Source organism: Haemophilus sp. HMSC071C11, assembly GCF_001837655.1.
Taxonomy (GTDB): domain Bacteria; phylum Pseudomonadota; class Gammaproteobacteria; order Enterobacterales; family Pasteurellaceae; genus Haemophilus; species Haemophilus influenzae.
On record NZ_KV833450.1, the window covers coordinates 1 to 57671 of the forward strand.

The window sequence follows — 57671 nt, forward strand, 5'->3', positions numbered from 1 at the left end:
TTAGCTTCCGCTTCTAGTTTTGCCTTAGCTTCCGCCTCTTGTTTTGCTTTTTGAGCAGCAATTTCTGCGGCTTTCGCTTTAGCCTCTTCTTCAGCTTGTTTTGCCGCAACAGCTAAACGTTTAGCCTCTGCATCTGCTTTTAATTTTGCAGCTTCAGCCGCTTGTTTAGCCTTAGCCTCTTCAGCTTGCTTCTGTTTTTCCAACGCTTCTTGACGAGCTTGCTCTTGTTGTTTTTTTATTTCTTGCTGACGTTGTTGTTCTTGCTGACGTTGCTGTTCTTGCTGACGTTGCTGTTCTTGCTGACGTTTTAACTCTTCTTGTCGTTGAACTTCTTGTTGATGCTTAATCTCTTCTTGATTAGGCTCAGGTGGTTTTTCTTCCACAACAGGTTCTGGGCGTTTTTGTTTATCCGCTTGCCCTTTTTTTTGTTGTTGAATACGCCCCCATTCCTGAGCAGCCGTACCCGTATCAACAATCACTGCCCCTATTACATCTCCTTCACCTTCTCCACCACCCATAATTTCAACAGTGTGATAAAGTGAACTTAAAATCAATAAGCCAAACAAGATAAAGTGCAAAAGGATAGAAATAGCAAAAGCATTGATTCCTTTCTTTTGTCGATTATTTTGCACGTGTTACCTACTTAGCTAAATGGGATTTGTCATTAAACCTACAGATTTAATGCCTGCAAGATGAAGTAAATTCAATGCCTTAATCACTTCTTCATAAGGCACTTCTTTAGCTCCGCCTACTAAAAATAGTGTATTATTATCCTTATCAAATTCCTGTCTAGATAATTGAGTAACCATTTCTTCTGTTAAACCTTCTTGACGTTCTCCGCCAATAGAAATCGCATATTTTCCAATGCCTGCCACTTCAAGAATGACGGGGACTTTATCTTCATTAGAAACCTCTTGGCTTTGCACAGAATCAGGCAATTCAACTTGAACGCTTTGACTAATAATAGGGGCGGTTGCCATAAAAATTAACACTAAAACTAAAAGCACATCCAAAAAAGGCACAATATTAATTTCAGATTTAATTGCTTTACGCTGACGACGAGCCATATATTCCTCTAAAATTTTAACTTATTTTTACCGCACTTTTTCTTCAAAGTGCGGTCAATTTTCCCTATTTTTAGTGAGGGGCTTTACCAAAGGCTTGACGGTGTAAAATCGTCGTAAATTCATCAATAAAATTACCGTAATCTTGTTCAATGGCATTCACTCGTAAGCTTAAACGGTTATAAGCCATTACTGCAGGAATTGCGGCAAATAAACCAATCGCAGTGGCAATCAAGGCCTCAGCGATACCTGGTGCCACCATCTGTAACGTTGCTTGTTTTGCACCACTTAATGCCATAAAAGCGTGCATGATACCCCAAACAGTTCCGAATAAACCAATATAAGGGCTAACAGATGCCACTGTGGCTAAGAATGGAACTCGGTTTTCCAAACTTTCAATCTCACGGTTCATCGCAAGATTCATCGCGCGCATTGTGCCTTTAATAATCGCTTCAGGTGCGTCTGGATTTACTTGTTTTAAACGTGAAAATTCTTTAAATCCCACGCAAAAAATTTGTTCGCTACCCGTTAATCCATCGCGACGATTAGATAGCCCTTCATAAAGTTTATTTAAATCTTCTCCTGACCAGAAACGATCTTCAAACGTACGTGCTTCTTTTAAGGCATTCGTTAAAATACGGCTACGTTGAATAATAATTGCCCAAGATATGATTGAGAAAGAAATCAAAATCACAATTACCAGTTGCACAACAATACTTGCTTTTAGAAAAAGATCTAAAAAATTCAATTCTGCAGTCATTGCATACTCCGAAAAATTATTTTAAGTGATGAAACGCCGCTTTAACTTCTTTGGGAAACGCCACAGGTTTCATCTTGCCTAGATCAACACAGGCTACCTTAACAGTAGCCTTTGATAACATCAGGGTGTTGCGCATCAGTCTCTGTTCAAAAAGGATTGTAGCCCCTTTTACTTCTGAAACCTCTGTTTCCACCATAAGTAAATCATCCAATTTTGCTGCCACGCAATAATCAATGGCGAGCGTTTTGACAACAAATGCGAGTTGTTGTTCCTCTAGTAAGGTTTGTTGCGTAAAATTTAATGTACGCAAATATTCTGTTCTTGCTCGTTCAAAAAAATGCAAATAGCGAGCGTGATACACTACGCCACCTGCATCAGTATCTTCATAATACACACGAACAGGAAAAGAAAAGCAATTATCCAACATATTCTCACCCAATTGGTCGCAATAAACCCTGTATTCTAGAACCAGTTTTTGGGATAAGCAAGCTATCTATGAAAAAACTCAATAAGATTTTATTCATTTTAAAACATCTAAAATTTTTACCGCACTTTTAGCCTGACTAGCAAAAGATAAGGTAATGACAAATCATTTTTAACCTTTCTCATTGAGCAAAAACCATTCAAAGCATAACCGTTCTTTAAAAATAGCCTCTATGTAATCTTAAACCACCAGTATTTTTTATTCTTGATATTTAGCGTTTCTATGCGACAATCTTCGCGGTTATTTACTTTAAAAATATGTTTTACTAGATGGATTACGAAAATCAAATTGCCAATATTTTCTCACTAAATGGCGAATTAAGCCAAAATATCAAAGGTTTTCGTCCTCGAGCTGAACAACTTGAAATGGCACATGCTGTAGGTAAAGCAATTCAAAATAAATCTTCTCTTGTAGTTGAAGCTGGAACGGGGACAGGAAAAACCTTTGCATATCTGGCGCCTGCTTTAGTTTTTGGTAAAAAAACCATTATTTCTACAGGATCTAAAAATCTTCAAGATCAGCTTTTTAATCGAGATCTTCCAGCTATTAAAAAAGCCCTTAATTTCACGGGAAAAATTGCGTTGCTAAAAGGTCGGGCAAACTATCTTTGTTTAGAGCGTTTAGATCAAGTGATTGCTCAAGGTGTGCTTGGAGATAAGTCTGTTTTAGCTGAATTAAGTAAAGTACGAAAATGGAACAATAGTACTAAAACAGGCGATTTCACAGAATGTATCGAGCTTGCAGAAGATAGCCCAATTATTCCTCAACTGACGAGTACAGCTGAAAGTTGTTTAGGCACCGATTGCCCTAATTATTCAGAATGTTATGTAGCAAGTGCGCGTAAAAAAGCATTAAATGCTGATTTGGTTGTAGTTAATCATCATTTATTTTTTGCTGATATGGCTGTGAAAGAAAGTGGTTTTGGCGAACTCATTCCAAATGCAGAAGTGATTATTTTTGACGAAGCTCATCAGTTACCAGATATTGCCAGTCAATATTTTGGTCAATCTTTAACATCACGCCAGCTTTTTGATTTATGCAAGGATATTAATATTGTCTATCGCACAGAACTCAAGGATATGCAGCAGCTTGGCACAACATCTGATACCTTACTGAAAGTGGTACAAGATTTTCGTTTATTACTGGGTAATGGGAGTAATGTTCGAGGAAATTGGCGTGAGCTTTACAGGCAAAGTGCGGTGAAAAAATCCTTTGAATTATTACAAGAGAAAATAGATTTTTTAGCTGAAGTAATTAAATTAGCACTTGGTCGTTCCCAAACTTTAGACAGTATTTTTGAGCGTGTTGAGTCCATTAAAATCCAACTCAAACGTTTATCAGAAACAAATATTGTGGGTTATTGTTATTGGTATGAAGGAAATGGTCGCCAGTTTGGTTTACATATTACGCCATTGACAGTGGCCGATAAATTTGGTGCTCAGCTCGAAGCGAAAGAAGCCGCTTGGATATTCACATCTGCGACATTAGAAGTGGGGGGAACTTTTAATCATTTCTGCCAACGTTTAGGCATTGAAAATGCGACACAAAAAATTTTATATAGTCCCTTTAATTATTCTGAGCAATCTTTGCTTTGTGTGCCTCGATATTTGCCGAATACTAATCAAGTGAATACATTAAATTCACTAGGCGAAATGTTATTACCCGTGATTGAAGCAAACAAAGGGCGTTGCTTTGTTCTTTGCACTTCCTATTCAATGATGCGTGGTTTAGCTGAATATTTCCGTGAAAAAAGTCATCTTTCGATTTTATTACAAGGCGAAACCTCAAAAGGCAAATTACTCGAACAATTTATAAAAGAAACGCATAGCGTTTTGGTGGCAACTTCTAGCTTTTGGGAAGGTGTAGATGTACGTGGCGATGCACTTTCTTTAGTCATTATTGATAAGCTTCCTTTTACCGCGCCAGATGAACCTTTGTTGAAAGCTCGCATTGAGGATTGTCGTTTACAAGGTGGCGATCCATTCAATGATATTCAAATTCCTGAAGCGGTAATTACCTTGAAACAAGGCGTTGGACGTTTAATTCGTGATATTACAGATCGTGGGGTTGTGATTATTTGTGATAATCGATTAGTGATGCGCAATTATGGCGAAACTTTTTTGAAAAGTTTACCTAACTCAAGTCGTACCCGTGATCTCAACAAAGTGATACAATTCTTACAAAATAAGTAAACGAGAATAATAATGCAAAATTTAACTTTATTGGCGTTGGACACCTCTACTGAAGCCTGTTCAGTCGCTTTATTGTATCGTGGTGAGAAAACACATATTAATGAACTAGCACAACGCACACACACTAAACGAATTTTACCTATGATCGATGAAATTTTGGCAAATTCGGGTTTAGGTTTAAATCAAGTTGATGCTTTAGCTTTTGGGCGTGGGCCTGGTAGTTTTACTGGTGTTCGTGTTGGTGCTGGGATTGCACAAGGTTTAGCGTTTGGTGCGGATTTGCCTGTCATTCCAATTTCAAATTTAACCGCAATGGCACAGGCGGCATTTGAATTACATCAAGCAGAAAATGTCGTTGCCGCAATTGATGCCAGAATGAATGAAGTCTATTTTTCTCAAGTAGTGAGAGAAAAAGTGCGGTCAGATTTTGGGGAAGTTTTTCAATGGCGAGAAATCATTAGCGAACAAGTTTGTTCTCCAGAACAAGCGATTAATCAGCTTCAAAATGATAACGCATTTAGAGTAGGGAGAGGTTGGGCTGCTTATTCTCAATTTACTGAAAAAAATCTAACTGGCTCAGATATAGAACTACCTAATGCCTTATATATGTTAGAACTTGCACGAGTAGAATTTTTGCAAAAACACACAATTTCAGCTTTAGAGATTGAACCGATTTATTTGCGAAACGAGGTTACTTGGAAAAAATTACCAGGACGTGAATAAGTTTAAATAACTGGAGGATAGAAAATGAAAGGAAAAATCACCTTATTTTTTACCGCACTTTGTTTTGGATTAACGGGCTGTATTGCACCACCAAAAGGGTTAGAAAAAGAGCGATTCTCAATTAATTCCTATCGCGAGATTTCTCCTCAGGATTTGACCTGTCATTGTAAAACAGTTCGACTTGGAGGAAAAATTGTCAATACTACCGTTTTAGCAAATCAAACAAAAATTGAAGTGTTAAGTTTACCCGTATCATCAATTTCAGGTAAACCATTTGTTGAATTGCAATCCGATGGTCGCTTTATCGTGTATTTCAACGGTTTTGTTGAGCCTGAAAATTTAAAAGAACGTTATATTACTGTAGGTGGTCAATTAGCAGGAACAGAGAAAGGCAAAATAGAACAAGCTGATTATACTTATCCTGTTGTTCAAGCGGATAAATACCGTATTTGGACACTCAGTACCATCTATGAGTATCCAACAGATGATTGGGATGAAGACGATGATTGGGGATTTTTTAGATGGAGACATCGCCCTTGGTATGTTCAGCCTGAAATTCACTATTATTTGAATTAAATGATAAAATCTTAAAGATTTTCCAACAAATTAGGATAAAAAATGGAAAAAATTTGGTTTCAAAATTATCCAGAAGGTTCTGAAAAATTTCTGGATACCTCAAAATATGAATCTATTTTGGATATGTTCGACAAAGCAGCACGCGAACATCCAGATCGCCCCGCTTACATTAATATGGGGCAAGTACTTACTTTCCGTAAATTAGAAGAGCGCAGTCGTGCATTTGCCGCGTATTTGCAAAATGAATTTAAACTTCAACGTGGTGATCGCGTGGCATTAATGATGCCAAATTTATTGCAATATCCTATCGCACTTTTTGGTATTTTGCGGGCTGGCTTAATTGCAGTAAATGTCAATCCTCTTTACACACCGAGAGAATTAGAGCTCCAGTTGCAAGATAGTGGTGCGGTAGCGATTGTCGTGGTATCAAATTTTGCTTCTACCTTGGAAAAAGTCGTTTTCAATACCAATGTCAAACACGTTATTCTTACCCGAATGGGCGATCAACTTTCTTTTGGTAAACGTACTTTAGTCAATTTTGTCGTGAAATATGTGAAAAAACTCGTGCCGAAATATAAATTACCGCACGCAGTAACATTCCGTGAAGTATTGAGTATTGGTAAATATCGCCAATATGTTCGTCCAGAAATATCGCGTGAGGATTTAGCCTTTTTACAATATACTGGTGGCACAACAGGTGTAGCGAAAGGTGCAATGCTGACGCACGAAAATATTATAACCAATGTCTTCCAAGCAAAATGGATTGCTGAGCCATTTATCGGTGATCATTCTCGCACTCGTTCAGCTCTATTTTAGCCTTGCCTCTTTATCACGTATTTGCCTTAACGGTAAACTGCTTATTATTTTTAGAGTTAGGTGTCACGGCGATCTTAATCACCAATCCGAGAGATATTGAAGGATTTGTGAAAGAGTTGAAAAAATACCGTTTTGAAGCAATCACTGGTGTGAATACCTTATTTAATGCGTTGTTAAATAATGAAAATTTCAAAGAAGTTGATTTTTCAGCTTTAAAACTTTCTGTAGGTGGCGGTATGGCTATTCAACAATCAGTGGCAACACGTTGGCATGAATTGACGGGCTGTAACATCATTGAAGGTTATGGAATGACGGAGTGTTCGCCATTAATCGCCGCTTGTCCGATTAATGTTGTGAAACATAATGGCACTATTGGTGTGCCAGTGCCAAATACGGATATAAAAATCATTAAAGATGATGGCTCTGATGCAAAAATTGGCGAAGCTGGCGAATTATGGGTGAAAGGCGATCAAGTAATGCGAGGTTATTGGCAACGACCAGAAGCAACCAGTGAAGTGTTAAAAGACGGTTGGATGGCGACTGGCGATATTGTCATTATGGATGAATCATATAGCTTACGCATTGTAGATCGTAAAAAAGATATGATTTTGGTTTCTGGCTTTAATGTCTATCCAAATGAAATTGAAGATGTCGTTATGCTGAATTACAAAGTGTCTGAGGCTGTGGCAATTGGTGTTCCTCACGCAGTTTCTGGCGAAACGATAAAAATCTTTGTGGTGAAAAAAGACGATAGCTTAACTCGTGATGAACTTCGCAACCATTGTCGTCAATATCTCACAGGCTATAAAGTGCCAAAAGAAATTGAGTTTCGAGACGAACTGCCAAAAACTAATGTTGGCAAGATTTTACGTCGGGTTTTACGCGATGAAGAGATCGCAAAACGTTCAAAACATTAATGTCAAAATGGGATAGCAATATCCCATTTTTGTTCTTTTCAAATAAAAAGTCACTATGATAAAAGAATGTCAAAATCCACCGCACTTTAGAGTCATTTCAGATAATGCTGCGCTATTAGAAGTTTGTAATTTGGCTCAGATGAAAAGTGCGGTCGCCTTAGATACAGAATTTATGCGTGTTTCCACTTATTTTCCTAAGTTGGGATTAATCCAACTTTATGATGGCGAGCGCGTCTCTTTAATTGATCCTTTAGCGATTACGGATTTTTCTCCTTTTATCGCATTGTTAGCCAATCCTAAAGTATTAAAAGTCTTACATTCTTGTAGTGAAGATTTATTGGTTTTCTTACAAGAATTTGATCAGCTTCCACGCCCAATGATTGATACGCAAATTATGGCGCGCTTTCTTGGGCTTGGCACATCAGCAGGATTGGCAAAATTAGCACAACAATACTTAAATGTAGAAATCGATAAAGGTGCAACTCGCACCAATTGGATCAAACGCCCCCTTTCTGATATTCAACTTCAATATGCCGCAGGCGATGTTTGGTATTTGTTGCCGCTTTATCATATTCTTGAAAAAGAGTTAGCGAAAACACCTTGGGAACAAGCAGTAAGAGATGATTGCGAACTTGTTCTTGCTAAAACGCATAAATTACAAGAGCGAGATTCAGAAAAAGCGTATTTAGATATTCCAAATGCTTGGAAATTAAATCCATTGGAATTGTCTCGTTTAAGAATTTTGGCACAGTGGCGACAAAACGTGGCAATAGAACGTGATTTAGCACTTTCTTATATTGTGAAATCAGAACATCTTTGGAAAGTGGCAAAGAATAATCCACGTAATACATCTGAAATGTTAGAAATGGGATTAACTGAAAATGAAGTACGTGTACGTGGTAAAAAGATTTTGCAATTACTTGCTCAAGCAAGACGTGTTTCTTCTAATGACTATCCAAAACCTATTGAACGTATTTCTGAAGATCCTCGTTATAAAAAAACAATTCGATTATTACAAGAAAAAGTGAATAGCTTAACACCAAAAGGTTTAACCCCTGAAATCGTTGCAAGTAAACGTACTTTGGAAGAATTAATTAAATGGGTTTGGAAATATGATTGTTCTCAAGATAAACTACCAAAGTTGCTGATTGGCTGGCGAAAACCTATTGGTGAAAAGTTAGTTGATGTACTTAAGTAGATATAAAAAAGCGTTGGGCAAATAGCTCAACGCTTTTCGTTTTTACTCGTAGAGTTTTTTCACTTGTTCAGGTGTCATCACTCGTTGGTATTTACTAAATTCTTTTGCCATATAGTAAGCACCAAAATTTGTTAAGTGATCTTGATCAGCGTACAAGTATTTTCCTTCTGCCATAACACTATCTTTTGGTAAATACTGTTGAGCATCTACCCAATAAACATTAGGAATATCTTTGACTAAATCGTGAATGATTTTGTTACTCGCATCAATATCGCCCATACGATGAATTGGCGTTAAATATTTTTCAAGCCCATAATTTTCTAATAAATAACCACGCAGCGGAGAACGACTTACTGAACTATTATTAGCAAAAACATATACGGGCTTTTGCATCGCTAGTTGTTTCACTGTGTTTTTAAAACGCGCTTTAAAGTCTGGTTCAATGAAAGTTTCGGGTCTAAAACGAGGTACTGGCTGTCCGCCCATTCTCAAGTCATAAAATGCTGAAATAAATATCGCTTTATATTGAGAATCTTTCTGCCATACAGATTGGCAATTAGGATCTAATTGATATTGTTCATTCACAATAAAGCTACATTCAAATTTATCTTTGAAAATATCTGCTTTCCAGCCTTCTTTATTTCCCACATAGTTTAGAAAAGCTTCTAAATGTGAAGAATGAGAATCGCCTAAAATAATGACCTTAGCAGGATAATGATTTTCATTAGAAACAGGAATTGATTGTTCAATGTGTTCTTTTTCAGCTCGTATTGTTTGTCTTTTATAAAGATTAAATCCTAAGAGTAAAAGAGAAGGAATAAAATAAATATAAAGAAAACTTTGTTTAAAGTTTAGTTTTGATTTTCTAATTGGCTGTTCGATTAAATAATAACTTAGAACTGAAAAAATTATTGTTAATACTATTACTATAGCGATAGATTGATTATTAATTTGTTTTTCGCCCGTTATATAATAAGCAAACGCAATAAAAATCCAATGATATAAATAAAGAGAATAAGAAATTTTTCCAATAAACACTATTGCTTTATTAGATAAACATAATTTAACGATGTTATTTTGTGATGTGGTATGAATAATTAATGCTGTAAAAATACAAGGGAGAATTAAAGTAATACCTGGAATATATGCAATATCATTATTCATTAAAAATAAGCAGGAAAATAATAGTAATGTACTTAAGATAGCCAGAATATTATTTACTTGCTTACTCAATTGAACCTTGTTTGAAAGATTATGATAAATTGCCAACAAAGTCCTACAAGTAATTCGGGAAATCTTAGGTTAGAGAGATAATAAATATTAGGCTGATGCAATACTTCTTTGTAAAAGTTAGCTGAAACAAAAGATGTCGCAAGTAAAATAAAAAACAAAATTAGCGTTATAATAAACAATACTTTAATTTCTCTAAATTTTTTATAAGCTAAAATGAGGATAAGTGGAAAAATAAGATAGTATTGTTCTTCTACGGCTAATGACCAAATATGTAATACAGGGTTTTCATTTGCACTTAAATCAAAATAACCTTGTGTTAATCCTAGATAGAAATTAGATAGGAATGCAATAGCTAATTCAATGGTTTTTCTTAATTTATTGAAATCATTATAAATAAAAATAACAGACGCAATGAAAGACACTAATGCCATCACTGTAATAAAAGCAGGATAAATTCGTTTAATACGTCGAGTATAAAATTGTTTAAGCGAAAAAGAATTCTGTTGAATTTCTGTGATAATAATACCCGTAATCAGAAAACCAGAAATAACAAAGAAAATATCCACCCCAAGAAAACCACCAGATAACCAGTTTTCATTAAGATGATAAATAATGACTGAAATAACAGCAATTGCGCGTAGTCCATCAATTTCTGGACGATATTTAATAGATGACATAATATTCCTTTAATAAAAATATAAACCGCACCTTTATTTCTGCGTCAAAAGTGCGGTTATTTTTTTATGTGTTTTTACACGTTGAATCGAAAGTGCATTACATCGCCATCTTGTACGATGTAATCTTTGCCTTCTAAACGCCATTTACCCGCTTCTTTTGCACCGTTTTCACCGTTGAATTGGATAAAGTCTTGGTAAGCGATAACTTCTGCTCGGATAAAGCCTTTTTCAAAGTCGGTGTGGATTACAGCGGCTGCTTTTGGTGCGGTTGCACCGACTGAAACTGTCCAAGCTCGTACTTCTTTTACGCCAGCAGTGAAATAAGTTTGAAGATTTAAAAGCGCATATCCTGCACGAATTACACGGTTCAATCCTGGTTCTTCAATGCCTAAATCTTGTAAAAACTCGACTTTTTCTTCATCGTCAAGTTCTGCAATTTCAGATTCAATCGCTGCACATACAGGAACAACAACAGCGCCCTCTTTTTCGGCAATTTCACGAACGCGATCTAAATATGGATTATTTTCAAAACCATCTTCATTTACGTTTGCGATATACATTGTTGGTTTTAACGTTAAGAAGTTGTAACTCTTGATTGCTTGCAATTCTTCTTTATCTAACCCAACAGAACGAATCATTCCAGCATTTTCAAGCACAGGAAGGATTTTTTCCATTACGGAAAGTTCAAATTTAGCTTCTTTATCGCCACCTTTTGCACGTTTTTGTAAACGTTGGATTGCTCGTTCACAACTGTCTAAGTCAGCTAAGGCTAATTCAGTGTTGATAGTGTCAATATCATCAAGTGGGTCAATTTTCCCTGCAACGTGTACAATGTCATCGTTTTCAAAACAACGCACTACGTGACCAATTGCATCGGTTTCACGAATATTTGCTAAGAATTTATTACCCAAGCCTTCGCCTTTGCTAGCACCTGCAACTAAGCCTGCGATGTCCACAAATTCCATCGTGGTAGGTAATATGCGTTCAGGTTTAACGATTTCTGCCAATGCGTCTAAACGTGGATCTGGCATTGGCACGACACCCGTATTTGGTTCGATAGTACAGAATGGATAGTTTGCGGCTTCAATGCCAGCTTTAGTGAGTGCGTTAAAAAGAGTAGATTTGCCGACATTTGGCAATCCCACAATACCACATTTGAATCCCATAATTTTTCCCTTATTTTGAGTAAAACGGTTGTAAAACTAACCGCACTTTTAAATTTTAAAACTGTTTAAACGATTGGTCGCTTTGACCATTCCATCTTTGAAAATCATTTCCACACAATCAGTGGCTTCATCTAGTACTTTTTCAAGTGCATTGCGATCTGCTGGCGATGGTTTATTTAAGACGTAACCTGCCACTAAATCACGATGGCCTGGATGCCCAATGCCAATGCGTAAACGGTAGAAATTATTGTTATTGCCTAGTTGTGCCACAATATCTTTTAAGCCGTTATGCCCACCATGTCCACCGCCTTGTTTGAGTTTTGCGATGCCAGAAGGTAAATCTAGTTCATCGTGAATAACCAAAATTTCTTCAGGTTTAATACGGTAAAAACTTGCCAATGCGCCAACTGCTTTACCGCTTAAATTCATAAAAGTTGTTGGCACTAAAAGGCGTACTTCTTTTCCATTCACTAAAGTGCGGGCAGTTTTTCCGAAGAATTTACTTTCTGGATTTAGTGAAACGTTAAAACGACGTGCCAAGCGTTCAATAAGCCATTCGCCTGCATTGTGGCGTGTATCTGTATATTTATCGCCAGGGTTGCCTAAACCAACAATAAGTTTTATTTCTGACATTTTTATTTGATGATGTAAAAAATAGTGGCGTATTGTAGCGAAAAAGCCTTAAATTCTCAATCTATAAGGCGGAAACAAAGAGGTAATTTATTGCGCATGATTTATCATTAAAAGTCACCGCACTTTTCCGTTATAATGGCTAAAATTTTTTAACAAAGAAGTAAAAATGAATCAGATTAACATTGAAATCGCTTATGCTTTTCCCGAACGTTATTATTTGAAATCTTTTCAAGTTGATGAAGGAATCACCGTGCAAACGGCGATTACGCAATCAGGGATTTTAAGCCAATTTCCAGAGATTGATTTGAGCACAAATAAAATTGGGATTTTCAGTCGTCCAATAAAATTGACTGATGTATTAAAAGAGGGCGATCGTATTGAAATTTATCGTCCATTACTTGCTGATCCGAAAGAAATTCGCCGTAAACGTGCAGCAGAGCAAGCTGCAGCCAAAGACAAAGAAAAAGGAGCTTAAAAATGACCGCACTTTCATCCGTTGATTTTTGTTTACCTGAACATATCACGCCAGAAATTTTTCTACGTGATTATTGGCAGAAAAAGCCACTTGTAATTCGGAACGGTTTGCCTGAAATTATTGGGCAGTTTGAGCCACAAGATATTATTGAGCTCGCGCAAAATGAAGATGTGACAGCTCGTTTAGTGAAGACATTTTCTGATGATGATTGGAAAGTTTTTTTTAGCCCTTTAAGCGAAAAGGATTTCCAACAATTGCCAGAAAAATGGTCGGTGTTAGTTCAAAATTTGGAGCAATGGTCGCCTGAATTAGGGCAACTTTGGAACAAATTTGGCTTTATTCCTCAATGGCAACGTGACGATATTATGGTGTCTTACGCGCCGAAAGGTGGCTCCGTTGGTAAGCATTATGATGAATATGATGTATTTTTAGTGCAAGGCTATGGTCATCGTCGTTGGCAAGTGGGTAAATGGTGTGATGCAAGCACTGAATTTAAACCCAATCAATCGATCCGAATTTTTGATGATATGGGCGAATTAGTCATTGATGAAGTGATGAATCCAGGGGATATTCTCTATATTCCAGCCCGTATGGCGCATTATGGCGTGGCTGAAGATGATTGTTTAACCTTTTCTTTTGGCTTGCGTTATCCAAATTTAAGCAATTTGATTGATGGCATAAGCAAAGGTTTTTGTCATCAAGATCCTGATTTGAATTTAAGCGAGTTTGATTTACCGCTACGTTTAAGCCAGTCTGTACAAGCTACAGGTAAACTTGCAGATGAAAATATTCAAGCGATGAAACAGCTTTTATTGGATAAATTGGCTAATTCAAAAGCTTTTGATACGTTATTTAAACAAGCCGTAGCAAGTGCGGTAAGTTCTCGTCGTTATGAGTTATTGGTTTCTGATGAAATGTGCGATCCCGATGAAGTGCGGTCAATTTTAGAAGAAGATGGTGCATTCCTTTCTCAAGACAACAATTGTAAATTGCTTTACACCGAAAATCCGTTGCGAATTTATGCGAACGGCGAATGGTTAGATGAACTTAATATAATTGAGAGCGAAGTATTAAAACGCTTGTCTGACGGCGAAAGTTTAGATTGGGTATTTCTATCTAATTTAGTGAATGAAACCGAAGATCCCGAAACTTCAATGGATTTGTTGTTGGATTCCATTTGTAACTGGGTTGATGATGGGTGGGCGTTAATTGAATAATATGTCAGACAATATTTATTCCGTCTCTCAACTGAATTCTGCCGCGCGTCAGATGTTGGAGGGGCATTTTTCCCAAATTTGGCTAACGGGGGAAATTTCCAATTTTACCCAACCTGTGTCTGGGCATTGGTATTTAACGCTGAAAGATGAAAATGCACAGGTGCGTTGTGCAATGTTTCGTATGAAAAATTTGCGTGTAGCTTTTCGTCCGCAAAATGGAATGCAAGTGCTTGTGCGTGCCAATGTGAGTTTATATGAGCCTCGTGGCGATTATCAACTTATTATTGATTCTATGCACCCTGCAGGCGAGGGATTATTGCAACAGCAATTTGAAGCGTTAAAAATGAAGTTGGCAGCGGAAGGTTTATTTGCTCAAAATCTCAAGAAAAATCTACCGCACTTTAGTAAAGCAGTTGGGATTATTACCTCTTCTACAGGAGCTGCATTGCAAGATATTTTGCATATTTTGGCACGCCGTGATCCAAGTTTAAAAGTTATTATTTATCCCACTGCGGTTCAGGGCAAAGAGGCGACTGCAGAAATTGTGCAAATGATTGAACTTGCTAATGCGCGACAAGAAGTGGATGTATTAATTGTGGGTCGTGGTGGTGGTTCATTAGAAGATCTTTGGTGTTTTAATGAAGAAGAAGTGGCGCGAGCGATTTTTCGTTCAACCTTACCCATTATCAGTGCGGTGGGACACGAAACAGATGTGACGATTGCCGATTTTGTTGCAGATCTTCGTGCGCCGACCCCTTCTGCTGCGGCTGAATTAGTTAGTCGTAATCAAGATGAATTATTGCAACAACTTCGCCATCAACAGCAACGTTTAGATATGGCATTTGATCGTTTATTTACGCGAAAAAGCCAGCGTTTGAAACAGCTTGCCTTACGATTGCACAATCAACATCCACAGAATCAGCTACGCGCTCAACAAGCGAAAAATGAACAGCTTGCGCATCGTTTGCAACTTGCTATGTTACGTCAGTTTGAAAATACACAACAAAAATTGACCGCACTTTCTTCTCGTTTGAAACAAAATCCATTGCCATATCGAGTGCAACGTCACCAACAACGCTTAGAGCAGTTGCAAGTGCGATTAAATTTTTGCGTAAATCGCCAAGTGACGGAGCGTCAAAATAAACTGGCAACGTTATGCGGAAAATTGGATGGTTTAAGCCCGTTGAAAGTATTGGCAAGAGGTTATTCCATTGCGGAAAACCCACAAGGAAAAGCCATTGTTAGCGTGAAAGATGTCAATCAAGGGGATTTCATTACAACCCAAGTGGCTGATGGAAAAATTATGAGTAAGGTTTTGTAGGATGCTTATTTTGTAAAAATGGAGTAAAACATTATCTTACGAAAAAAGAATGCCGTGATTATTGAATAAATTATCACGGTATTTTATTTTGTGACTCACTTCAAACTTTCAACAAAAAGTGGAAACCTTCTATTTTTTTTGTAGTCTTTTAAGCGTATGATTTTGCGTGCAGTTTTGGAGAAAACAGATGTCAGAAATTCAACATTTTAGCCAACAAGATATAGAAATATTGGGCGAACAAACTTTGTATGAGGGTTTTTTCACACTCAAACGAATTCAATTTAAACATAAGCTTTTTGCTGGGGGGCAAAGTGGCGTCGTAACCCGAGAATTACTGATTAAAGGTGCCGCCTCAGCAGTTATCGCTTATGATCCAAAAGAAGATTCTGTGATTTTAGTCGAACAAGTTCGTATTGGTGCGGCTTATCATCCAGAATCTAATCGTTCGCCTTGGTTACTCGAATTAATTGCAGGTATGGTGGAAAAAGGCGAAAAGCCAGAAGAAGTTGCTTTGCGTGAGAGTGAAGAAGAAGCGGGAATTCAAGTCAAAAATTTAACGCATTGTTTAAGTGTGTGGGATAGCCCAGGTGGCATAGTGGAGCGGATTCATTTATTTGCAGGCGAAGTGGATAGCTCACAAGCAAAAGGCATTCACGGTTTGGCTGAAGAAAATGAAGACATTAAAGTGCACGTAGTAAAACGTGAACAGGCGTATCAATGGATGTGCGAGGGGAAAATTGATAATGGCATTGCAGTGATTGGATTGCAGTGGCTTCAATTAAATTATGCTCAGTTACAACAAAGTTGGAAACGTAGTTAGGGGGCATTAATGAAAAATACGTTTGTTTATCAGGCGGAAAAGCCTGTTATAAAGTTATTACAAATTACCGATCCCCATTTATTTAAAGATGAAAGTGCGGAATTATTGGGGGTAAATACACAAGCAAGTTTTGCTCAAGTATTAAAGGAAATTCAGCAAGAAAATAACGAATTTGATGTAATTCTTGCTACAGGTGATCTTGTGCAGGATAGTAGCGATGAAGGTTACACTCGTTTTGTAGAAATGATGAAACCTTTCAATAAACCTGTGTTTTGGATTCCAGGAAATCACGACTTTCAGCCTAAAATGGCGGAATTTTTAAATCAGCCACCAATGAACGTGGCAAAACATCTTCTATTGGGCGAACATTGGCAAGCCTTATTGTTAGATAGCCAAGTTTACGGTGTACCACATGGGCAACTAAGCCAGCATCAACTCGATTTATTAAAAGAAACCTTAGGAAAAAATCCAGAACGTTATACGTTGGTTGTATTACACCATCATTTATTACCAACTAATTCCGCATGGCTTGATCAACATAACCTTCGTAATTCTCACGAATTGGCAGAAGTGCTTGCGCCTTTTTCCAATGTGAAAGCTATTTTATATGGGCACATTCATCAAGAAGTAAATAGTGAATGGAATGGTTATCAAGTAATGGCAACACCAGCGACTTGTATTCAATTTAAACCTGATTGCCAGTATTTTTCTCTTGATACCTTACAGCCTGGTTGGCGTGAAATTGAGCTACATTCAGATGGTTCAATTCGTACCCAAGTGAAACGTATTCAGCAAGCGGAATTTTTGCCGAATATGCAAGAAGAAGGGTATTAAATTTTGTGGACGTTTTAAAAATCGTTTTTATAGTGCGTATTTTTAAAACGTCCACTATTCTAACCCAATAAAAGTGCGGTCAAATTTTTAATTGTTTTTAACGATTCGCCAGTTCAAAAATCATCGCTTCTGCTTGGCAACTAAAAGTGAAAGAAGCATTTAATTGAACGCCGTTTTCAACTGCCACGATTTCGCTTTTAATTTCGCAAGGATCGCTTTCTGTATTGCGTGCTTTCTTCATTAATCGTTCAAGCGCAGCATTGGCATCAGCTTCAGTGCTATAAAATTGATGTACTTCTACGCTACAGTCAGAGCCATCAATAATCGTGCCTACATCAACACAGCTACAAGTTAAGGATTCTTCTGCTTTGCATTTTACGGTCATTTTCTTTTCCTTATATGAATATTTTGGTGCATTTTATCATTTTTCTTGTTCCCCATAAATGACAAAAATTCAACAAAACAATCCATTAAATGCAAAAAGCTCCTGCTAACTAGTCGTAGCTCTAATAAAAATAAGGAATAGAGTTGCACTCAATAGATTCGGGCTTTATAATTGCCCAGATTTTTATTTATAACAAAGGGTTCCAAATGAAAAAATTTAATCAATCTCTATTAGCAACTGCAATGTTGTTGGCTGCAGGTGGTGCAAATGCGGCAGCGTTTCAATTGGCGGAAGTTTCTACTTCTGGGCTTGGTCGTGCCTATGCAGGTGAAGCGGCGATTGCAGATAATGCTTCTGTCGTGGCAACTAACCCAGCTTTGATGAGTTTATTTAAAACGGCACAGTTTTCCACAGGTGGCGTTTATGTTGATTCTAGAATTAATATGAATGGTGATGTAGCTTCTTCTGCTATAGTAAGTCCGAGAATGATATCAACAAAGGACGGCTCAGCTTCAGCGCGTAATGTTGTTCCTGGTGCTTTTGTGCCAAATCTTTATTTCGTTGCGCCAGTGAATGATAAATTCGCGCTGGGTGCAGGAATGAATGTCAATTTCGGTCTAAAAAGTGAATATGACGATAGTTATGATGCTGGTATATTTGGTGGAAAAACTGACTTGAGTGCTATCAACTTAAATTTAAGTGGTGCTTATCGAGTAACAGAAGGCTTGAGCCTAGGTTTAGGGGTAAATGCGGTTTATGCTAAAGCCCAAGTTGAACGGAATGCTGGTATTATTAAGGATACTGTTAATGATAGCCAAATAACATCAGTACTCACAACACAGCCAGAACTATTAAGAGATATTGGTAAGAATTTGACCTCTAAAGACAAATCTGTTGTGTCATTACAAGATAGAGCAGCTTGGGGCTTTGGCTGGAATGCAGGTGTAATGTATCAATTTAATGAAGCTAACAGAATTGGTTTAGCCTATCATTCTAAAGTAGATATTGATTTTACTGACCGCACTGCCACTAGTTTAGAAGCAAATGTTATCAAGGCAGGTAAAACAGGTGATTTAACCCTTACATTGCCAGATTACTTAGAACTTTCTGGTTTCCATCAATTAACTGACAAACTTGCTGTGCATTATAGTTATAAATATACCCATTGGAGTCGTTTAACAAAATTAAACGCTAGCTTCGAAGATGGTAAAAAAGCGTTTGATAAAGAATTACAATACAGTAATAACTCTCGTGTTGCATTAGGGGCAAGTTATAACCTTGATGAAAAATTGACCTTACGTGCAGGTATTGCTTACGATCAAGCGGCATCTCGTCATCAGCGTAGTGCTGCAATTCCAGATACCGATCGCACTTGGTATAGTTTAGGGGCAAGCTATAAATTCACGCCGAATTTATCTGTTGATCTTGGCTATGCTTACTTAAAAGGCAAAAAAGTTCACTTTAAAGAAGTAAAAGAAATAGGTGCCAAAGGTGGTACATTGACAATCAATACAACTGCAAATTATACTTCTCAAGCACACGCAAATCTTTACGGCTTAAACTTAAATTATAGTTTCTAATCCGTTAAAAAATTTAGCATAATAAAGCACACTTCCACAGCAAGTGTGCTTTTTTTATAAAAACAAGGCAAAAATGACCGCACTTTATTACACTTATTACCCCTCGCCAGTGGGACGGCTTTTGATTTTATCTGACGGCGAGAGCATTACGCATATTGATTTTGAAAAAGAGCAATATGCGCCTAATCCAAAATGGCAAAAGCAAGATGAATTGCCTGTTTTTCAAAAAGTGCGGTTAGCTTTTGAACGATATTTTAATGGGGAAATTGAGCGTTTTTCTGAGATTCCCTTAAAACCAGAAGGCACTGCGTTTCAACAAGCCATTTGGCAAGCCTTGCGAGAAATTGATTATGGCGAACTTTCAACTTATGGCGAGCTGGCGTTACGGATTAATAACCCGAAAGCTGTTCGTGCCGTGGGAGGCGCGGTAGGTAGTAATCCGATTAGTATTATTATTCCTTGTCACCGCATTTTAGGCAAAGACCGAACTTTAACTGGCTTTGGTGGTGGCTTAGAGGCAAAACGTTTTTTATTACAGCTAGAGAAAATTCCCTATATTGATAAAGGCACTGAAAACACGAAGCCACGCTTTTTTAAGAAATATCACGAATGATTCCACAAACCCTTGAACAATTGCTTTCCCAAGCGCAATCAATTGCAGGCTTAACTTTTGGGGAGTTAGCGGATGAACTGCATATTCCTGTTCCGCCAGATTTAAAACGTGATAAAGGCTGGGTGGGAATGTTATTAGAGCGCGCTTTAGGTGCAACGGCAGGGAGTAAAGCCGAACAGGATTTTTCTCATTTAGGTGTTGAGCTTAAAACATTGCCAATTAATGCGGAGGGTTATCCGCTTGAAACCACCTTTGTGAGCCTTGCCCCGTTGGTACAAAATTCAGGGGTTAAATGGGAAAATTCCCACGTTCGTCATAAACTTTCTTGTGTACTTTGGATGCCCATTGAAGGCAGTCGCCATATTCCATTGCGTGAACGCCATATCGGTGCGCCAATTTTATGGAAACCAACTGCTGAACAAGAACGTCAATTAAAACAAGATTGGGAAGAATTGATGGATTTAATTGTACTTGGCAAATTGGATCAAATTACTGCTCGAATTGGCGAGGTTATGCAACTCCGTCCAAAAGGGGCAAATAGTCGTGCTGTGACAAAAGGCATAGGAAAAAATGGCGAAATTATAGATACCTTGCCTTTAGGTTTTTATCTAAGAAAAGAATTCACCGCTCAAATTTTGAACGCATTTTTAGATGTAAAGCCACTTTAACTTGATTTTAATACTCGTCAAAAACACGGAAAAAACCGACCGCACTTTTTAGCTCGTTGCCGTAAAAAATTAAGGGAATTCGATTTCGTTCCCAAGGTGGTACGCCTAATTCTTGCCAGATTTTTTTTATATCTTCTCTTGGGCGTTTCGGATGATGTTTAACTTTGCCCGAATAGCCAAAGCGAATAGAAATAGGCAAGTCCGTTTTTTCTAGCGTCACAGAAAAATCCTGCCAGTGGAAAATCAGATTATGTTCATTTTCTTGAACACTGAGATTGCCTAAATCATCAGGTAAACTTAGCGTGTTTTGTTCTAATTTTAGGCAGTATTTGGTTAGATCAGAAAACGGCTTAGTTAAATATAAACGATCTTGATAACGTCGAATGATTTTATTTACAAGCTGAAATTGAGGATTTGCCTCTTCTTTTGCAAAAACAACATCATTAATAAGTTGTGTAAGTTGGCGTTTACTTGGCATTTCAAGTTGGTTTTCCGCAAGCCACATACGCAAAAGTGCGGTTTGTTTTGCGAGAGAATATTTGCGGAACTGGCACAGTTTAAATTGGTTTTTAATTTGACAATGTTCTGCAAAGGCTTCACTCAATAAATCATTAATTAGCTGTTGTTGCTCAAAACAATGTTGTGCGGAACGTTGCACGGCTAAATCAAAATAAGCCCAGCGTGCACGTAATTCTGGCAAGATTTCATTGCGTAAGAAATTGCGATCAAATCGATTATCTTTATTACTTTCATCTGTAATCCAGTTGAGTTTTTCTTTTTGCGCATAATCTTCTAACTGTGGGCGAGTAAAGCCTAACAAAGGGCGTAAAATTTGCATTCCGAATAATACACTTTGTTGTTGCATTGCGCCTAAGCCTTGTAGCCCACTGCCACGTTTTAGGGCTAAGAAAAAGGTTTCTGTTTGATCGTTTAGATGATGTGCCGTAACCAGCATTTCTTGTGTTTGAAGATGTTTTTTTATGGCTTGATAGCGTGCTTCACGTGCGCCAGCCTCAATGCCATTGGTTTTATCTACTTGTACTCGCTCGATAATCAATGGAATTTGAAATTGATCGCATAAGTCTTGGCAATGTTTAGCCCAACTGTCGGCATTGGGGCTTAATCCGTGATGGATATGGATTGCTCGTAAAGATAAAATCTGTAAGTGCGGTTGTTTTTGACAAAGTTTTGCAAATAAAGAAAGAAGTACAGTGGAGTCCAAACCACCACTCAAGGCGATAAGAAATGCTTGAGCGGTGGCTTTTTGGAGTTGTTTTTCAATGTCTGAAAGTAAATCCATTAGGCAACTTTTTCAGCTTTATAATTGCTGCTTGGATTGAGAATTTCAAAACGTGCGGCAATGGTTTGTAATTCGTAAGAACCTAGTTCAAAGGTGGTTTTCATTGTGTTTTCTCCTTTGTTGTATATTTAGATCAAAAAAGAGCGGCAAAAATCACCGCTCTTTTAGAATGTTAGTTAGCAATAACCGTAAGACATTAAACGTTCATAACGTCTATTTAATAATTCTTCTTTGCTTAGTCCGTCAAGTTCTGATAAATCTTCTTTTAAACGAAGTTTTAAGTTTTCAGCTATTTCTAGATAATTACGATGCGCACCACCTAAAGGTTCTTGCACAATGCTATCGATAAGATTTAATTCTTTCAAACGGCTTGCAGTTAATCCCATTACTTCCGCTGCAGTCGATGCTTTTTCCGCACTTTTCCAAAGAATAGAAGCGCAACCTTCAGGCGAGATAACAGAATAAGTGGAATACTGCAACATATTCACTTTATCGCCCACGCCAATAGCTAATGCACCGCCCGAACCGCCTTCGCCGATAACGGTACAAATAACAGGAACGGTAAGTTGTGCCATTTCGCGTAAGTTGCGAGCAATAGCTTCCGCTTGACCACGTTCTTCTGCGCCAATACCTGGATAAGCCCCTGGAGTATCAATAAATGTAATAATTGGCAATTTAAAACGTTCAGCCATTTCCATTAAACGTAACGCTTTACGATAGCCTTCGGGGGCTGGCATACCAAAATTGCGTTGTACTTTTTCTTTTACAGAACGACCTTTTTGATGACCGATAACCATCACTGGGCGACCATCTAAACGTGCCAAGCCACCAACAATCGCTTTATCATCAGCAAAAGCGCGGTCGCCAGCAAGTTCTTCAAATTCCGTAAAAATATGTTCAATATAATCTAATGTATAAGGGCGGTTTGGATGACGTGCCATACGTGAAACTTGCCAAGCATCAAGGTTAGCAAAGGTTTTTTTAGTGAGTTCGTTACTTTTCTTTTGTAAGCGTTTGATTTCATCAGTTAAATCAACTTTATCATCCGATGCTGCATGTAATGCTTCAATTTTTGCTTCTAATTCTGCAATCGGCAATTCAAAATCTAAATATTCTTGGTTCATTTTGTTATCCTAAAAAGACCGTAAAAATCGACCGCACTTTATCAAGAATTAAACTGTGGCGCAAATGGTTTTCACTGGTTGGGCAAGCTCATAATCGCTCTTTTTTGAAGAGTGATAAGACAAATAAAAACGCTGAACAAATCACAACGGAAGGCCCAGCAGCGGTATCATAAAAGGCTGATAAGATTAGCCCAGCTATAATTGACAACATACTGACTACAATCGCCCAGCCCACCATAGATTCAGGTGTTCTCGCAAAGCGACGAGCGGTTGCCGCAGGGATTATTAATAAGGATGTGATTATTAATGCACCGACAAATTTCATACTCAAGGCAATAGTCAATGCGGTTAATATCATTAAAATAAAACGCATTTTTTTGATATTAATGCCTTCAACTTGCGCGAGTTCTGGCGATACGGTGGTGGAAAGTAAGGATTGCCAAAAGTAAATTAATGTTGAAAGCACAATTATCACGCCAATGCCAATATAAATTAAATCGGTATAATTAATTGCGAGCAAATCCCCAAATAAATAATTCATTAAATCTACCCGTACATTCCGTAATAATCCTACTGTCACAACGCCGAGAGATAAACAGCTATGGGCGATAATGCCGAGCAAGGTATCAATAGAAAATTGCGTATTGCTTTCTAACCACACCATTGCGATAGCAAGAATTAAGGTCAGCACCACAATCGCAATGTAAGGATTGACTTGTAAGAAAATCCCTAACGCCACACCGAGCAAGGCAGAGTGAGAAAGTGTGTCGCCAAAATAAGCCATTTTCCGCCACACTACAAATACGCCAAGTGGCGCAGTAATAAGTGAAAGCAAAATGCCTGTTAAAAAGGCTGGAAATAAAATTTCAAACATTATTTATCCTTATTTTGACAATGCACTGCTGATGAATTACAACCGCACACATCTCCGTGTAAAGTGTGATGATGATTGTGATGATGGGTATAAAAGCCGATATTTTGTGCGATCTGATTTCCCCATAAACGCATAAATGTTGGATCATTTGAGAGAACATCAGGCGTACCTGCACAACAAATATGTTGGTTAATACACAATACTTCTTTACTGTCTGCCATCACAATGTGTAAATCGTGTGATACCATCAATACAGCACAATTTAATTTTTGTTGGGTTTGATGAATGAGCTGATAAAGTTCTGCCTGCCCAGTAATATCTACGCCTTGAGTGGGTTCGTCTAGCACAAGTAAATTTGGTTTATTTAAAATTGCACGCGCCAATAATACCCGTTGCATTTCGCCACCAGATAGTTTTTGCATATTATTTTTGCGTAAATGTGAAATAGAAAGTTGCTCAAGTGCGGTGGATATTTCTTGTGTTTTAATGCCTTTTTTTAGCGAAAGAAATCGCTCAACCGTGATGGGTAAACTATGATCTAAATGGATTTTTTGTGGAACATAACCAATACGAACATTTTTACTATAAATGACTTCGCCAGAAGTGGGCGTTTGTAGTTTTAATAAGGTTTTTAATAACGTTGATTTTCCGCCACCATTTGGCCCCACAATGGTAATAATAGAATTGGGATAGATATTTAAATTAATATCTTGCAGAGCGGTTTTTTGTGCGAAAACCACATTGATATTTTTTAATTGAATGAGCGGTTGTTGGTTTTGCTCGTTGCGAATGGCTGTGATATTCATAAAATCGCCGTGTTTTCAACAATGGTTGGGGAAAATAACGCATTTTTATAGAATTCTCAAGATTTTCTCTCTTGTGTCGAATATTTAAGCATTTGAATAATGCTTTTTCCATAGGAATGAATTTTCTTTATAATCTGTAGTCTGAATGCTGAAAACTTTTTTATTTTAGGGATGCCAGTGCAACACGTAAAATTAGCTCGAGATAGACGAAAAAAACGCACATATATAAAAGTAGGCGTGTTTTTTGTTGCTATTCTGCTTATTTTGACAGGCATTTTACTTACAATAAAAGACAAATCTGAAGAAAATCCCATATTTTCCACCTCTGACAGTGGGGAATATCACGAGTTAAATACATCGCCAAATAAAAATTCCACCGCACTTCAACCTGATGAAGATGCCACCTCTTATGATGATGAACTGCAAGCAAAAGATGATGAAGTTGATGAAGTAAAACTATCTTCAGATGATCTCGGTACTTTACCTCAACACGCACAAGACGCACTCAATGGTTTATTAGACGCGGCCGATCAAGCCATAAGAATTACTGATCAATTTAGCTATACGGTAACCGAAGGGGATACGTTAAAAGATGTTTTAGTTTTATCTGGTTTAGATGATTCATCAGTACAACCGTTGATTAAGCTTGATCCCGAATTAGCCCACTTAAAAGCAGGTCAGCAATTTTACTGGATTTTAAATAAAAATGATAACTTGGAATATTTAAATTGGCTGGTTTCTGAAAAAGAAGAACGTATTTATGAACGTCTCGAAGATGGGAAATTTAAACGCCAAGTTATTGAAAAGAAAAGTATTTGGCGAAAAGAAGTATTAAAAGGCGAGATTCAAAATTCTTTAAATAGTAGTTTAAGAGAACAAGGTCTTGATACGCGACAAATTAGCCAACTTAGTAACGCCTTACAATGGCAAGTGAGTTTACGAAAACTAAAAAAAGGCACTCAATTTGCCATTTTAGTTTCTCGTGAATATTTAGGCGATAAACTTACAGGTCAAGGTAATGTTGAAGCGTTACGTATTTCATCTGGTGGTAAAAATTATTATGCAGTGCAAGCGGCAAATGGTCGTTATTATAATCAGCAAGGGGAAACTTTAGGCAAAGGTTTTGCTCGTTATCCATTGCAGCGACAAGCGCGAGTTTCCTCCCCTTTTAATCCAAATCGTCGCCATCCAGTAACAGGACGTGTTCGTCCCCATAAAGGCGTGGATTTCTCTGTTTCTCAAGGCACACCAGTTATTGCACCAGCAGATGGTACAGTTGAAAAGGTCGCTTATCAGGCTGGCGGTGCTGGGCGTTATGTTATGTTGCGTCACGGGCGTGAATATCAAACTGTTTATATGCACTTGAGCAAATCCTTAGTAAAAGCAGGGCAAACCGTTAAAAAAGGCGAACGTATTGCGCTTTCTGGTAACACGGGCATTTCTACGGGGCCGCATTTACATTATGAATTTCGTATTAACGGTCGAGCAGTGAATCCTCTTACTGTTAAATTACCCGGTACTAGCAGTGGTATGACTTCAGCTGAACGGAAACAATTCCTTGTTCGTGTTCGTGAAGCTGAAAAAATGTTAAAACCTTAGCGATATAAAGTGCGGTCAAAAATGGTCGCATTTTTACCTTATGTAAAATAATATTTACACTTTGTTGTAAAGAAATTATCATAGCCATATCTTAATTATCTCCATTCCCTGAATATGACGATTTCTAAATTTAATCCACAAAAACCTTTCGAGTGTTTTATTGTACAAAGTGAAGCGATGAAAAGTGCGGTAGAAAACGCGAAACGTTTTGCTATGTTTGATGTGCCTTTGTTAATTCAAGGCGAAACGGGGACAGGAAAGGATTTGTTAGCGAAAGCCTGCCATTATCAGAGTTTACGTCGTGATAAAAAATTTATCGCAGTAAATTGTGCTGGGTTGCCTGATGAAGATGCCGAAAGTGAAATGTTTGGTCGAAAAGTTGGCGACAGCGAAACCATTGGTTTTTTTGAATACGCAAATGAGGGTACAGTTTTACTCGATGGTATTGCTGAACTTTCATTGGGTTTGCAGGCTAAATTATTGCGTTTTTTAACGGATGGATCTTTCCGTCGAGTAGGCGAAGAAAAGGAACATTATGCAAATGTACGTGTGATTTGCACATCACAGGTTCCACTCCATTTGCTTGTTGAGCAAGGTAAAGTACGTGCTGATTTATTTCATCGCTTAAATGTTCTTACTCTTAATGTGCCGCCATTACGCGAACGCATGACTGATATTGAGCCACTGGCACAAGGTTTTTTACAGGAAATCAGCGAAGAATTAAAAATTGCAAAACCAACTTTCGATAAAGATTTTCTTCTTTATTTGCAGAAATATGACTGGAAAGGGAATGTTCGTGAGCTTTATAACACCCTTTATCGTGCCTGCTCTCTGGTACAAGATAATCATTTGACTATCGAAAGTTTAAATCTTGCTCCGCCACAAAGTGCAGTAATTTCTTTGGATGAATTTGGAAATAAAACCTTAGATGAAATCATCGGTTCTTATGAGGCACAAGTTCTAAAATTATTTTATGCAGAATATCCAAGCACGAGAAAATTGGCTCAACGTTTAGGCGTTTCCCATACTGCGATTGCGAATAAATTGAAACAATATGGAATTGGAAAATAATTTTCCGATTTGAAATGGAAAAAGTGCGGTTGAAATTTCCTAAGAATTTTCAACCGCACTTAATAAATATTGATTGTCCATTAATGGTGTTGTGATTACTCTGCTTGAGTTTCCACGTTTTCAACTGCTTCTGTTGGAGTGGTATGATGGTTATTATTGTGATGCGAAACTGAACGAGCAGGCACAACCGTTGAAATTGCGTGTTTATATACCATTTGGTTCACTGTGTTTTTTAATAAAATCACGAATTGATCGAATGATTCAATCTGACCTTGAAGTTTAATTCCGTTTACAAGGTAAATTGATACAGGAATGCGTTCACGACGAAGCGCATTTAAATAAGGATCTTGTAAAGATTGTCCTTTTGCCATTTTGCTATCCTTTGTTGTCGTTATTATGAAATTTGTTGATAGAAACGAGTTGTCTCCGTGTGCAAGTGTAGCAATAAACAGAAATATTGTCTATTTGCTTTCCCGCAACTTTTGCAAAATTGCTTTCATTTGATGATCTAGTGACGCATTGAAACGTAGTGTTTCGCCATTTTTAGGGTGTTCAAACCGAATTGAAAAAGCGTGCAAAAACAAACGATTTAATCCTAATTCATTCATTTGTTTATCAAAATCTTTATCGCCGTATTTATCATCTAATGCAATAGGATGCCCAGCATATTGTGTATGCACACGGATTTGATGGGTTCGCCCTGTGACTGGTGAAGCCTTCACAAGCGTAGCATTTATATAGCGTTCTTCAATGCTAAAGCGAGTTTCAGATGGTTTTCCTTGCTCGCTGACACGCACAATACGCTCTCCGCTAGATAATTCATTTTTCAAAAGAGGGGCTTGAATAACTTTTATATGGGATTGCCATTGCCCACGTACTAACGCTAAATAATCTTTTTGAACGGTTTTGACGCGAAGTTGTTCGTGCAAATTGCGTAATGCTGAACGTTTTTTGGCAATTAATAAAATGCCTGATGTATCGCGATCTAAACGATGAACCAGTTCTAAAAAGCGTGCTTCTGGGCGTAATGCTCGTAAGGCTTCAATCACACCAAAATTTAAACCACTTCCGCCGTGCACCGCGATTCCTGAGGGTTTATTTAAAATAATCAAGCAATCATCTTCAAACAAAATTTGGTTTTCAAGTGCGGCAACTTTATTGAGATTTTTTGAAATCGGCGCATCATTTTTTTCTGCGACACGCACAGGTGGAATGCGTACAACATCGCCTGTTTGCAGTTTATATTCTGGTTTAATTCTGCCTTTGTTTACTCGCACTTCGCCTTTACGCACAATGCGATAAATTAAACTTTTGGGTACACCTTTGAGTTTTGCTAATAAATAATTATCAATTCGTTGCCCACTTTCATCTTCACTAATTGTCAGCATTTTTACGGATGAATTAATGATTTTTTCATTTTGTTTTGTCATTTTTTTTCCTTTTGAAAATCGCTGCAAATCATATCATAAAGGCACTATAAACGTAATATGAACGTCACTCTATGAACGCAAATTCGCCTTGCTAATTAATCGTTTTCTATGGATAATAGACCCTCTTTTTGCACCTAAGAATTTGCGTAAAAAAGGATAAGTTTTGTTGGTGAAAACTCAATGCGGCAATTGGCATAAGACATTGATAATCAACATTTTTCTTAAAATAAATCAGCCGTTTGCAACGCATGCGGAATATCGCGTTGTTTTATCAAGCAAATATTTATGCTTAATAACGTTATCAATGCACCCAGCAACATACAGTCGTGAGATTGACTGGCGCGAGAAACACGAGGTCGATAACGAAACAAAGTGCGGTTTATTTTGAGGTTTTTTTAAATATTTAATAAGAGAATTGACAATGAAAAGAATGTTAATCAATGCAACTCAAAAAGAAGAGTTGCGTGTTGCGCTTGTCGATGGACAACGCCTTTTTGACTTGGACATTGAAAGCCCAGGACACGAACAAAAAAAAGCGAATATCTACAAAGGAACAATTACTCGCGTTGAGCCAAGCTTAGAAGCGGCTTTTGTAGATTATGGTGCAGAACGTCACGGTTTTTTACCTTTAAAAGAAATTGCCCGTGAATATTTTCCTGATGATTATGTTTTTCAAGGTCGTCCGAATATTCGCGATATTTTGACCGAAGGACAGGAAGTTATCGTTCAAGTTAATAAAGAAGAAAGAGGAAACAAAGGTGCAGCCTTAACTACTTTTGTTTCTCTTGCTGGCAGTTATTTGGTGCTTATGCCGAATAATCCACGGGCAGGAGGAATTTCTCGCCGTATTGAGGGCGATGAACGTACTGAACTAAAAGAAGCATTAAGTTCATTAGATGTGCCTGAAGGTGTAGGCTTAATCGTCCGTACTGCTGGTGTGGGAAAATCGCCAGAAGAATTACAATGGGATTTAAAAGTATTATTACATCATTGGGAAGCGATCAAACAAGCTTCACAAAGTCGTCCAGCTCCATTTTTAATTCATCAAGAAAGCGATGTGATTGTACGCGCTATTCGCGATTATTTGCGTCGTGATATTGGTGAGATCCTGATTGATAGCCCAAAAATTTTTGAGAAAGCGAAAGAGCATATCAAACTTGTGCGTCCTGATTTCATCAATCGCGTGAAACTTTATCAAGGCGAAGTGCCACTTTTCAGTCACTATCAAATTGAATCTCAAATTGAATCCGCATTCCAACGTGAAGTGCGTTTACCTTCTGGCGGTTCAATCGTTATTGATGTAACTGAAGCATTAACCGCCATTGATATTAACTCCGCACGTTCTACTCGTGGTGGCGATATTGAAGAAACCGCATTAAATACCAACCTTGAAGCGGCAGATGAAATCGCGCGTCAATTACGCTTACGTGACTTAGGTGGATTAGTTGTCATTGATTTCATTGATATGACACCAATTCGCCATCAACGTGAAGTAGAAAATCGTATTCGTGATGCGGTTCGTCCAGATCGTGCCCGTATTCAAATTAGCCGAATTTCTCGTTTTGGTTTGTTAGAAATGTCACGTCAGCGTTTAAGCCCATCATTGGGCGAATCTTCGCACCATATTTGCCCTCGTTGTCAAGGAACAGGCAAAGTGCGTGATAATGAATCTCTTTCTTTATCTATTTTACGTTTGCTGGAAGAAGAAGCATTAAAAGAGAACACCAAGCAAGTACATACCATTGTGCCAGTACAAATTGCCTCTTATCTTCTTAACGAAAAACGCAAAGCAATCAGTAATATTGAAAAGCGTCATAATGTCGATATTATTGTTGCCCCAAATGAAGCAATGGAAACACCGCACTTTAGTGTTTTCCGTTTACGTGATGGCGAAGAAGTAAATGAATTAAGCTATAACTTAGCGAAAATTCACTGCGCTCAAGATGAAAATACTGAAGAATCACTGCTTTCTCGTAATGTGGAAACAACAGCTGTTATTGAACAACCAGCGGTTGAAAGTGCAGTAGTTGCACTTTCTATTTCAGAAGCAGCCCCAACGCCAGTTGAGCGTAAATCAAATGAACCCTCTTTGTTAGCTAAAATTATTGCGAAAATTAAAGGTTTATTTGCGACTAAATCTGAAGAAAACAAACCGAAAAATAACCGCACTTCGCGCAATCCTAATCGTAATCAACGCCGTTCACAGGATCGTCGTTCTTCTCGTCGTCCACGTTCTGAAAATAACGAAACAGAAAGAACCGAAGAACAGGTTCGTAATGTCCGTGAGCGTAATCAACGCCGTCCGCGCCGTAACTTAGTGGAAGAAAGTATCGCTGAAAGTGCGGTAAATTCTACACCTGTTTTTGAGGCTAAAGAAGAAAGAACTGAGCCTGTAACTCAACGCCGCCAACGCCGTGATTTACGTAAACGCGTGCGCGTTGAAGATAATGAAACAGTTGTTGAAAATAACTTCAGCACGACTGAAAAAATGCCAGAAGTGGATGTAATTACGGTTCAAAATAATGATGAAAAACCCGTTCATCAGAACCAACGTTCTGAACGTCAAGAGCGTCAGCGTCGTACTCCACGTCATTTACGTGCAGCGAATAATCAGCGTCGTCGCCGTAATCAAGAGCCAAAATCGCCAATGCCATTATTTGCTGCGGTGGTTTCGCCTGAATTGGCAAGTGGCAAGGCTTGGATTGATTATTCAACGGTAAATCTGCCAAAAGAAAATCATTTCTTATCTGTGGATGAATTGCTTGAGCAAGAGAAAACTAAAAAAGGATTTATCACGCCAGCAATGGGAATTGTCGTTGAAGAAAAATCCCCTGATGTAAAACCTGCATTAGATTTTATTACTCAACCAGCTAATGAATCGGTACAGAAAAAAGTACAAGAATCTTTAGACCGTTTAAGTTCGTATAAACCTCAAGAAGTTGTTGAATCTATTGATCCAGCAATTAATGTAGATGAACCTGAAACGCTCGAGAAAGTATCAAAATTTGTCCGCACTTATGAATTTAATGGACGTTTAGGTACAATTTCTTCAGTACCCCATACAAAAGCGGAGATGACTTTAGCGAAAGCAAATGATGAAATGCCAGAGGCTTTCCCAATTAGGGCTTGGCAGGATTCTCGTTATTATTTCTATGGAAAAGGTGCGGCAGGACATCATTGTGCAATTAGCCACGTTTATTCTGAACCAACCCGCGCAAAATCAGAATAATCAAAAATAAAAATAGAATTGACGTAACCAAAATTACGTCAATTCTTTTTATTTTATAAATACAGTTTGATTGAAAGCATAAAAAACCAATCAGTCAAATTTTGCTGTTATTTTATGCTTTAATTAAAACATTTTTACTTATATTATAAAACAGAGTAAGTTGGGCATGTTGCTACCAGCGGTTACACAAAAGATGAATTTACAACAAAACTTACATTTAAGACTAACAATATGCCAATAGGCGGAGATGTGAAGGCGGATCAGGAAACATCAGGTTCTAGAAGCATAAAACGCATTGGCTTTGGTTTTATTGGTGGTATTGGCTATGACATTACACCGAATATTACCTTAGACTTAGATTATCGTTATAACGATTGGGGACGCTTAGAAAACGTGCGTTTTAAAACTCACGAAGCCTCTTTCGGTGTACGTTACCGTTTTTAATTAAACAAATTTAGTTTTCTATTTAAGCGGTCAAATTCTTCTCATTATTTGCAAAATGAGGGAAAAATTTGACCGCTTGTTTTTTCTTGAAAAGAAGCGTAAACTTCATGCAATTTTTAGTCGGGGTGCCGAAAGGCTGAGATGATACCCGTGAACCTGAAACAGTTAGCACTGACGTAGGAAACTAATATGCCACATATTCAACCTTTCTCTATCACGATTTTATCCTGTTTATTTTTCCAATTTTCTACATTTTATTACATCCGCTAATTGCTCACAGTGAATAGCGGGCATTTTTGTTTATTTTATATTCAATACAAGGAATGCTTATGCAATCAATTTATCTCTCCAAAATCCGTGAGCAGAATCCGCTCATTCATAACATCACCAACATTGTGGCAGCAAATTTTAGTGCCAATGGCTTGTTGGCATTAGGAGCTTCGCCTTTGATGTCGGCGAATATCGAAGAAATGCAGGAAGTACCGAAAATCAGTCAAGTATTGGTCATTAATATTGGTACGCTGATTGGTAAAGATCGGGAGGCAATGTTGCAGGCAGGAAAAACGGCAAATGAGGTTGGAATTCCTGTAGTGTTAGATCCTGTTGGTGTGGGGGCAACGAGCTATCGCCGTGAGACCATTCGCCAATTGCTGGCAGAAGTAAAATTCGCACTTATTCGTGGTAATGCAGGTGAACTGGCTGCCATTGCAGGCGAGACGTGGCAGGCAAAAGGTGTAGATGCAGGGCAAGGCGAAGTGGATTTAAAAGCCGTTGCCGAGAAAGTGGCTCAACGCTATGGCTGTACGGTGTTGATTAGCGGGGCGGTGGATATTGTCAGCGATGGCACACAAACTGCGACCGTTCACAACGGCACGTCATTGTTCCCGAAAGTTACGGCTTCGGGCTGTTTATTGAGTGCCGTGTGTGCGGCTTTTTTAGCGGTAAGTGAAGGAAATTATTTTTCTGCGACATTAGAAGCCTGTGTAGCATACACCATTGCAGGCGAGTGTGCGGCGCAAGGCTTAACCACACAAGTGGGACAGTTCCAAATCCGTTTGTTGGACGAGCTTGCTGCCCTTTCCCCTGAAACCATTGGACAAAGAGGGCGCATCAATGAGTAATGTGAAACAAGTTTTAACCATCGCAGGGTCAGACAGTGGCGGTGGTGCAGGCATTCAAGCGGATCTTAAAACCTTCCAAATGCGCGGCGTGTTTGGTACATCCGTAATTACAGCTGTTACTGCACAAAACACACTTGGCGTATTTGATATTCACCCTATTCCACTGAAAACAATTCAAGCGCAACTGGAAGCGGTCAAAAATGATTTCCAGATTGCAAGTTGCAAAATTGGTATGTTGGGCAATGCAGAAATTATTGAATGCGTTGCAGATTTTCTTGCTGATAAACCTTTCGGCACGCTAGTGCTAGATCCTGTAATGATCGCCAAAGGCGGTGCACCCTTATTGCAACAGCAAGCGGTGAGTGCGTTAAGCCAAAAATTGCTGCCGTTGGCGGACGTGATTACACCAAACATTCCCGAAGCGGAAGCATTAACGGGGATTGCGATTGTGGACGACATCAGTATTCAACAAGCCGCAAAAGCATTGCAAAAACAGGGAGCGAAGAATGTGATTATTAAGGGCGGACATTCGCTCAATTCGCAAAGTGAGCTGTGCCAAGATTGGGTTTTACTTGCAGATGGTCGTCATTTTACTTTGCAAAGCCCCCGTTTCAACACGCCGCATACACATGGTACGGGCTGTACCTTTTCTGCCTGTTTAACCGCAGAGTTGGCGAAAGGCGAACCGTTGCAAAGTGCGGTAAAAACAGCGAAAGATTTTATTACCGCTGCGATTTCTCACCCGTTGAATATTGGGCAAGGACACGGGCCGACAAATCATTGGGCTTACAGTCGCCTTTAAGGATTGAAAGATGAAAAATATTCAAAAAATCTTACCGCTTTACTTTGTGGCAGGCACGCAAGATTGCCGTCATTTGGGCGAGAACTTATCAGAAAATTTATTATTCGTGCTTAAACAAGCGTTAGAAGGCGGAATTACCTGCTTTCAATTTCGGGATAAAGGCAAATTTTCGTTAGAACATACGCCCTCAGCACAGAAGGCACTGGCGATGAGTTGTCGTGATTTGTGCCGTGAATATGGCGTACCGTTTATTGTAGACGACAACGTTGATTTGGCGTTGGCAATCGAGGCGGATGGCATTCACGTTGGGCAAAGCGATATGCCTGTGCAAGAGATTCGCGCTAAAACAGATAAACCGCTAATTATTGGTTGGTCGGTGAATCGTTTAGACGAGGCAAAAATTGGGGAAAATTTAGCGGAAATTGATTATTTTGGAATTGGCCCGATTTTCCCAACGCAATCAAAAGAAAATCCCAAACCAACACTAGGAATGGCATTTATTCAAACTTTGCGAAATGTGGGCATAACTAAACCGCTTGTGGCAATTGGTGGGGTGAAATTAGCTCACGTTAAAACCTTACGAGAATTTGGGGCGGATGGTGTGGCAGTGATTACTGCAATTACGCACGCCGATAATGTGCAAGCCGCAACAAAAGCATTACGGGAGGCAAGTGATGAATACGCAAAATAGTTTAAAGCAAGTAGCAACAGCGACGATGGTCGGCACTGCAATTGAGTATTTCGATAACTACATTTACGCAATGGCAGCGGTATTGGTATTTAACCATCAATTCTTCCATGCCGCAGATCCACTTTCAGGGCAGATTGCGGCACTTTCCACTTTAGCACTTACTTTTATTGCTCGCCCTTTGGGAGCAATATTGTTCGGGCATTTCGGTGACCGTTTCGGGCGGAAAAATACTTTTGTGATGAGCTTGCTGTTGATGGGTATTTCCACTGTGGTTATCGGTTTGTTGCCAACCTATGACAGCATCGGTATTTGGGCGACAATTTTGCTCTGTTTATGCCGTATTGGGCAAGGTATCGGTTTAGGCGGAGAGTGGGGCGGTGCTGCGTTAGTTGCGGTTGAAAATGCTCCAGAAGGTAAACGAGGTTGGTATGGTACTTTCCCACAACTGGGAGCCCCGCTTGGCTTGTTGTTGGCAAATGGCGTATTCTTAGGCATTACTGCGATTTTCGGGCAAGAAGCTATGACTGAATGGGCGTGGCGGATACCATTTTTATCTTCCGTTATCTTAGTGGCAATTGGCTTATATGTTCGCCTAAAACTGACTGAAGCCCCGATTTTCCTTGCGGCACTCAATAAACCGCAGCCAAAACGCTTACCAATGTTGGAAGTTGTCACTACTTATTTCAAGCCGTTTTTCTTAGGAATGTTGGTTTGCATTGCTGGCTATGTGCTGTTCTACATTATGATTGCCTTTAGCCAAATTTACGCCAAATCTGCCCCAACGGTTTCAGAGGCAGGATACGCAATGGGATTAGGATTTTCTCCGCAAATTTTTACCGCTTTATTGATGGCAAGTGCGGTTTCTTTGGCTATTACCATTGCCGCTTCGGGCAAATATATCGACAAAATTGGTCGCCGTATTTGGCTCATTTGGACAACCGTTGGCGTTGCGATTTTTGGTTTATCCTTGCCGTTATTTCTCGAAAACGGTACAACTACCAGTCTGTTTTGGTTTTTATTCATCGGTATGGGGTTAATTGGAATGGGCTATGGACCATTAGCAAGTTTTTTACCTGAACTCTTCCCTACTCACGCCCGCTATTCAGGTGCTTCTTTAACCTATAATATTGCAGGTTTATTCGGGGCAAGTGTTGCGGCAATCATTGCCTTACCGCTGAATGCTCACTACGGCTTAAAAGGTGTGGGGATTTATTTAACCCTAAACGCTGTATTGAGCTTGATTGGATTATGGTTTATTTCAGAAACGAAAGATAAATTACTATCCTAAGATTTGAGGAATTAAATACAACCTATTAAGCGGTTAAATTTTACATAAAATTCTACTAAGAATTTAACCGCACTTTCCTTTACAAGCCAAATATTTTCTCTACAATACCCCACCTAACGATTTACCTTGAGTAAATCCCTGACCTGAAATCAGACAAAAGAGAATATTATGACAACCCAATTCAAACCAGAATTACTTTCCCCTGCAGGCTCTCTTAAAAATATGCGCTATGCGTTTGCTTATGGTGCAGATGCGGTTTATGCAGGCCAACCTCGTTATAGCTTACGTGTACGCAATAATGAATTTAATCACGCCAATTTGAAAATCGGGATCGATGAAGCCCATTCCCTTGGCAAAAAATTCTATGTAGTGGTAAACATTGCACCCCATAATTCCAAACTCAAAACTTTTATTAAAGATTTACAACCTGTCATCGATATGAAACCAGATGCTTTAATTATGTCTGATCCAGGCTTAATTATGTTGGTGCGTGAAAATTTCCCTAATATTGATATTCATCTTTCTGTGCAAGCCAATGCGGTAAACTGGGCAACAGTGAAATTCTGGAAACAAATGGGATTAACTCGTGTGATTTTATCGCGCGAACTTTCAATAGATGAAATTGCTGAAATTCGCCAACAAGTGCCAGATATTGAACTCGAAATTTTCGTACATGGTGCGTTGTGCATGGCGTATTCTGGCCGTTGCTTACTTTCTGGCTATATCAACAAACGCGATCCAAATCAAGGCACTTGCACCAATGCTTGCCGTTGGGAATACAAAATGGAAGAAGGCACGACGGATGAAGTAGGCAACATCGTGCCGAAAATCGATCCTGCTCAACAAATCGAAGTGAAAAATGTAGCACCAACCTTAGGCGATGGCACAGTAACAGATAAAGTCTTCCTTTATACCGAATCACAAAAGCCTGACGAACAAATGACAGCGTTTGAAGATGAACACGGCACCTACTTTATGAATTCAAAAGATCTACGTGCCGTACAACATGTGGAAAAACTGACCGCACTTGGTGTGCATTCTTTAAAAATCGAAGGCCGTACTAAATCATTTTATTATTGTGCAAGAACGGCTCAAGTTTACCGCAAAGCCATTGATGATGCAGCCGCAGGCAAACCATTTGATGAAAGCTTAATGGATACGTTAGAATCCCTTGCGCATCGTGGTTATACCGAAGGTTTCTTACGTCGCCATACGCACGATGAATACCAAAACTACGAATATGGCTATTCTATTTCTGATCGTCAGCAATTTGTCGGTGAATTTACGGGCAAACGTAACGAACAAGGTATGGCTGAAGTAGCAGTAAAAAACAAATTCTTACTTGGCGACAATGTAGAAATGATGACACCACAAGGCAATATTAATTTCAAAATTGAAAAAATGCTAAATCGTAAAAATGAAACGGTTGATGCAGCACTAGGTGATGGGCATTTTGTATTCTTAAATGTACCACAAGATATTAACTTAAATTACGCTTTATTAATGCGTAATTTAGTTAATACCAATACAAGAAACCCACATTGCTAGTGTGATATAAAACAGAATTTAAATCATACCTAATTAAACATTACTGTTACTTGGCTTGCGTCGTTTGCCGATATTTTTCGTATCCTTATGACGCAATTTTACTTTTTTCTTTGCCTCTGTTTTTTTCTTTTCTTCACGTTTTTCTTTAATGCGTGCCTTTTGTTTTTTGCTGACAGATTTCACTTCGCCATCTTTTGGTGGCTTAGTGCGAGGTTCTAAACCTGCTAAAATGCGCGCCTTTAAAATTTCCTCAGTATAACGTTTGATTTTACCTAGCAACTTGTAATCATGCGCTTCGACAAAAGAGACTGCCGTGCCTTTTTTGCCAGCTCGCGCGGTACGTCCAATTCGATGCAAATAAGTATCCGCACTATAGGGCAAATCAAAATTCATCACGTGGCTTACATCATCAATATCAATACCACGCGCAGCCACATCTGTTGCAACCAATACCGTCACAATACCTGATTTCAATTTATCAATGGCATTGTTACGTTGAGTTTGTGCCATTTCGCCTTCTAAATATGCGGAACGAATGCCTCGTTTACGCAATGTTTCAGAAACTTCACGCGCATCTTCACGACGGCGAACAAATACAATTCCACGGGTTACTTTTTCAGTTTCAATAAAACGCGCGAGCAATTTGATTTTATGTTCATTGCTGTCTGCGTGATAATACCATTGGTTGATTTTTTTTCTTTCACGGCGACTTGGTTCCGCATCTACTTTCACAGGATCATTCAACAAACGCTCCGCAAAATCGACCAATAACTCTCCTTCTAAGGTTGCAGAAAACAACAAAGTTTGTTTCCGCCAACGGGTTTCAGCTGCAATTTTTTCCGCATCTTGCCCAAATCCCATTTGTAACATTCTATCGGCTTCATCAAAAATCAGCATTTCAACGGAACGGCAATCAAAATTTTCTTCCTTAATGTATTGCAATAAACGACCTGGCGTAGCCACCACCAAATCTTGATTGGTATTGAATACATCACCGTGATTTTGATACGCCACACCACCTGTAATTGTCGCAATATTTAAATGGGTGAACTGCGCTAATTCTTCCGCTTGTTCAGCCACTTGCATTGCCAGTTCTCGGGTTGGTGTTAATATCAAAATACACGGTGGCCCTGGTTTACGGCGTGGATAATCCAATAAATGTTGTAGCGCAGGTAATAAAAAAGCAGCGGTTTTCCCTGTTCCCGTTGGTGCAGAGCCTAATACATCACGCTCTTCCATTGCGGCAGGAATGGCTTCCATCTGAATAGCTGTTGGGCGGGAATAACCTTTTTTCTCAAGTGCCTTTAAAAGTTCTGGAGAAAGATCGAATTGTTCAAATTGGGATAAATTCATTATTGTGCGGTTCTTTGTTAAAATCGTCGAGGATTATACCTGAAAGTGCGGTCAATTTACGAAAAATTTATGAGCGGATTTACCTTTAAACAATTCCATATCAATCAAGATTCTTGTGCCATGAAAGTCGGCACTGATGGCATTTTGTTAGGTGCTTGGGCTGATGTAAAGCATTGTAAAAATATTTTAGATATGGGCAGTGGCACAGGATTATTGACTTTAATGTTAGCACAACGAACTGAAGAAAACTGTCAAATTCAAGCGGTTGAGTTGGATCCCATTGCAGCAAAACAAGCACAAGAAAACATCAATAATTCAGTGTGGAAAAATCGCATTCAACTTACTCAAGCGGATATACAACATTTTTTACAAACCACTGAACAAACCTTTGATTTAATTGTGGCAAATCCACCTTATTTTGAACAAGGTATCGCTTGTAAAAATGAAGAACGAGAATTGGCGCGTTATACCAAGCAAAGCCACTTAAATTGGTTAGAATGGGCTGCAACACGCTTGTCGGAAAATGGGAAAATAAGTTTTGTTTTGCCTTATGATGCAGGCAAAACGCTCACAAAATCCACCGCACTTTTTTGCATAAAACAGACGAATGTCATCACTAAAATAGGAAAAACGCCCCAGAGAATGTTGCTTACCTTTGCCAAACAACCCGAAGTTTTAATGCAAGATCAATTGGTAATTTATGATGCGGATAATCAATACACTGAAGCGTTTATTGAATTGACTAAAGACTTTTATTTGAAATTTTAAAGGGGAAATCGTTTCCCCTTTAATCATACACTATCTAAAATACCACTTCGCTAACAACACACCCGCATTCACTGCAATGTTTAAGCCTGATTTAATTGGACTTGCGAGCGTTAAACGCACTTGTGTATCTTCTGGCGTCGCTAAACTTTCCGTAGAACTTTCACTTAGCACAAAAACCACTTTATTTTTTAACCGCACTTTATCCAATGGGTCGCCTTGTTTATTGTGCGATACGTGAATAATTTGATAGCCTGATTTACGCAAGTGCATCAAAGCCGAATCAATATCATCCGTTTCTAACACACGAATATATTCTGCGCCACCTTCTGCTACACGCATAGAGGCTCCCGAATACAGATTTTCCACATTATCGGCGACAATATTTTTCACGCCAAAATAAGCACAAGTACGCAATACACCTCCGATATTTTGTGCATTATTCACGTTGTCCAATAGCACTAAACAATCTTCTTTATGAGGAATATCCAAATACCCTTGCAACGTGAAAGCACGCGGTTTCTTCACCAATAAGCAAATGCCACCGTGATGTTCTGTTCCGCTCACTCGGGCTAATTCTTCACTATCTACAACGTGATAAGCCTTCTTGTTTTCGGCTAAATAACTCAATACCTCGCCAATTTTGTGTGACATTTGCACGGTTGCCCACAATCGAACAATACTTTCAGGACGCTCTGCAAATAAAGCTAAACAGGCATTTTCACCGTAAACCTTCATTTCTTCCGCACGGTTTTTCTTAATTTTTTCAGGCGCACGAGGAGAAAGCGCACCAGTTTTCTTTTCTTTCGTTTTATAAACCGTACCCGTACTTTTTATTGTCACTTGAACCTTAGGTTGTTCTGTATTTTTATTTGATGGTGCGCGAGATAAAGAAAGTTGCTTAATTCTAGTTTCTTTCACTTCTTGTTTATCACGAGGAAAACGAGATTTTTCGTTTCTATTTCCATTAAATTTATCATTAAAGTGCGGTCGATTTTGGCTTGGTTTTTCTCTGTATTTTTCACCTACTGAGCGTTCTTGAAAGGTTTTGCCTGCGGATTGAAAAGACGGTTTGCGTTTGTCGTTCATAGGGTTTCCCTGAGTAAAAATGGCTGTTTTTTAGCCAAAAAATGCTAAAATTTGTGAGCATTATAACGAAAAAAAGCCTTTTTTCTATTAATAAGCACGTGAAATATTGTAAACTAACACACTAGTCTTTAATCACGAGATGGATTATGTTAATCAATAAAACCAAACGAGCTGAACAAAATTTAAATAATTTGCCATTCCTTGCTTTGCAAGCTGAGCAAATTGAATTTTTGGGTAGCTCGGCTGAATTTAAAACTCAAATTATTGAATTAATCAGAAACGCAAAAAAACGTATTTATGTCACCGCACTTTATTGGCAAAAAGACGAAGCGGGACAGGAAATTCTCGATGAAATTTATCGCGTGAAGCAAGAAAATCCACACTTGGATGTAAAAATTCTCATAGATTGGCATCGTGCACAACGCAATTTATTAGGGGCGGAAAAATCTGCCACTAATGCAGACTGGTATTGCGAGCAACGCCAAACTTATCAGTTACCTGATGATCCGAATATGTTCTTTGGCGTGCCAATTAATACGCGAGAAGTTTTTGGTGTATTGCATGTCAAAGGCTTTGTATTTGATGATACGGTGCTTTATAGCGGTGCAAGTATTAATAATGTCTATCTTCATCAATTTGAAAAATATCGTTACGACCGCTATCAAAAAATCACTCATGCCGAATTAGCTGATTCAATGGTAAATTTCATCAATGATTACTTGTTAGATTTCAGTGCAGTTTATCCACTTGATGTGACCAACCGCCCTCGTACTAAAGAGATCCGCGGTAATATTCGAGCTTATCGTAAAGACCTTGCTCAAAATGGAGAATATTCATTAAAAAGTGCGGTGAAATTACCGAATGTTTTAAGCGTATCGCCACTGTTTGGCTTAGGCGCATCGGGCAACGAATTAAATCAAGTAATTGAAGATTTATTCTTACAAGTACAAGAAAAATTGGTGATTTGTACGCCATATTTTAATTTCCCACGCACATTGCAACATAAAATAGCAACATTATTGGAAAGCGGTAAACAAGTAGAAATTATTGTTGGCGATAAAGTCGCAAACGATTTTTACATTCCACCAGAACAACCATTCAAAATGGCGGGGGCATTACCTTATCTTTATGAAAGTAATCTTCGCCGTTTCTGTGAAAAATTTGAGACTCAAATTGAAAATGGTCAGCTTGTGGTGCGTTTATGGCGTGATGGCGATAATACCTACCACTTAAAAGGTGTGTGGGTAGATGACCGTTATATTTTATTGACGGGCAATAATCTTAACCCTCGAGCATGGCGTTTGGATGCAGAAAATGGCTTATTAATTTACGATCCACAACAACAGCTTTTAGCCCAAGTGGAAAAAGAGCAAAACCAAATTCGCCAACATACAAAAGTATTAAAACATTACTCTGAATTAGAAGAATTGAATCAATACCCAGAACCAGTGCAAAAACTTTTGAAAAAATTTGCACGAATTAAAGCAGATAAATTGGTGAAAATGATTTTGTAATTATAAGAAAAGTTTTATGTTTTTTTCTTAAATTCGCTTCCAGTATTAATCTGATAAATTTTGTGGCAATCGTTCTAAAATGGCTTTCCAATAGGTTGAAGAACGTAAATTATGTTTACGGATGCAATCCACTACTGCATCTGCATTTCCCTCAAGACAAATTTGTTGCATTTCTAAATAAAATTGCTTTGTTAATTCACGGTGTTTTTTTTCTTTAAAAAATAACAACCCTATTCGCTGATAAACGCCTTTTAAACTATTGAAAATTAAACGATAAAAGGGTTTGTTGGCAACAACAGTAAATTGACGAAATAATTGGTAATCAAATTCTGTGTAATCTTGTGCTGTGTTTTGTAATTGCTCTAATTCAGCAAAAAGTGCGGTTGATTTTTGAGGGGAATTTTTTACTGCTTCATAAATGTAAGATTCCGACATTTTACTACGTAAAGAGAGCATATTATCAATAATTAAGGGCGCGGACTGCATATCCAAAGCAATTAGGGTTTCAATAATATTCGGCCCTGCAGCATCCCAAATATTATTTACTTTGGTGGGTTTGCCGTGCTGAATTGTTAGCCAACCATCACGAGCCAAACGTTGTAAAACTTCACGTAGGGTGGTGCGAGTTACACCAATCTTATCGGCTAAATCACGTTCTGATGGCAAATTACTGCCCGAAGGAAAAACATCTTGCCAAATACTCTTTACAATATATTCCTCTGCTAAAGCTGCTGGACTTTGGGCTTTTAAAATGTCGTTATTGTTTTGCATTACAATTAAAAATCAGATAAAAATCAAAAAAAATGCAATTTTATAAAAAAATTACTTGGTTTTTATTATCCTTTAAAGGGGGATATATTACAATGTTCGCGTGATAAAAATAATGGAGTTCACTATGACAAACATTCAGGCTTTTATGAAAAACTTTCTTGGGGCAAGTCCAGAATGGTACAAACTTGCCATTGTGGTTTTTCTTATTATAAATCCAATTGTTTTCTTTTTTATTAGTCCTTTTATTGCGGGTTGGTTACTGGTTGCAGAATTTATTTTCACATTGGCAATGGCATTAAAATGCTACCCTCTTCAACCAGGTGGTCTATTAGCAATTGAAGCTATTATTATTGGAATGACAAATGCCAAACACGTCAAAGCAGAAATTATGGCAAACTTTGAAGTGATCTTGCTACTGATATTTATGGTGGCAGGTATTTTCTTTATGAAACAATTACTGCTTTATGTATTTACTAAATTACTTGTCAAAATTCGTTCTAAAATTGCACTTTCTATTGCCTTTTGTTTTAGTGCTGCTTTTTTATCGGCTTTTCTCGATGCTTTAACGGTTGTTGCTGTTATCATTAGTGTCGCAATGGGATTTTATGGTGTGTATCACAAAGTTGCATCAGGCAATAATTTAATTGATGCGGTTGATATTTCAGACGATAGAAAAATTATTGAACAACAGCACGAAATCTTAGAAAAATTCCGTGCATTCTTACGTAGTTTAATGATGCATGCGGGTGTAGGAACTGCACTCGGTGGTGTAATGACCGTTGTTGGAGAACCACAAAACTTAATTATTGCAGAACAAGCAAAATGGAACTTTATGGAATTTTTCCTCCGTATGGCACCCGTGACTATTCCTGTGTTTATCTGCGGATTACTCACTTGTTTCTTGGTCGAAAAATTCAAATTATTTGGTTATGGCGAGAAATTACCAGACGAAGTGTGGAAAGTCTTATCAGACTTAGATCGCACTAATTCAGAAAAAATGTCTAAACAAGATAAAATTAAATTAGGTATGCAAGCGTTAATCGCAATTTGGTTAATTCTTGGATTAGCATTCCATCTTGCCGCAGTCGGTTTAATTGGTTTAAGTATCATCATTTTTGCTACGTCTTTCACTGGTGTGACGGATGAACATACTATCGGTAAAGCCTTTCAGGAATCTTTACCCTTTACTGCATTGCTCGTTGTATTCTTTTCTGTTGTTGCAGTAATTATTGATCAAAAACTTTTTTCACCAATTATTCACTTCGTTCTTTCTGCGGAAGAAAATACACAACTTGCTTTATTCTATTTGTTTAATGGCTTGCTTTCTTCTATTTCTGATAATGTATTTGTTGCAACGGTTTATATTAATGAAGCTAAAGCTGCACTGACAAATGGAGTAATTGCACCGCATCAATTTGAATTGCTTTCTGTTGCCATTAATACAGGTACAAACTTACCATCAGTTGCAACACCAAATGGGCAAGCTGCTTTCTTATTCTTATTGACTTCATCAATTTCGCCATTAATTCGCCTTTCTTATGGCAGAATGGTTTATATGGCTTTACCTTACACGATTGTACTTTCAATCATTGGTTTACTGGCTATTGAATTTATTTTACCAGCTGCCACAATTTGGTTAGCAAGTTTAGGTTTAATTTTGCCAATTTAAGGAGAAAAAATGCTCGCGCTATTAAAACAATTTTCCGAAAAACGTTTTGTGTGGTTTTTATTGGCTTTTTCAAGTTTAGCCTTAGAATCCACCGCACTTTACTTCCAATATGGAATGGGCTTACAACCTTGTGTGCTCTGTGTTTATGAACGTTTAGCAATGATTGGCTTATTTGTAGCGGGCATTATTGCATTACTTCAACCTCTTGCTTTCATACTTCGATTAATCGCCTTGGCTTTAGGTTTATTCAGCAGTATTAAGGGCTTATTGATTTCATTTCGTCATCTTGATTTGCAAATGAATCCAGCTCCTTGGAAACAATGTGAGTTTATTCCAAATTTTCCCGAGACTTTACCATTTCATCAATGGTTTCCATTTATATTTAACCCAACTGGCTCTTGTAATGAAAGCCAATGGTCATTATTTGGTTTAACGATGGTGCAATGGCTAGTGGTTATTTTTTCACTATATGTGGTTATTCTCACATTATTGTTAATCGCACAAGTGATTAAAACACGGAAACAAAGAAGATTATTTAACTAAAAAAATACGGTGAAATTTCACCGTTTTTTTTATTACATTAAAATCAACCGCACTTTATTCAACGGTAACTGATTTTGCTAAGTTACGAGGTTGATCTACATCAGTGCCTTTAATTAAAGCCACATAATAAGAAAGTAATTGCATTGGAATGGTATAAAAAATCGGTGCAACAATATCATTGACTTTTGGCATCGTGATGATTTTCATTCCTTCACTTGGCGTAAATCCTGCTTCTTTATCGGCAAATACGTATAATTGACCACCACGAGCTCGCACTTCCTCAATGTTCGATTTTACTTTTTCTAATAATTCATTATTTGGTGCAACGACAATCACTGGCATATCAGCATCAATTAACGCTAATGGCCCGTGTTTCAATTCTCCTGCCGCATAGGCCTCAGCGTGAATATAAGAAATCTCTTTCAATTTCAAAGAAGCCTCTACCGCAATTGGATAAAACGCACCACGGCCTAAGAAAAGCGCATGATGTTTTTCAGCAAAATCCTCTGCTAAAGCTTCAATTTCTCTATCAAAGGCTAACGCTTTTTCAATTTCAGCAGGTAAAGATTGCATTGCTTTAATAATTTCACGTTCTTTTTCTACAGAAATATGACCTTTAACTTTACCAAGTGCCGTTACCAGCATTAATAATGCAGCGAGCTGTGTCGTAAATGCTTTTGTCGATGCCACCCCAACTTCAACACCAGCACGAGTCATAAATGCAAGATCTGATTCGCGTACGAGCGAAGAGCCAGCAACATTACAAATTGTTAATGCTGCCATGTAGCCCTTTTCTTTCGCTAAACGAAGTGCAGCTAAAGTATCGGCTGTTTCGCCAGATTGAGAAAGGGTAATCAATAAGCTATTTGGACGGGTAACAAATTTGCGATAACGAAATTCTGATGCAATTTCAACATCACAGCTCACGCCAGCTAAAGATTCAAACCAATAACGCGCCACCATACCTGCATTATAAGATGTACCACAAGCAACAATTTGAATATGCTCAACTTTTTCTAAAATGCCTTTTGCACCATTACCGATTGAATCAACAATCACATTTTCGTGATTAATACGCCCTTCCATTGTATTAATAAGTGCAGTTGGCTGTTCGTAAATTTCTTTCTGCATAAAATGACGGAATTTACCTTTCTCTGCAGCGTCATTTTCAAGATTAGACTCGTGAATTTCACGTTTAGCCTTATTACCGTGAGTATCATAAATATCAACTGTACGACGTGTAATTTCTGCAATATCTCCTTCTTCTAAAAAGATAAAACGGCGAGTAACACTTAAAAGCGCAAGTTGATCTGAAGCTAAGAAATTTTCACCGATACCTAAGCCAATCACAAGTGGACTACCAGAACGAGCTGCCACTAAATGTTCAGGATGACGGCTGTCCATTACCACCATACCATATGCGCCCGTGAGTTGTTTTACCGATTTCTGCACAGCCTCTAAAAGGGAATCCGTGCTACGCATTTCCCATTCAACGAGGTGAGCGATCACTTCAGTATCTGTTTGTGATAAAAAGACATAACCACGAGATTTTAATAATTCGCGAAGTTCTTCGTGATTTTCAATAATACCGTTATGTACTACAGCAAAAGTACCTGATGAATGCGGATGCGCATTAGTTTCTGATGGTTCGCCGTGAGTTGCCCAGCGAGTATGTGCAATTCCCGTTCCACCAATTAATGGTTTTTCTGATACGGCTTCATCTAAAGCTTTAACTTTGCCTAAACAACGAATACGTTGTAATTCATTTTGTTTATTGATTACTGCAACACCAGCTGAATCATAACCACGATATTCTAAACGATGTAAACCATTAATTAAGATTTCCGCTACATCTCGTTGCGCTACTGCACCGACAATACCACACATAAGTTTTCCTTATTTATCCTATTACTAAGTTTGTTTTTACATTTGCCACGCGTTTACACAATAAAAAAAACCCTGCGCAATCGACAGGGCTTCATTTCATTGATGTTATCAATTATTTGATTGCATCTTTTAATGCTTTACCAGATACAAATGCTGGCACTTTAGATGCTGCGATTTGGATTTCAGCACCAGTTTGTGGGTTACGACCAGTACGAGCAGCACGTTCATTTACTTTAAATGTACCGAAGCCGATTAATTGTACAGGCTCACCTTCTTTTAGGCTCGCAGTAATTGCATCTAAAGTCGCTTCTAACGCTGCTTTAGCTTGTTTTTTGTTTAACTCTGCAGCGTTTGCAATTGCATCAATTAAATCTGTTTTGTTCATAAATTTGTACCTTCTGTTAAATAAAAAGTTTGATTCTTTAAAAGTATCTTTGCGAATTTGTCGCAAAAACTGTGCAAAGGATAATCTAACTTGAGATGAATTAAAAGCATGATTTATAAAAATTGTGACAAATCTCACGTTATTGATGAAATTCTATACCAATGTTAGATATACCCTCAGTCCGAATTTCATTTTTTAAAGCTAAAATTAATTCAATATCACGTTTTTCACATTCTTTAAGCAAACGATAAACTTGCCATTGCACATCAAGTTCTGTTTGAATATCTTCATTTTCTTTTAGTTTACTTTCTGACCAATCTCGTCCAGTTTCTGTTTCCAATAATGCCCTTACTGTTCCCAACGAAATTAGGCTTATTTCCACCGCTTTTTCTAAGGTTTCGCCCGCAATAATGGCGTGTAAAATTTCAGCTAAAGCCTGACAGGCATCTAACGCTGGCACAACACCAAAACTATCATAATCATTCACATCAGGAATAATGCTTTCTAATTTCTCCAACTGATTTTCAAAGTTGATTTTGACATCTTTAATTGTTAAATATTCCCACACCAAATTGAGAATATTTTGATACGTTTTGGTTTCAACGCTAAGCTCGTTCATTTGACAGAACAATTTAAAATTTGGTGCCATACGTTCACATAAAGCAGCCATAAAAGTAAGATGTTGCCAACTGTCTAAGTTTTCTAAGCGTTTATGAATCGGATTTCGCATCTTATTTCCTTAATTCGTAAGAGTTGGAATATTTATTAATCGCATTTATGTTCCGCTTTACAAAGTTCAAGCGTCACATGAATTAATTTGCGAGCGATAGTACCCGTTGGCGGTAATTCTGGCAAGGGTTGATCATAAGAAAACCATTGTGCATCATGAATTTCACTTTCCTGCAATGTTATTTCTCCGCTTTCATAATCAGCCAGAAAACCGACCATTTGAGAATTTGGAAATGCCCAAGGTTGGCTACCGAAATAACGAAGATTTTTTATTGAAATCCCTGTTTCTTCAAAAACCTCTCTCTGCACCGCTTGTTCAAATGTTTCCCCTACTTCGACAAAACCTGCAAGCGTCGTGTATATTCCTCCGTTAGGACTATAATGTCGCTTATGATTTGCCAATAGAATTTCGTGACCACGACGAACCGCAACAATAATTGATGGGCAAATCACAGGATAAGTTTGATACCCACAGTGAATACATTGCACTGCAAGTTCATCTTGAGTTTGTTGTGTTTTATGACCGCACTTTCCACAAAATTTATGGGTTTTCAGAAAATGATTAATTTCCACACCTCGGCTTAATATATGGAATTCATCCTCTGGCAGTGAAAGCAAGTTACGCAAACTCACATATTCTCGTTCATCACTTTCTTGCTCAGCCACAAGCCACAACGGATGATTTTTCCATTCTCCAATTTGCATTGCCTGTAATCCTTCCAAATCAATATCTTTAGCGATACCAAAAGGCAATTCATTATTCACTAAATACAGATTAGAACCTTGTGTAAGCAACCAATAACCAAAATCATCTTGTTGAAGTATTTTCATTTTTTCTCCATAAAAATAACCGCACTTTCAAAAGTGCGGTCATTATAAATCTTCTTTTATAACTCACTAATAATAAGAATGTTCGCCACGTTGATGCTCAGTTATATCTTTTGCACCTTTTAATTCATTCGGGAATAAGCTAACAAGTTGTTTTTCTACGCCATCTTTTAACGTAACATCCACCATTGAACAACCGTTACAGCCACCACCAAATTGTAAAACTGCGTAACCATCTTCAGTAATTTCAATTAAGGTTATACGTCCACCGTGATTTGCAAGCTGTGGGTTAATTTGAGTTTGAATTACATATTCAACACGTTCAATCAATGGCGCATCATCAGCCACCTTACGCATTTTGGCATTCGGTGCTTTTAAGGTCAGTTGCGCACCAAGCTCTTCGGTAACATAATCAATTTCTGCTTCTTCTAAGAAAGGCAAACTCACTTCATCAATAAATGCAGAAAAAGTATTATATTTCATTTCAATATCGCTTTCTTCCACGGCATTCGGGGGGCAATAAGATACGCCACATTCCGCATTAGGCGTACCCGGATTAACGACGAAAATACGAATATTCGTTCCTTCTTCTTGGGTGTCTAAAAGTTTTCGAAAATGCGCTTGTGCGGCATCAGAAATAGCGATTTGCTGGGTTGCTTGTTCCATAATTATGTCCTAAATACTTGAGAGAAAGTATCGGGAATAATACGCTTATCGCGCTTTTTTTTCCAGTGCTTTATATTAAGCTCGTGCCAGCCCCCACACTTGAATCTCCTCCACACCTAATTTTCGCAACAATTTTGAGATTTCATTGAGTGTAGAACCAGTAGTAATCACATCATCCACCAACGCAACACGGCGATAAGGAAATTCATTTTTCGAAACAACAAGAGAAAAGGCATTTTTTAAATTCTGACGACGATCTTTTGCACTCAAACCACGTTGAGTATAGGTGTGTTTCACACGCTTTACGATATTGCTCAAATTAGGAATATCCAGCCAGCGACTTAATTGCCGAGATAATAAATCTGCCTGATTATAACCCCGTCGCCACTGACGAAAATGATATAAAGGCACTGGAATGATTGCTTCTGGCAATTTAAGTTGATGCGTTCGTTTAGCATCACGCACCGCAAGATATAAAAGCCGAGCTAAAGTGCGGTCAATCCAAAATTGATTTTGAAATTTAAAACGGTGAATCAATATCGAAAGAGGTTCAATATAATGCCCAATAATGACCATCTTATCCCAACTTGGTTCTTGTTTAAGACAATTACCACAATGCTGCGCATAATATTGCAATTCCGCACCACAATGACCGCAATAAGGAAAAGATTTAATTTGTTTTTGGCAACCTGAACATAGCCCATTTTTTGCAATATGAAGATTGCCACGACAGTGGATACAGCGAAAATTAAAAAAATTCATCGTCTAAAAAAGTTATTTTTTCCCCGCACTTTTTTGTTTCAACGCCTCTAACGTTTCTCCTGCTTTTAAAATATGCGGCGTGACGAAAATCACGAGCTCACGTTTTTGATGTCGTTCACTTTCTTTGCTAAATAATCGTTTAATAACGGGTATATCGCCAAGCAATGGCACTTTATCTTCGCTTTTCGTGATTGTGTCGTGAAATACGCCGCCAAGCACAATGGTTTCCCCATCTTTGGCAAAAACCTGAGTATTAATTTCTTGCTTATCAATAGAAACCACCTCATTTTGTCCATAAGCGACACGAGAACCAGGGGAATTTTGACTTACCAATAAATCAAGTAAGATATTGTTATCTTTAGAAATATGTGGCGTCACTTCCAAACCAAGTACTGCCTCACGAAATTCCACAGATTGCGTATCGTTACGAGTATTACTCACGATGTAAGGAATTTCTGTCCCCTGTTTAATGCTCGCACTTTTCTTATTGGTAGTGAGTAAGCGAGGACTTGCAATAATTTCTACATTATTTTCACGCTCCAACGCACTCAATTCTAAATCAAGCAATCGCCCATTAATTTTCGCGACTTGTAATGCTATAGAGCCAGCAGGTGTCGTCGTTGTCGCAAAATTTACATTAAGATTATCCGCAATATTTTCAAAGCTATTGCCTGTAAGGCTGCCCGCAACTCGTCTTGCATTTTCAGTTGGATTAAAAATCCCCCACCGAACGCCAAGTTCTTTCAAACTCTCATCCGTAATTGTCACAATTCGCGCTTCAATAGCGATCTGTTCAATAGGCTTATCCATTTCAGCAATCAGTTTTTTGATATTTTGCACAAAACGAGGTTCATCCTGAATAACCAGCAAATTACTGCGATCATCAAAGGTAATGCTCCCCGCAGAAGAAAGCAAAGATCCACTTCCTGTTGTTAAGGATTTCATTAATTCAGAGGCTTTAGCAAAATGAAGTTTTACCGTGTGGCTGACTAAGTGCGGTTCATTTGTCGTAAGATTTCCTGCAACTTGACCTTTGCCAGATTGACTGCCGTTTAAATAATAAACCCCATCATCTTTATTCAAAGTAAGATGCTTACTTTTTGCGATTATTTTTAGCAAACGTGGCATATCAATATTGTTTAATTTCAAAGAAATATTGCCTTCTAACCTCTCACCCATCACTAAATTCACATCTTGTTGAAAAGCTAATTGCTCCAGTGTTTGAGCTAAAGGTGCTTGCGATAAACGAATAAAAAAACATTCGTTATCTGTTTTAGGATTAGCAAAAACGATTAATGGCAAACAAAAACACACTAAAAAATAACCGCACTTTAAAAAATATTTCTTCATAATCTTCCTTTAAAAACTTAATTTTTTCCATTCACTACTATCACATTGCTCTCCGAGCTTACGCATAAATTGAACATTGTTTTGGTTGATTTTTTCTACAATATAGCCCTCTTGAGCCACATCAACGCCCTCTAAAACGCTGTAAATTTGCAAACCTTGATCTTGCAACAAGGCAAAGGCTTTATCTTTAGAAATCACTACGCCCACCAATTTTAAAGCGTTCAAAGGAATTTCAGCCGCTTGGCGATTTTCATCCGCTCCGCATAGATTATTAGGTACATCTGAGGAAATTATTTCTGTCTGCTCCATTACTGTTTGTGCGTTATCAAACTGAGAACGGTTACGCTGTGTTTTATCGAAAGGATCTTGTCCCCAAGTGCAATTTATAAAAAGCAATGCTGTTAGGAAAAACCAATACTTCATTTTGTCTCCCTATCTAACTGAAAAATAATCTCGGTTTGCAATGGGTTGTCTTCGGGTTTCATAAATTGCAGCCGACTTACAGAAAGCTGTGACGAATTAGCCAAAAGTGCGGTTAAAAATGTCTTCGTTTTCTCAAAATGACCTGTAAGCTGTAAATGCAAAATAGGCTTTTGCCCCATTTCCCAACGTAAATGCTGAGATAAACCGTTACGCGCAGCTAAACGTTGAATTTGTTTATTCAAAGGAATAATTTGTGCAGCCAGTTCTGGAGAAAGTTTTCGACTTTCCGACTGCTGCTGTAAAGAAGTTAAAATTTTCTGTTGATGCAACAATTCTGAACATTTCACCGCTAACTCATTTTCAATTTCATGGAAACGTGAACTCCCCTCGATATAATCTAAAACGGGGCGAAAAATCACCGCACTTAATAGCAATAAAAAGGTTAAACCGTGCACATAAAAAGGCTGACTTAGCCATTTTCCAAAAGGAGTAAAAGGATCGTTAAAAAAAGCTTTCATTTTTCCGCCCCTTGTTCCACATCAAAGTGAAAAAACAATGTATCTTGTTCAGGTTGAACCTGACTTAATTTCACATTGGGAAAATGTTTCTTTAAAAATTGATGAATCAGTTCAAATTCTGTTTGATCTTGCGCGTTACCTTCCAAACTTAAGTTATTGGCATCTTGTTTAAATTTATTCAGTTCTCCTTGTTGAAAAGGTAATTCACTTAGCTGTTGTAAACTCTTTTTTACTTGCTCGTTGGGAATAGATGTCAAAACTTCACCAACTTTCACCGCACTGCGTAACTGATCAATTTGCATGGTAGTTTTGTGAAGTTGCTGATTAAGTTGTTCAAAAGATGTTTGCTGCGCTTGCAAATTTTGTTTCTGTTGTTCAATCAAATTGCTAAAAGCCAACATTAAATTAATAGCAAGCAAGATAAATAAAGCGATATAAAAAGCTAAACGACGTAAACGCTTTTGATGTTGATAAGTACGCCAAGGCAATAAATTCATCGACATTTAACCACCCACTTTTTGTTGATGTAAATCTTTTTGCCATAGCGCGTTGCCAAGCGCAATAAAAGGGAGTTCTGTTTCTACTCGCTGCCAGTTTTCGGGTAATGGTGTATGACTTGAGGGAATTTGATAAACAAAAACTTGTTCAAGTTGTCCTTCAAAACGTTCGGTAAATTGTTCATAAAGTGCGGTCAAATTTTCGTGAGATTGTAAAATTTGCGATTGCTGCGATCTTTCACAGATCGCCAAACAATAGTCATCTTCTTGAAATAAAAATAAGGTATTTTCTGACCGCACTTGTTCATTCAACAAATACTGAAATGCACGCAAAATAGCATTTGACGCAACATCCAATACATTAATTTTAAATGGCTGAAAATCTTGCAAATAAGTTTGAGCAGTACTTTTACGAATTGCAGTAACGTCTAATCGAAAACCTTGCTTTAACGAGGTAGAACGATAATCAAACCATAATTCATTTAAAGAAATAGGCAGCTCTTTTTCAATCACAAATTTACATTGTTGATGACATTCTTGCGCATTTAACACTTGTGGCAACATTAATACTTTCGACCAAGTTAAGTGAGCGGGAATGCTTGCCACAAACTGTAAAGGAAAGGTTTTCCCTTGATATTGTGTTTTTAGCTGTTGTAAAAAACGATTTTTAAAATCACGATCATTAACAAAAATTTGATAACTTTGTGGCTGTTCAAGATCATCAAACCACACAAAATCAAAATAACCCTGCTTACGATGAATGCCGATTTGTAAAGTGCGGTAATTTTTCAGGGAGAATTGCATATTCTTTCCTATTCTTTAAAGGCTGAATCTTTTATACTTAACAACTAAATCATAGGTCTCTTGACAAGAATATTCATTAACCAAGCGAGAATTTTACGATGCGGATCGCAAAATTAATATTAAACACCCTATTAACTTTATGTATTTTAGGTTTAGTGGCTGGCGGAATGTTGTATTTCCACCTAAAATCGGAATTGCCCTCAGTAGAAACATTAAGAACCGTTGAATTACAACAACCAATGCAGATTTATACGGCTGACGGTAAATTAATTGGCGAAGTGGGCGAGCAACGCCGTATTCCAGTGAAATTAGCCGATGTGCCACAACGCTTAATTGACGCATTTTTAGCAACGGAAGACAATCGTTTTTACGATCATCACGGATTAGACCCTATCGGCATTGCTCGTGCATTGTTTGTCGCAGTGAGTAATGGCGGTGCATCACAAGGTGCAAGTACGATTACTCAACAATTAGCGCGTAACTTTTTCTTAACCCCAGAAAAAACCATTATTCGTAAAGCCCGTGAAGCGGTGCTTGCGGTAGAAATTGAAAATACCCTCAACAAACAAGAAATCTTAGAGCTTTATTTAAACAAAATCTTTTTAGGCTATCGTTCTTATGGTGTTGCAGCAGCGGCACAAACCTATTTCGGTAAAGCATTGAATGAATTGACCTTATCTGAAATGGCGATTATTGCTGGTTTACCTAAAGCACCTTCAACAATGAATCCGCTTTATTCGCTAAAACGTTCAGAAGAACGTCGCAATGTGGTGCTAAGCCGTATGTTAGATGAAAAATACATCAGCAAAGAAGAATATGATGCTGCATTGAAAGAGCCGATTGTGGCGAGTTATCACGGCGCAAAATTTGAATTTCGTGCTGATTATGTCACTGAAATGGTGCGTCAAGAAATGGTGCGTCGTTTTGGCGAAGAAAATGCTTACACCAGTGGTTATAAAGTATTTACCACTGTACTTTCAAAAGACCAAGCTGAAGCCCAAAAAGCTGTGCGTAATAACTTGATTGATTATGATATGCGTCACGGTTATCGCAGTAGCGCGCCATTATGGCAAAAAAATGAAGCCGCTTGGGACAATGATCGCATTGTCGGTTTTCTACGCAAGCTACCTGATTCAGAGCCATTTATTCCTGCGGCAGTGATTGAAATTGCAAAAGGCGGTGCTGATATATTGCTCGCTTCTGGGGAAAAAATGACCTTATCAACCAATGCAATGCGTTGGACAGGCAGAAGCAATCCTGTGAAAGTCGGCGAGCAAATTTGGATTCGTCAGCGTGCTAATGGGGAATGGCAATTAGGACAAATTCCCGCAGCAAATTCAGCATTAGTTTCTCTTAATTCAGATAATGGCGCGATTGAAGCAGTGGTGGGCGGATTTAGTTATGAACAAAGTAAATTCAATCGAGCCACACAGTCTTTAGTTCAAGTGGGTTCTTCTATTAAACCATTTATTTACGCGGCAGCATTAGAAAAAGGCTTAACGCTTTCTAGTGTATTACAAGACAGCCCGATTTCTATTCAAAAACCGGGACAAAAAATGTGGCAACCGAAAAACTCGCCTGATCGTTATGATGGCCCGATGCGTTTACGCGTAGGATTAGGTCAATCCAAAAATATGATTGCTATTCGTGCGATCCAAACAGCAGGTATTGATTTCACAGCAGAATTTTTACAACGTTTTGGTTTTAAACGTGATCAATATTTTGCTAGCGAAGCCTTAGCACTTGGCGCAGCCTCTTTCACACCATTAGAAATGGCGCGAGCTTATGCGGTGTTTGATAATGGCGGTTTCCTCATTGAACCTTATATCATTGAAAAAATTCAAGATAACACGGGTAAAGACTTATTTATTGCAAACCCTAAAATTGCTTGCATTGAATGTAATGATATACCTGTAATTTATGGCGAAACCAAAGACAAAATCAACGGCTTTGCCAATATTCCTTTAGGCGAGAGTGCCTTAAAACCAACAGATGACAGCACCAATGGCGAAGAATTAGATCAACAACCTGAAACTGTGCCTGAACTGCCAGAATTACAATCAAATTTCACCGCACTTAAAGAAGATGCGATTGATTTAATGGCTGCTGCAAAAAATGCCTCGTCGAAAATAGAATATGCGCCACGTGTCATTAGTGGCGAACTTGCTTTTCTCATTCGTAGTGCCTTAAATACGGCAATTTATGGCGAACAAGGTTTAGACTGGAAAGGCACCAGCTGGCGCATTGCACAAAGTATTAAACGTAGCGATATAGGCGGTAAAACAGGTACTACCAACAGTTCAAAAGTGGCTTGGTATGCGGGATTTGGTGCAAACTTAGTCACTACAACTTATGTTGGGTTTGATGATAACAAACGAGTACTTGGGCGTGGAGAAGCGGGTGCGAAAACAGCCATGCCAGCTTGGATCACTTATATGAAAATGGCTTTGAGTGATAAACCTGAACGTAAATTGCCACTGCCGCCAAAAATTGTGGAAAAAAACATTGATACTTTGACAGGTTTGCTTTCTCCAAACGGTGGGCGCAAAGAATATTTTATTGTGGGAACAGAACCGACACGTACCTATCTTTCGGAAATGCAAGAGCGTGGTTATTACGTTCCTACAGAGTTACAGCAACGCTTAAATAATGAAGGCAATACGCCAGCGACGCAACCACAAGAACTCTTCTAAAAATGACCGCACTTTAGTGTGAAATCGGGCGAGTCAATTGGCTCGCCTTCGTTATAAAACAAAGGATATATTATGCTGAGTTATCGTCACTCATTTCACGCAGGCAATCATGCTGATGTCTTAAAACATATCGTCTTAATGCTTATTTTGGAAAACCTTAAACTTAAAGAAAAAGGCTTTTTTTATTTGGATACGCACTCTGGTGTAGGTCGTTATCGTTTATCTTCAAACGAATCAAAAAAAACGGGGGAATATAAAGAAGGTATTGGACGCTTGTGGGATCAAACAGACTTACCCGAAGATGTTGCCCGTTATGTAAAAATGATCAAAAAACTCAATTATGGTGGCAAAGAACTACGTTATTATGCTGGCTCACCGTTAATTGCTGCAGAATTGTTGCGCCCACAAGATCGCGCACTATTGACCGAGCTTCATCCTAGCGATTATCCAATTCTTCGCAATAATTTTAGCGACGACAAAAATGTCACCGTAAAATGTGACAATGGTTTTCAACAAGTCAAAGCAACGCTTCCGCCAAAAGAACGCCGGGGCTTAGTACTCATCGATCCGCCTTATGAATTAAAAGATGATTATGATCTCGTTGTTAAAGCCATTGAAGAGGGCTATAAACGTTTTGCCACTGGCACTTATGCGATTTGGTATCCTGTTGTATTACGCCAACAAACTAAACGTATTTTTAAGGGTTTAGAAGCAACGGGAATTAGAAAAATTCTAAGAATTGAGCT

General features: G+C 38.2%; 54 protein-coding genes, 3 pseudogenes and 1 riboswitch (1 of these 58 running past the window's edge). Of the genes and pseudogenes, 28 read left to right on the forward strand and 29 right to left on the reverse strand.

The features are described from left to right. The 4 genes from tolA to ybgC all read right to left on the reverse strand — a co-directional run. The coding region (tolA, locus tag HMPREF2644_RS08115; RefSeq protein WP_070828382.1) for a cell envelope integrity protein TolA at positions 1 to 632 on the reverse strand (632 nt) is incomplete at its 3' end. Positions 633 to 647: 15 nt separating this feature from the next. Further along, a complete protein-coding gene (tolR, locus tag HMPREF2644_RS08120) occupies positions 648 to 1067 on the reverse strand; it encodes a colicin uptake protein TolR (protein WP_005649190.1) in 420 nt (139 codons plus the stop codon). Positions 1068 to 1137: 70 nt separating this feature from the next. After that, positions 1138 to 1824 (reverse strand): protein TolQ, encoded by a 687-nt coding sequence (gene tolQ / locus HMPREF2644_RS08125; protein ID WP_005649191.1) that lies wholly within the window; start codon positions 1822 to 1824, stop codon positions 1138 to 1140. A 16-nt stretch (positions 1825 to 1840) separates the two neighbouring features. Then, a complete protein-coding gene (ybgC, locus tag HMPREF2644_RS08130) occupies positions 1841 to 2251 on the reverse strand; it encodes a tol-pal system-associated acyl-CoA thioesterase (RefSeq protein ID WP_005649192.1) in 411 nt (136 codons plus the stop codon). 326 nt (positions 2252 to 2577) lie between these two features. Between ybgC and HMPREF2644_RS08135 the strand changes: the two genes are divergently transcribed. The 5 genes and pseudogenes from HMPREF2644_RS08135 (at position 2578) to rnd (ending at position 8730) form a co-directional block, all read left to right on the forward strand. Then, positions 2578 to 4500, forward strand: coding sequence for a DNA repair helicase YoaA (locus HMPREF2644_RS08135; RefSeq protein ID WP_070828383.1), 1923 nt, complete (start codon positions 2578 to 2580; stop codon positions 4498 to 4500). Positions 4501 to 4512: 12 nt separating this feature from the next. Then, the gene (gene tsaB, locus HMPREF2644_RS08140; RefSeq protein WP_050838644.1) at positions 4513 to 5223 is read left to right on the forward strand and encodes a tRNA (adenosine(37)-N6)-threonylcarbamoyltransferase complex dimerization subunit type 1 TsaB; all 711 of its coding nucleotides are present in this window, start codon (positions 4513 to 4515) and stop codon (positions 5221 to 5223) included. 24 nt (positions 5224 to 5247) lie between these two features. Beyond that, the gene (locus HMPREF2644_RS08145; RefSeq protein ID WP_005652218.1) at positions 5248 to 5799 is read left to right on the forward strand and encodes a Slp family lipoprotein; all 552 of its coding nucleotides are present in this window, start codon (positions 5248 to 5250) and stop codon (positions 5797 to 5799) included. 42 nt (positions 5800 to 5841) lie between these two features. Further along, positions 5842 to 7532, forward strand: a pseudogene (gene fadD, locus HMPREF2644_RS08150) (long-chain-fatty-acid--CoA ligase FadD). A 55-nt stretch (positions 7533 to 7587) separates the two neighbouring features. Further along, positions 7588 to 8730 (forward strand): ribonuclease D, encoded by a 1143-nt coding sequence (rnd, locus tag HMPREF2644_RS08155; RefSeq protein ID WP_070828384.1) that lies wholly within the window; start codon positions 7588 to 7590, stop codon positions 8728 to 8730. A 42-nt stretch (positions 8731 to 8772) separates the two neighbouring features. Here rnd and HMPREF2644_RS08160 read toward each other — a convergent pair. The 3 genes and pseudogenes from HMPREF2644_RS08160 to pth form a co-directional block, all read right to left on the reverse strand. Continuing rightward, positions 8773 to 10640 (reverse strand): annotated as a pseudogene (locus HMPREF2644_RS08160) (acyltransferase family protein). Positions 10641 to 10714: 74 nt separating this feature from the next. Then, complete coding sequence (ychF, locus tag HMPREF2644_RS08165) at positions 10715 to 11806, reverse strand: redox-regulated ATPase YchF (RefSeq protein ID WP_070828385.1); 1092 nt, start codon at positions 11804 to 11806, stop codon at positions 10715 to 10717. A gap of 48 nt (positions 11807 to 11854) precedes the next feature. Beyond that, on the reverse strand, positions 11855 to 12439 hold the full coding sequence (pth, locus tag HMPREF2644_RS08170; protein ID WP_070828386.1) for an aminoacyl-tRNA hydrolase: 585 nt from the start codon (positions 12437 to 12439) through the stop codon (positions 11855 to 11857). Positions 12440 to 12605: 166 nt separating this feature from the next. On the opposite strand from pth, the gene HMPREF2644_RS08175 reads away from it, so the two are divergent. The 5 genes from HMPREF2644_RS08175 (at position 12606) to cpdA (ending at position 17106) form a co-directional block, all read left to right on the forward strand. Next, entirely contained in the window at positions 12606 to 12914 is a 309-nt protein-coding gene (locus HMPREF2644_RS08175; protein ID WP_005649214.1) for an RnfH family protein, read from the forward strand. Positions 12915 to 12916: 2 nt separating this feature from the next. Beyond that, entirely contained in the window at positions 12917 to 14131 is a 1215-nt protein-coding gene (locus HMPREF2644_RS08180) for a ribosomal protein uL16 3-hydroxylase (RefSeq protein WP_070828387.1), read from the forward strand. Between the two features lies 1 nt (position 14132). Next, positions 14133 to 15452 (forward strand): exodeoxyribonuclease VII large subunit, encoded by a 1320-nt coding sequence (gene xseA / locus HMPREF2644_RS08185; protein ID WP_070828388.1) that lies wholly within the window; start codon positions 14133 to 14135, stop codon positions 15450 to 15452. Between the two features lie 187 nt (positions 15453 to 15639). Then, on the forward strand, positions 15640 to 16272 hold the full coding sequence (gene nudF / locus HMPREF2644_RS08190) for an ADP-ribose diphosphatase (protein ID WP_070828389.1): 633 nt from the start codon (positions 15640 to 15642) through the stop codon (positions 16270 to 16272). Between the two features lie 9 nt (positions 16273 to 16281). Next, complete coding sequence (gene cpdA, locus HMPREF2644_RS08195; protein WP_065245028.1) at positions 16282 to 17106, forward strand: 3',5'-cyclic-AMP phosphodiesterase; 825 nt, start codon at positions 16282 to 16284, stop codon at positions 17104 to 17106. A 97-nt stretch (positions 17107 to 17203) separates the two neighbouring features. Here the strand turns inward: cpdA and HMPREF2644_RS08200 are convergent, their stop codons facing one another. After that, positions 17204 to 17491: a YfcZ/YiiS family protein gene (locus tag HMPREF2644_RS08200; RefSeq protein WP_012055013.1), complete on the reverse strand. Its 288-nt coding sequence runs from the start codon at positions 17489 to 17491 to the stop codon at positions 17204 to 17206. Between the two features lie 206 nt (positions 17492 to 17697). On the opposite strand from HMPREF2644_RS08200, the gene HMPREF2644_RS08205 reads away from it, so the two are divergent. The 3 genes from HMPREF2644_RS08205 (at position 17698) to mutH (ending at position 20352) form a co-directional block, all read left to right on the forward strand. After that, entirely contained in the window at positions 17698 to 19071 is a 1374-nt protein-coding gene (locus tag HMPREF2644_RS08205) for a porin (RefSeq protein WP_012055014.1), read from the forward strand. Positions 19072 to 19144: 73 nt separating this feature from the next. Further along, positions 19145 to 19684 (forward strand): methylated-DNA--[protein]-cysteine S-methyltransferase, encoded by a 540-nt coding sequence (locus tag HMPREF2644_RS08210; protein ID WP_012055015.1) that lies wholly within the window; start codon positions 19145 to 19147, stop codon positions 19682 to 19684. Further along, the gene (gene mutH / locus HMPREF2644_RS08215) at positions 19681 to 20352 is read left to right on the forward strand and encodes a DNA mismatch repair endonuclease MutH (protein ID WP_012055016.1); all 672 of its coding nucleotides are present in this window, start codon (positions 19681 to 19683) and stop codon (positions 20350 to 20352) included. The genes HMPREF2644_RS08210 and mutH overlap by 4 nt, the downstream gene beginning before the upstream one ends. A gap of 7 nt (positions 20353 to 20359) precedes the next feature. Here the strand turns inward: mutH and tilS are convergent, their stop codons facing one another. From tilS to znuC, 5 genes and pseudogenes are all read right to left on the reverse strand, one after another. After that, positions 20360 to 21652 carry a tRNA lysidine(34) synthetase TilS gene (tilS, locus tag HMPREF2644_RS08220; RefSeq protein ID WP_012055017.1) on the reverse strand — a complete coding sequence of 431 codons (1293 nt, stop codon included), beginning with the start codon at positions 21650 to 21652 and terminating at the stop codon, positions 20360 to 20362. Then, positions 21652 to 21759: pseudogene (locus HMPREF2644_RS09175) on the reverse strand (pyridoxal kinase); the annotation flags it as partial. The pseudogene HMPREF2644_RS09175 and the gene tilS, both read right to left, overlap by 1 nt. Positions 21760 to 21828: 69 nt before the next feature. Beyond that, the gene (gene accA / locus HMPREF2644_RS08225; protein ID WP_005686868.1) at positions 21829 to 22776 is read right to left on the reverse strand and encodes an acetyl-CoA carboxylase carboxyl transferase subunit alpha; all 948 of its coding nucleotides are present in this window, start codon (positions 22774 to 22776) and stop codon (positions 21829 to 21831) included. 88 nt (positions 22777 to 22864) lie between these two features. Next, positions 22865 to 23650 carry a zinc ABC transporter permease subunit ZnuB gene (znuB, locus tag HMPREF2644_RS08230; RefSeq protein ID WP_005686871.1) on the reverse strand — a complete coding sequence of 262 codons (786 nt, stop codon included), beginning with the start codon at positions 23648 to 23650 and terminating at the stop codon, positions 22865 to 22867. After that, positions 23650 to 24456, reverse strand: a complete 807-nt coding sequence (gene znuC, locus HMPREF2644_RS08235) for a zinc ABC transporter ATP-binding protein ZnuC (RefSeq protein WP_005656411.1) — start codon at positions 24454 to 24456, stop codon at positions 23650 to 23652. The genes znuB and znuC overlap by 1 nt, the downstream gene beginning before the upstream one ends. 171 nt (positions 24457 to 24627) lie before the next feature. On the opposite strand from znuC, the gene mepM reads away from it, so the two are divergent. Both mepM and HMPREF2644_RS08245 read left to right on the forward strand, forming a co-directional pair. Next, complete coding sequence (mepM, locus tag HMPREF2644_RS08240) at positions 24628 to 26055, forward strand: murein DD-endopeptidase MepM (protein WP_011272032.1); 1428 nt, start codon at positions 24628 to 24630, stop codon at positions 26053 to 26055. 114 nt (positions 26056 to 26169) lie between these two features. Beyond that, positions 26170 to 27126 carry a sigma 54-interacting transcriptional regulator gene (locus HMPREF2644_RS08245; RefSeq protein ID WP_005686875.1) on the forward strand — a complete coding sequence of 319 codons (957 nt, stop codon included), beginning with the start codon at positions 26170 to 26172 and terminating at the stop codon, positions 27124 to 27126. Positions 27127 to 27221: 95 nt separating this feature from the next. Here the strand turns inward: HMPREF2644_RS08245 and hfq are convergent, their stop codons facing one another. Together hfq and rluC are read right to left on the reverse strand one after the other, a co-directional pair. Next, a complete protein-coding gene (gene hfq / locus HMPREF2644_RS08250) occupies positions 27222 to 27497 on the reverse strand; it encodes an RNA chaperone Hfq (protein WP_005686877.1) in 276 nt (91 codons plus the stop codon). Positions 27498 to 27587: 90 nt separating this feature from the next. After that, entirely contained in the window at positions 27588 to 28556 is a 969-nt protein-coding gene (gene rluC / locus HMPREF2644_RS08255; RefSeq protein ID WP_005659830.1) for a 23S rRNA pseudouridine(955/2504/2580) synthase RluC, read from the reverse strand. A 421-nt stretch (positions 28557 to 28977) separates the two neighbouring features. On the opposite strand from rluC, the gene rne reads away from it, so the two are divergent. From rne to yegQ, 7 genes are all read left to right on the forward strand, one after another. Next, positions 28978 to 31785: a ribonuclease E gene (rne, locus tag HMPREF2644_RS08260; RefSeq protein ID WP_012055018.1), complete on the forward strand. Its 2808-nt coding sequence runs from the start codon at positions 28978 to 28980 to the stop codon at positions 31783 to 31785. Positions 31786 to 32016: 231 nt separating this feature from the next. Further along, on the forward strand, positions 32017 to 32229 hold the full coding sequence (locus HMPREF2644_RS08265) for an opacity family porin (protein WP_005686879.1): 213 nt from the start codon (positions 32017 to 32019) through the stop codon (positions 32227 to 32229). A 111-nt stretch (positions 32230 to 32340) separates the two neighbouring features. Continuing rightward, positions 32341 to 32429: riboswitch (TPP riboswitch) on the forward strand. A 129-nt stretch (positions 32430 to 32558) separates the two neighbouring features. Beyond that, complete coding sequence (gene thiM, locus HMPREF2644_RS08270) at positions 32559 to 33350, forward strand: hydroxyethylthiazole kinase (protein ID WP_005686880.1); 792 nt, start codon at positions 32559 to 32561, stop codon at positions 33348 to 33350. Further along, positions 33343 to 34152, forward strand: a complete 810-nt coding sequence (thiD, locus tag HMPREF2644_RS08275; protein WP_005686881.1) for a bifunctional hydroxymethylpyrimidine kinase/phosphomethylpyrimidine kinase — start codon at positions 33343 to 33345, stop codon at positions 34150 to 34152. Before thiM ends, thiD begins: the two co-directional genes overlap by 8 nt. A gap of 10 nt (positions 34153 to 34162) precedes the next feature. Then, positions 34163 to 34843 (forward strand): thiamine phosphate synthase, encoded by a 681-nt coding sequence (gene thiE / locus HMPREF2644_RS08280; RefSeq protein WP_005686883.1) that lies wholly within the window; start codon positions 34163 to 34165, stop codon positions 34841 to 34843. Continuing rightward, positions 34827 to 36131, forward strand: coding sequence for an MFS transporter (locus HMPREF2644_RS08285; protein ID WP_005686884.1), 1305 nt, complete (start codon positions 34827 to 34829; stop codon positions 36129 to 36131). The genes thiE and HMPREF2644_RS08285 overlap by 17 nt, the downstream gene beginning before the upstream one ends. Positions 36132 to 36299: 168 nt before the next feature. Further along, positions 36300 to 37679, forward strand: a complete 1380-nt coding sequence (gene yegQ, locus HMPREF2644_RS08290) for a prephenate-dependent tRNA uridine(34) hydroxylase TrhP (RefSeq protein ID WP_005686885.1) — start codon at positions 36300 to 36302, stop codon at positions 37677 to 37679. A 33-nt stretch (positions 37680 to 37712) separates the two neighbouring features. Here yegQ and srmB read toward each other — a convergent pair whose 3' ends face one another. Further along, positions 37713 to 39032 (reverse strand): ATP-dependent RNA helicase SrmB, encoded by a 1320-nt coding sequence (gene srmB / locus HMPREF2644_RS08295; protein WP_005656439.1) that lies wholly within the window; start codon positions 39030 to 39032, stop codon positions 37713 to 37715. Between the two features lie 69 nt (positions 39033 to 39101). Here srmB and HMPREF2644_RS08300 point away from each other — a divergent pair, with 69 nt between their 5' ends. Further along, the gene (locus HMPREF2644_RS08300) at positions 39102 to 39800 is read left to right on the forward strand and encodes a tRNA1(Val) (adenine(37)-N6)-methyltransferase (RefSeq protein WP_005656441.1); all 699 of its coding nucleotides are present in this window, start codon (positions 39102 to 39104) and stop codon (positions 39798 to 39800) included. Between the two features lie 30 nt (positions 39801 to 39830). Here HMPREF2644_RS08300 and HMPREF2644_RS08305 read toward each other — a convergent pair whose 3' ends face one another. Continuing rightward, complete coding sequence (locus HMPREF2644_RS08305; protein ID WP_005686886.1) at positions 39831 to 40886, reverse strand: tRNA/rRNA methyltransferase; 1056 nt, start codon at positions 40884 to 40886, stop codon at positions 39831 to 39833. 146 nt (positions 40887 to 41032) lie between these two features. Here HMPREF2644_RS08305 and pssA point away from each other — a divergent pair, with 146 nt between their 5' ends. Continuing rightward, entirely contained in the window at positions 41033 to 42400 is a 1368-nt protein-coding gene (pssA, locus tag HMPREF2644_RS08310) for a CDP-diacylglycerol--serine O-phosphatidyltransferase (protein ID WP_005686888.1), read from the forward strand. 45 nt (positions 42401 to 42445) lie between these two features. Here pssA and fadR read toward each other — a convergent pair whose 3' ends face one another. Then, entirely contained in the window at positions 42446 to 43171 is a 726-nt protein-coding gene (fadR, locus tag HMPREF2644_RS08315; protein WP_005659812.1) for a fatty acid metabolism transcriptional regulator FadR, read from the reverse strand. A 124-nt stretch (positions 43172 to 43295) separates the two neighbouring features. On the opposite strand from fadR, the gene nhaB reads away from it, so the two are divergent. After that, the gene (gene nhaB / locus HMPREF2644_RS08320) at positions 43296 to 44840 is read left to right on the forward strand and encodes a Na(+)/H(+) antiporter NhaB (RefSeq protein WP_038440590.1); all 1545 of its coding nucleotides are present in this window, start codon (positions 43296 to 43298) and stop codon (positions 44838 to 44840) included. A 9-nt stretch (positions 44841 to 44849) separates the two neighbouring features. After that, complete coding sequence (gene dsbB, locus HMPREF2644_RS08325; protein WP_011272043.1) at positions 44850 to 45383, forward strand: disulfide bond formation protein DsbB; 534 nt, start codon at positions 44850 to 44852, stop codon at positions 45381 to 45383. Positions 45384 to 45437: 54 nt separating this feature from the next. Here the strand turns inward: dsbB and glmS are convergent, their stop codons facing one another. From glmS to HMPREF2644_RS08380, 11 genes are all read right to left on the reverse strand, one after another. Further along, positions 45438 to 47270 carry a glutamine--fructose-6-phosphate transaminase (isomerizing) gene (glmS, locus tag HMPREF2644_RS08330; protein ID WP_005686891.1) on the reverse strand — a complete coding sequence of 611 codons (1833 nt, stop codon included), beginning with the start codon at positions 47268 to 47270 and terminating at the stop codon, positions 45438 to 45440. A 112-nt stretch (positions 47271 to 47382) separates the two neighbouring features. Continuing rightward, complete coding sequence (locus tag HMPREF2644_RS08335; protein WP_005630954.1) at positions 47383 to 47655, reverse strand: HU family DNA-binding protein; 273 nt, start codon at positions 47653 to 47655, stop codon at positions 47383 to 47385. 139 nt (positions 47656 to 47794) lie between these two features. Continuing rightward, positions 47795 to 48385: a YjaG family protein gene (locus HMPREF2644_RS08340; protein WP_005686892.1), complete on the reverse strand. Its 591-nt coding sequence runs from the start codon at positions 48383 to 48385 to the stop codon at positions 47795 to 47797. 35 nt (positions 48386 to 48420) lie between these two features. After that, complete coding sequence (gene nudC, locus HMPREF2644_RS08345; RefSeq protein ID WP_005686893.1) at positions 48421 to 49215, reverse strand: NAD(+) diphosphatase; 795 nt, start codon at positions 49213 to 49215, stop codon at positions 48421 to 48423. A gap of 66 nt (positions 49216 to 49281) precedes the next feature. Next, entirely contained in the window at positions 49282 to 49878 is a 597-nt protein-coding gene (gene nfuA, locus HMPREF2644_RS08350) for a Fe-S biogenesis protein NfuA (RefSeq protein WP_005649300.1), read from the reverse strand. Between the two features lie 75 nt (positions 49879 to 49953). Next, entirely contained in the window at positions 49954 to 50640 is a 687-nt protein-coding gene (locus HMPREF2644_RS08355; RefSeq protein WP_011272045.1) for a ComF family protein, read from the reverse strand. A 12-nt stretch (positions 50641 to 50652) separates the two neighbouring features. Next, on the reverse strand, positions 50653 to 51990 hold the full coding sequence (pilQ, locus tag HMPREF2644_RS08360) for a type IV pilus secretin PilQ (protein ID WP_011272046.1): 1338 nt from the start codon (positions 51988 to 51990) through the stop codon (positions 50653 to 50655). A gap of 9 nt (positions 51991 to 51999) precedes the next feature. Next, positions 52000 to 52413: a pilus assembly protein PilP gene (locus HMPREF2644_RS08365; RefSeq protein WP_070828390.1), complete on the reverse strand. Its 414-nt coding sequence runs from the start codon at positions 52411 to 52413 to the stop codon at positions 52000 to 52002. After that, complete coding sequence (gene comC, locus HMPREF2644_RS08370) at positions 52410 to 52931, reverse strand: competence protein ComC (RefSeq protein ID WP_070828391.1); 522 nt, start codon at positions 52929 to 52931, stop codon at positions 52410 to 52412. The genes HMPREF2644_RS08365 and comC overlap by 4 nt, the downstream gene beginning before the upstream one ends. Beyond that, positions 52928 to 53434, reverse strand: coding sequence for a competence protein ComB (comB, locus tag HMPREF2644_RS08375; RefSeq protein ID WP_011272049.1), 507 nt, complete (start codon positions 53432 to 53434; stop codon positions 52928 to 52930). The genes comC and comB overlap by 4 nt, the downstream gene beginning before the upstream one ends. Then, positions 53435 to 54232: a type IV pilus biogenesis protein PilM gene (locus HMPREF2644_RS08380; RefSeq protein ID WP_011272050.1), complete on the reverse strand. Its 798-nt coding sequence runs from the start codon at positions 54230 to 54232 to the stop codon at positions 53435 to 53437. A 98-nt stretch (positions 54233 to 54330) separates the two neighbouring features. Between HMPREF2644_RS08380 and HMPREF2644_RS08385 the strand changes: the two genes are divergently transcribed. Together HMPREF2644_RS08385 and HMPREF2644_RS08390 are read left to right on the forward strand one after the other, a co-directional pair. Continuing rightward, entirely contained in the window at positions 54331 to 56925 is a 2595-nt protein-coding gene (locus HMPREF2644_RS08385) for a penicillin-binding protein 1A (protein ID WP_070828392.1), read from the forward strand. Between the two features lie 72 nt (positions 56926 to 56997). Then, positions 56998 to 57671: the 5' portion of a 23S rRNA (adenine(2030)-N(6))-methyltransferase RlmJ gene (locus tag HMPREF2644_RS08390; RefSeq protein WP_011272052.1), read on the forward strand. It continues 172 nt past the right edge of the window; 674 of the gene's 846 nt are visible here — the first part of the coding sequence; the start codon lies at positions 56998 to 57000; its stop codon lies off the right edge, out of view.

Bases quoted from the DNA above. Each gene is read 5' to 3' on its own strand.
- HMPREF2644_RS08265 (WP_005686879.1), top strand. From the start codon at position 32,017: ATGCCAATAGGCGGAGATGTGAAGGCGGATCAGGAAACATCAGGTTCT.
- znuC (WP_005656411.1), bottom strand. From the start codon at position 24,456: ATGAATATCACAGCCATTCGCAACGAGCAAAACCAACAACCGCTCATT.
- cpdA (WP_065245028.1), top strand. From the start codon at position 16,282: ATGAAAAATACGTTTGTTTATCAGGCGGAAAAGCCTGTTATAAAGTTA.
- thiM (WP_005686880.1), top strand. From the start codon at position 32,559: ATGCAATCAATTTATCTCTCCAAAATCCGTGAGCAGAATCCGCTCATT.
- glmS (WP_005686891.1), bottom strand. From the start codon at position 47,270: ATGTGTGGTATTGTCGGTGCAGTAGCGCAACGAGATGTAGCGGAAATC.
- ychF (WP_070828385.1), bottom strand. From the start codon at position 11,806: ATGGGATTCAAATGTGGTATTGTGGGATTGCCAAATGTCGGCAAATCT.
- ybgC (WP_005649192.1), bottom strand. From the start codon at position 2,251: ATGTTGGATAATTGCTTTTCTTTTCCTGTTCGTGTGTATTATGAAGAT.
- HMPREF2644_RS08205 (WP_012055014.1), top strand. From the start codon at position 17,698: ATGAAAAAATTTAATCAATCTCTATTAGCAACTGCAATGTTGTTGGCT.
- rne (WP_012055018.1), top strand. From the start codon at position 28,978: ATGAAAAGAATGTTAATCAATGCAACTCAAAAAGAAGAGTTGCGTGTT.
- HMPREF2644_RS08340 (WP_005686892.1), bottom strand. From the start codon at position 48,385: ATGCGAAATCCGATTCATAAACGCTTAGAAAACTTAGACAGTTGGCAA.
- pth (WP_070828386.1), bottom strand. From the start codon at position 12,439: ATGTCAGAAATAAAACTTATTGTTGGTTTAGGCAACCCTGGCGATAAA.
- srmB (WP_005656439.1), bottom strand. From the start codon at position 39,032: ATGAATTTATCCCAATTTGAACAATTCGATCTTTCTCCAGAACTTTTA.
- HMPREF2644_RS08245 (WP_005686875.1), top strand. From the start codon at position 26,170: ATGACGATTTCTAAATTTAATCCACAAAAACCTTTCGAGTGTTTTATT.
- nhaB (WP_038440590.1), top strand. From the start codon at position 43,296: ATGACAAACATTCAGGCTTTTATGAAAAACTTTCTTGGGGCAAGTCCA.
- nudC (WP_005686893.1), bottom strand. From the start codon at position 49,215: ATGAAAATACTTCAACAAGATGATTTTGGTTATTGGTTGCTTACACAA.
- thiD (WP_005686881.1), top strand. From the start codon at position 33,343: ATGAGTAATGTGAAACAAGTTTTAACCATCGCAGGGTCAGACAGTGGC.
- HMPREF2644_RS08180 (WP_070828387.1), top strand. From the start codon at position 12,917: ATGACCGCACTTTCATCCGTTGATTTTTGTTTACCTGAACATATCACG.
- comC (WP_070828391.1), bottom strand. From the start codon at position 52,931: ATGAAAGCTTTTTTTAACGATCCTTTTACTCCTTTTGGAAAATGGCTA.
- nudF (WP_070828389.1), top strand. From the start codon at position 15,640: ATGTCAGAAATTCAACATTTTAGCCAACAAGATATAGAAATATTGGGC.
- tolR (WP_005649190.1), bottom strand. From the start codon at position 1,067: ATGGCTCGTCGTCAGCGTAAAGCAATTAAATCTGAAATTAATATTGTG.
- mepM (WP_011272032.1), top strand. From the start codon at position 24,628: ATGCCAGTGCAACACGTAAAATTAGCTCGAGATAGACGAAAAAAACGC.
- tolQ (WP_005649191.1), bottom strand. From the start codon at position 1,824: ATGACTGCAGAATTGAATTTTTTAGATCTTTTTCTAAAAGCAAGTATT.
- fadR (WP_005659812.1), bottom strand. From the start codon at position 43,171: ATGCAAAACAATAACGACATTTTAAAAGCCCAAAGTCCAGCAGCTTTA.
- yegQ (WP_005686885.1), top strand. From the start codon at position 36,300: ATGACAACCCAATTCAAACCAGAATTACTTTCCCCTGCAGGCTCTCTT.
- pilQ (WP_011272046.1), bottom strand. From the start codon at position 51,990: ATGAAGAAATATTTTTTAAAGTGCGGTTATTTTTTAGTGTGTTTTTGT.
- HMPREF2644_RS08145 (WP_005652218.1), top strand. From the start codon at position 5,248: ATGAAAGGAAAAATCACCTTATTTTTTACCGCACTTTGTTTTGGATTA.
- thiE (WP_005686883.1), top strand. From the start codon at position 34,163: ATGAAAAATATTCAAAAAATCTTACCGCTTTACTTTGTGGCAGGCACG.
- pssA (WP_005686888.1), top strand. From the start codon at position 41,033: ATGTTAATCAATAAAACCAAACGAGCTGAACAAAATTTAAATAATTTG.
- xseA (WP_070828388.1), top strand. From the start codon at position 14,133: ATGTCAGACAATATTTATTCCGTCTCTCAACTGAATTCTGCCGCGCGT.
- HMPREF2644_RS08335 (WP_005630954.1), bottom strand. From the start codon at position 47,655: ATGAACAAAACAGATTTAATTGATGCAATTGCAAACGCTGCAGAGTTA.
- HMPREF2644_RS08365 (WP_070828390.1), bottom strand. From the start codon at position 52,413: ATGAAGTATTGGTTTTTCCTAACAGCATTGCTTTTTATAAATTGCACT.
- comB (WP_011272049.1), bottom strand. From the start codon at position 53,434: ATGTCGATGAATTTATTGCCTTGGCGTACTTATCAACATCAAAAGCGT.
- HMPREF2644_RS08305 (WP_005686886.1), bottom strand. From the start codon at position 40,886: ATGAACGACAAACGCAAACCGTCTTTTCAATCCGCAGGCAAAACCTTT.
- HMPREF2644_RS08200 (WP_012055013.1), bottom strand. From the start codon at position 17,491: ATGACCGTAAAATGCAAAGCAGAAGAATCCTTAACTTGTAGCTGTGTT.
- HMPREF2644_RS08285 (WP_005686884.1), top strand. From the start codon at position 34,827: ATGAATACGCAAAATAGTTTAAAGCAAGTAGCAACAGCGACGATGGTC.
- accA (WP_005686868.1), bottom strand. From the start codon at position 22,776: ATGAACCAAGAATATTTAGATTTTGAATTGCCGATTGCAGAATTAGAA.
- HMPREF2644_RS08385 (WP_070828392.1), top strand. From the start codon at position 54,331: ATGCGGATCGCAAAATTAATATTAAACACCCTATTAACTTTATGTATT.
- HMPREF2644_RS08175 (WP_005649214.1), top strand. From the start codon at position 12,606: ATGAATCAGATTAACATTGAAATCGCTTATGCTTTTCCCGAACGTTAT.
- mutH (WP_012055016.1), top strand. From the start codon at position 19,681: ATGATTCCACAAACCCTTGAACAATTGCTTTCCCAAGCGCAATCAATT.
- HMPREF2644_RS08135 (WP_070828383.1), top strand. From the start codon at position 2,578: ATGGATTACGAAAATCAAATTGCCAATATTTTCTCACTAAATGGCGAA.
- HMPREF2644_RS08300 (WP_005656441.1), top strand. From the start codon at position 39,102: ATGAGCGGATTTACCTTTAAACAATTCCATATCAATCAAGATTCTTGT.
- HMPREF2644_RS08380 (WP_011272050.1), bottom strand. From the start codon at position 54,232: ATGCAATTCTCCCTGAAAAATTACCGCACTTTACAAATCGGCATTCAT.
- znuB (WP_005686871.1), bottom strand. From the start codon at position 23,650: ATGTTTGAAATTTTATTTCCAGCCTTTTTAACAGGCATTTTGCTTTCA.
- HMPREF2644_RS08210 (WP_012055015.1), top strand. From the start codon at position 19,145: ATGACCGCACTTTATTACACTTATTACCCCTCGCCAGTGGGACGGCTT.
- nfuA (WP_005649300.1), bottom strand. From the start codon at position 49,878: ATGGAACAAGCAACCCAGCAAATCGCTATTTCTGATGCCGCACAAGCG.
- rluC (WP_005659830.1), bottom strand. From the start codon at position 28,556: ATGACAAAACAAAATGAAAAAATCATTAATTCATCCGTAAAAATGCTG.
- tsaB (WP_050838644.1), top strand. From the start codon at position 4,513: ATGCAAAATTTAACTTTATTGGCGTTGGACACCTCTACTGAAGCCTGT.
- HMPREF2644_RS08355 (WP_011272045.1), bottom strand. From the start codon at position 50,640: ATGAATTTTTTTAATTTTCGCTGTATCCACTGTCGTGGCAATCTTCAT.
- dsbB (WP_011272043.1), top strand. From the start codon at position 44,850: ATGCTCGCGCTATTAAAACAATTTTCCGAAAAACGTTTTGTGTGGTTT.
- rnd (WP_070828384.1), top strand. From the start codon at position 7,588: ATGATAAAAGAATGTCAAAATCCACCGCACTTTAGAGTCATTTCAGAT.
- hfq (WP_005686877.1), bottom strand. From the start codon at position 27,497: ATGGCAAAAGGACAATCTTTACAAGATCCTTATTTAAATGCGCTTCGT.
- tilS (WP_012055017.1), bottom strand. From the start codon at position 21,652: ATGGATTTACTTTCAGACATTGAAAAACAACTCCAAAAAGCCACCGCT.